We start from the raw sequence: 55,224 nt of genomic DNA on the forward strand, positions 1-55,224 counted from the left end.
GATCAAGCGGGCGGCGGTGTTAGTTGACACATGATGCTGGAGTCGGCGGGATTTCCTTACACAGCCGGGAATTAACTGGGATAAGCGCCGAAAACGGAGCCGTTGGGGGCTCATGCTGCCAGCGGGCCGGCGGCGGGGCTGTGTCAAGAGTCGGGTGCCCTTTAGACATCGTGTGACAAGATACGCGGGAGTCGCCGCCTTCAACCTCGTCGGCTTCTGAAAAGGCTCTTAGGCCCGCTTAATCGGCAATTTTGTGGGCACAGCCGATGGTTGGCGAGGGCGAGGCGCGGTCAATCGAGCTGCGGAAAGTGGGACCTTAGCGGAAAAGCGCCGCTCGAAAGGTCCCACTTAGCGGAAACCCCCGATTTATGGGCGTTTATCGGCCTGATCTGCGGCCAAAGGACGATTGCGACCAGTCCTAAGTGGGACCCAAGTCACGGAGTGGCTGGGCCAGCTTGGCTGCCCAGAAGCTCGGCGAATTCATCCATCGTCGTGATGATTGTCGCGCTACAGTCTGTCGGATCGACCGCACCGACAACCTCCTCGACGTTCATGCCTCCAAAACCGTTTCGCGCACGATACTTCATGGCGATCGGGTGATTTCCGGTTGCGGTGACCGGGGCGATCCTGGTCTCATCATGCTCAAAGCTGTTCGGGTCGCGAAGCCCCTCTTTAACCTGGTCGACTAGACTACGATTGCTGCCATCCCAACTGCTTAGGCAGTGGAACCCCTGCCGTCGTTTTTCGGCTTCGCGACGTTCGAATTCAAGCTTTGCCGCGTCGGCCTGCTGACGTTCCGCTTTCTGCTTTGCCGCAGCTTCAGCACGGGCAGCGTCCTGCTCAGCCTTATCCTCACATCCCGAGATGACCAACCCGATCAGGCCGACTAGGATAGTTCGGCTCATTCATGTTCTCCCCGATACGACGCGACCTTAGAATGCACCACCGGCCTCACAAGCTGGCCTCTTGCCATGTCCTCGACGGGCGCCACCTGCCCCGCCAGGATAGTTGTGGCTGATACAATCGCCTCGCGCTCGCGCTGGCTTAGCTTGTTGAACGCGGTCAGAAGGACGGCATCAGCGGCGCCACCACCGCCGTCAATCCTCTGGCCGGTGACCAGATAGCAGATATCGATATCATGGTCTGCAAGCCGATACAGATACTCCACCGTCGGGGCTAATTTTCCGCCCTCGTACGACACCTGGCTATTCTTCTTTACACCGCCAAGCTCCGCGAAATCAGCCTGATTCAAGGCTTTTTGCACCCGGACCTCACGGAGGCGTTCGCCAAACCGGCGCAGTTGAGCGTCCACGCCGATCACGGCTTGTTATGACCTAAATCTTGGTATATGCCCGTAATATCGGTCCATATGTATCGGGATATTGGGATGCTCCTGCAGCGATTGCATAAAGAGGACGTGAAGGCGGTCCTGCGAAAGCGATACCGTTCCGTCGCTGCCTTTGAGCGCGCGGAAAACCTTTCAAAACTGTCGGTTTCCGAGGTGCTGCGCGGACGCCCGAGCAAGCGGACGCAGGTCGCAATCGAGCGGGTGCTCCAAGAGGAGTTGGGCAACGTCGAATCCATAACGCCGGTTGATAGCGCCGTAGATGCCGCTGCGCACCGTCTAAACGCGGAGGTCAAATAGACATGCGTGACGACCGCGAATTGACCCGGTGGGCCGACTTGGAACGCCGCATCGGTCAAATTGAAAAGTTGATTAATTTGCAGGCGCAGGTGGATCAGGGCGAGCCCTTCGCCCGCGCTGTCGCTTACATGCCAGGCATCCTCGCACTTGAGCACTTAGATGGGCGCCGCCGTCGGCAGTCGAGACCTTCTTGGTGGCATGATTTGCCCGTTAGACAGGCGGTCATCGCGCACCATCGTCAGATGACGATCACGCGGGCCGTAGCGCTGTTAAAAGAAGAGTTTGGGGAAAGGCGGGCGCCGAGCAAGTCCAGTTTAGGGCGCTTCTGGAAGGCGCTTGATGAAGTGCGGGCCGCGCAATGACAGCTGAGCCCGAGATGAATGAGATCGACGCGCTAGTGTCGGTCCGGGTCGATCAGATCGAGCTCGGCGAGCGGCTGCGGCCGGTCGATGCGGACTGGGCGCGCGCGCTGGGCCAGATCATGGCGCGTCAGGGCCAGCAAACGCCGGTCGAAATCTGCCGGCTGCCGGGTCAGTCCAACTGGACGATCGTGACCGGCGCGCACCGCCTGGTCGGCGCGCGGTCGGCGGGCATCGCGTATCTGAAGGCGATCGTGGTCGGCGCCGATCGCGCCGAGCGCCGGATGCGCGAGGTCAGCGAGAATTTGTGGCGGCGCGACCTGGAGCCGATCGACCGCGCCGCATTCATCGCGGAGCTTGCGCTGCTGTACCGCCAGCGGGCCGGGATCGCAAAGGCCGATCATCGTTCGAAGTCGGTCCCGTCGAAATGGAAACAGGCACTGCAGGCCGAGGCAGTGGAGACGTTGGAAACGATTTCCAACGTCTATGGATGGTCGGAAGAAATCGGCGCGCAGCTGGGGCTGACAAGCCGCACGGTTCGCAACGACCTGCTGATCTATCGCCGGATCGCACCGTCACTGATCGACCAGCTGCGACGCGAGCGGCACCCGGTCGCCACCAATGCGACCCAGCTGCGCGCGCTCGCCAAGCTGGAGCCGGAGCAACAGCGCGAAGTCGTCGAATATCTCGTTTGGCGGACGCACCCGTCGGGCGTCGGCCCGGTCAAGTCGGTGGCCGCAGCGATCGCGCTGACGCGGGACAATTTGAGCGCCGCCGATCCAGAAACCAAGCGCCTCACCACCTTCCTCGGGACCTTCGGGCGCATGTCGCTCGCCGAGAAAAAGGGCGCGCTGGCTCAACTTGCCGGGATGCTGCCGGCTGGCTTCTCCATCGAGGGAGTGACCGAATGATGTCTGGACACAATCCGATCCCGCCGGTCCGCGATAAGCTCGACTTTGCTGCCGGATGCATGATCGGTCTCGGCTTCGCCACAGTGCTCTGGCTGGTGATCGCCATCGCAATTGTGTGGTGCATCGCATGAGCCCGCGCCAGGCCGCTGTGCTGACGTTCGTGCGCGACCATATCGGGCGGTTCGGCGAAGCGCCGACGTTGCGCGAGATCGGCGAGGCGATCGGCGTGTCCACGCCCGGAGCGAAGGGGCTTGTCGACGCGCTGGTGGCCGACGGGCGACTGTTGAAGACGCGCGCGCGGCATCGAGCAATCGAGCTGCCTGACACCATCGACCTGCGCGGCGTAACGAGCGAGGCGATGGAGGCCGAGCTGGCGCGGCGGGGCTTTACGCTGGCGGCGCTGGACGATGGTCGCGGCGTCGGGCTGGGGCCGCGCACGCGCACCTGCGCGGCCAGTAGCTGCCATCGCGAGGTTTCGCGGGGCCAGTTGTTCTGCCGCGCGCATTGGTTCGACCTGCCCGCGCATCTGCGCGAGGGCATCCACCGGGCGCACAGCCGGCGCGATCGCGCGGCCTATCAGCAGCTTGTCGGCGAGGCGCGCGACCTGGTCGATGCGTCCAAATATTCCCACCCGTTCGACGAGCGAGGCCGGTGATGGCGCGCCAGACCGAAGCCGAGCGGCTGCGCGAGCGTCGCCTGACCTTTGAGCGGGCGATGGCCGACGGCGTCAGCATGGAGGAAGCGCGCGACCGCATGGCGAAGGATCGCTGGGCGGCGATCGAGGCGCGGCTCGCGTCCAAGCGCAAGGCGACCGGGCTTTGCGGGACTTCGCCCGATCAAGTGGCCATCGGCACCGGCGGCGGCTTTCAATTCCATCGTTATCAGCAAGTGATCGTCGACGCGGTGCGCGCGTCCGCGCTCACCGGCGACAGCCGCCACGCCGCACCCCGGTTCGTGCCGGTCGACGATAGCGACGACGGCCTGAAGTGGTTCCAGCGATGATCCGGTTGACCGTCACGTATGGCCCGCCGCGCAAGGCACCGCCGAGCCTGCGCCGCCCGCGCAACCTCGACCCGCTGCAGGTCGATGTCCTCGCCGCGCTGATCGCCACGATTCCGCCGAAGGAGCCACGACCGTGAGCAGTTCTAAGCCCTGTCTGGGCTATCCCAGTCGCACCGATGCAGTGCTGGCGTTGCGCGATCTCGGTCAGTCCGATCGCGAGATCGCCCGCCGCATTGGCATTGAGCCAAAGACGGTGAGCGCGCTCGCGATCAGCGCCGGTCGCAAGCGGCGTGACCTCGCGCGCGGTCGCTCGGAACGGTTTGCCGGCACTGGCAACGGCATCGTTCTGCCACTCGACGTCCAGCAGCGGCTCCGCAGCGCGGCTTCTCGCCGCCGGGTGAGCGTCCACCGCCTCGCCATCATGATCGTCGAAACCGTCGCCGACAGCGACCTGGTTGACGCCGTGTTGGACGATGGCTGGGCCGACGAGCTGAACGCATGACAGACCGCCCGATCATCTTCTCCGCGCCGATGGTCCTTGCGCTGCTCGCCGGCCGCAAGACGCAGACGCGCCGAATCATTCGGCCAGATATGGTCAATGGCACCCGCCTTTCCGGCGTGGACAAGGACGGCAGTTGGCTTTTCACCAAAGGCTGCACCTACGGCAAGATCAAGCCGCCCTATCGCGCTGGCGACCGGCCACGCCCATCGACTGGGCGACCTCGCACGCGCGCCGGTAGCACGCGGTCAGCGCCGGCTTTTCCGGGCGCAGATAGTCGGACAGGAACACCTGCCACACCTGCGGATGGACTTCGGCCTCGGCACCGCCGCCGGCGCGCTTGGGGGCCAGGAACGGCAGCCGGTCGGCGGGCGCGACGCCCTCGATCATCTGCAGCCAGTTCCAGATCGTCGACTGCCCGACCTGCCAGCGCGCCGCGACCAGCGCGATTGCCGACGACCGGGTATGTTCGCCCCGACGCCGCTGCCGGTAACGCTGTTGATCGGTCTGACCCCGGACGAGCCGGAGGTGCGCGCCGCGATCGTCGCCGAGCTGGCCGACCTGTTCTTCCGCGAGGCCCAGCCGGGCGGCACGCTTTACCTGTCGCGGATCCGCGAGGCGATCAGCCAGGCAGCGGGCGAGTTCGACCATGTCCTCTATTCGCCGGCCGCCAATATCGTCGCCGATCCCGGCTTCTTTCCGATGCTGGACGAGGTGCTGTGGCAATGATGGACGCCGCCGCCTATCGCGACCAGCTCGCCCAGCTGCTGCCGCTCGGCCGCGCCTGGCCGCGCGAGCCCGACACGACGCTGGGCGGGTTGCTCCTCGGCGTGGCCGAAGAGTTCGCGCGGATCGACGGTCGTGCCGCCGCGCTGGTCGAGGAAGCGGACCCGCGCACCACCGTCGAGCTGCTGACCGATTGGGAGCGTGTCGCCGGGCTGCCGGACACTTGCAGCGGCGTGCCCGACACGATCCGCGAGCGCCAGGTCGCGATTGCCAATAAGATCGCCGAGCTGGGCGGCCAGAGCATCCCCTATTTCACCGCGATCGCCGAGCGCCTGGGCTATGACGCCGAGATCGAGGAGCTGTCATCGTTCGACGTCGACGATCGCGTCGACCAGGACGTGAACGGCGACGACTGGCGCCACGTCTGGCGGGTCAACATCTATCTCGACAGCGAGCAGTTCCGCAGCGTCTTCTCGGAGCTCACTACTGAATCGACGGTCGAGGAGCGCCTGGTCGGCTTTGGTGCGCTCAACCTCGAATGTCTGATCGAGCGCGCGAAGCCCGCCCATACCATCGTGCTGTTCGCCTATATCGTCGAGCCTGCCCCGCTGTGGTGGTTCGACTTCCTCACCGAAACCCTGATCACCAGCGGAGAAGACTAGTGCACGCGATCGACACGCCCGGCAGCATCGAGGGCCGGTTCACCGAAGGCAACCCGGCGATCGGCCAGCGCGCCACGAAGCTGGGCGCGGCCTGGCCCAACGACGTCCAGGACAACCTGCTTTTCCTGCTCGAGGAAGCCGAGATCGCGCCAACCAAGGGTCGCAAGGAGGACGTCGCCGACGCGGTCAAGGCGATCGTCGCGGGCATGGTCGGCACCGGCGGCGGATCGGTCCCGACCGCGCGCCAGGTGGTGGGAGGTGGGCTCGTGACCGGCGGCGGCGACTTGAGCGCCAACCGCACCTTGACCGTCACGGCCGCGACTGCGGCGCAAGTCGCCGAAGGTGAGGCCGACAATGTCGCCATCACCCCGGCCGCGCTGCGCGCCGCCGCCGACGCGGGCCTGGTAGCCAACGGCTATTACCGCGTGCCCGGCGGTCCGATCTTCCAATGGCGAAGCCTTGTCGGCAGCTACAATGAGGGGCCGGTCTTTATCGCCTTTCCGATCGAGTTCCCCGCCGCGTGCTTCATGGCGGTCCCGTTCATCCTCAACGCATCGGCCAATGTGCAGGTCGACATCTTTGCCCAGATCGTCAGCTGGGCACCGAACGGGGCGACGGTGCTCGTCAATCGCGACGACAGCGGCGTCCCGAGCGCCAGCGGCGTCGGCATCTTCGCGGTGGGCTTCTGATGGCGGCGCGGCGGAAAGCGCCCGCGCGCCAGGCACCGGCGACGCTAGCCGAGGCGACCGAGCTGGCGGCGCGTTATGTCGCGGTCAATCACGAGATTGAGCACCTGGACGCGATCGGCGAGGCGATGATCGCCGGGATCAAAGAGGAGCTCGATCTGAAGCTCGCGCCGCTCCAGGAGGAGGCCCGCGCCATCTTCGACCAGCTCCGCAGCTGGTGGCCAACCGCGAGGGCGGACGTCGCCGGCGATCGCCGATCGATCGAGCTTGCCGGCGCCCAGATCGGCGAGCGCCTGTCGCCGCCGGCGGTCGTGCTGCGCAAGGGGCTGACCGTGAAGGCGGCGATCGACGCGGTCGCCGAGCAGTTCGGCCGCGCCTCGGCCTATCTGCGCACCAAGCTCGAACTCGACCGTGCGGAGATCCTGAAGGGCATCCAGGCCGAGCCCGAGGGCGAGCTGGCGCGCCTCGGCTTTGCGGTCGGCCAGGCCGACGAATTCTTCATCGCGGTGCGGCCGATCGCCGGCACCGAAAGCATCGGAGAACCCGAATGATCAACTACACGATCCACGCGCACGCACTCGCGCGGGCCGGTATCGCCAAGGCGGCGGTGCCGGTGATGGCGGTGCCGCCCGCCGGCCAGCGCCTCGCCCTGGGCGTCGCCAGCGCGGTGATCGTCGGCCCGTGCGAGATCCGCGTGCTGACCGATGAGGACGTCTGGTTCGACGTGCGGCCCTCGGCCGTCGCGCTCGATCCGGCGACGTCGCCGATGAAGTTGCTGGCGGGGACCGAGAATTGGTACGAGCTGCCCGCGGGCGCGAACTACATCATGGGGAGCGCGGCATAATGGCCTACCCGAACAGTGGCGCCGACACGCTGGCCCGTCGCCGTGCAGCTGGGGCGCCGTCGCTCTCGGCCAAGCCCTTCGGCGCAGTGTCGGGCTCGGACGTTAGCAATGCACAGCGCACCAAAAATCGCGAGAAGATCATGGAGGCGCACGTCGAGGCGCGCGGCCTGGGCCTCGGGCTGCTGCTCGACGGGCAATACGAGATCGGCGGCGGGCCGCTCGACCTGCGCGGCGCTGGCACGATGATCTACTGTGGCAGCAACGCCCGCATCCGCCAGTTCTCCAACGACGTCCAGATCGTACAGTTCGGCGGCGACCTGTCGTCGATTACGGGCACGCTGAACCTATGGCACGACCAGGTCCAGGGCAACACAGGCGCGTCGATCGTGCGCGACGGCACCGGCGGCGCTATTGCGTTTGAGCTTTGGGACGCGGTTCGCTGCACGATCGACCAGATCCGCACGTTCCGGTCGGCTTACGGCGTCTGCATTGCCGACGCCAATGCGGACGGCACAGCCAACCAGATGTTCGACACGACGTTCGGCTCGATCGACGTCAACTATGCGACCTATCGCGGCGTCGATCTTCGGTCGCGCGGCGGGGGCTCGACGGCCAGCTTCATCGGCGCGCTGAAGGTGCGTGGGCAGGGCCTGGGGCAGCGGACCGACATGAACGTGCCGATCGTCCTTGGCCAGATGCGGCTGTCGGTCGGCTGCCTCAACGTCGAGCACATGCGCTATGGCGCGGTGGTGAGCGCGGACGGCCTGTCTCGCGACGGCGCGATCTACCTGTCGGACGGCCAATTGACTGTGGACCAGCTCCACTTCGAGGGCATCGAGTTCGTCGGCAACAACCGCTCGCTTATGCTGGCCAACACCCGGTCGGTGATCAAGGCGCGCACGACCGATGTCCACGACATCTTCCTGACCACGGCCAACGGCGTGACGAACGCCTATCTGGCATCGCTGTTCGGAACAGGCGCCAGTGTCGATTTGGGGATGCTGGAGCTTCGCACCGCGTCCGGCGCGCCAAATACCGGGGTCATTGATGCCGGCGTGACGCTGGGGCTTGCCCGGTCCAGCGCGGCCGTGACGCGCGGCGAGTTCCGGCTCGGCCGCGTCATCTCCAGCACGGGGCTCTCCTATATCAGCGCGGTCACGACGAACGACCAGCGGGTGACCAAGGAAATCGACGGTGTCGAGCGGCGCAAGGCATTCCGCGTCGGTCAGATGATCACTGGCGACAACGAGGCGAACGGCACGCTGCTTATGCTGGCGAACACGATGTATGCGCATCGGGTCGAAATCCATGAGCCGGTCACGTTCGACCAGTTCGTCATGCGCGTGACGGGCGCGGGCGGCACCGGGGCGGAAATCACGGCGGCGCTGTATCACCACACCGGCAACCCGATCCAGCCCGGGGCGCTGGTGGCGGCGGCGACCGGGACGAAGATGGCCGCGGCGGCGACCGGCGAGCGGACGATGACCGGGGCAGGCGTGATCATGCCGGGCGTCTATTGGTTCGCCAGCCAGGCCTTCAGCCCCGGCGTCTATCCGACTGTCACCGCGATCGCCGGCAGCGCCGCCAACACCAGCAACACGTTCGTGGGCACCACGACGACCGATGCGCTCAATGCATCCGGCAGCGCTGTTACTGGTGTGACCGTTGCCAACAACGTGGCCGATCAGGCGGCCTGGAATGCCTTCGCGTTTCCGGCGACGTTCCCGGCAGGGGCGGCTCCGCAGGTGGGTGCCACCCCGCGCGTCGCGCTGCGGGCGTCGGTTGTGGTGGGTGTCTGATGGCGCTCTTTTGGCTGATCCCGCCGATTCTCGTCTTCGACCGGCCGAACTCGAGCAATGGCCAGTCGCGCGCGCCAATCATCATCATGTATGGCAACCCGACATCCAACGCCGCCGTGCTCGCCCAGGAGCTGGCCGAGTTCACCGCGAAATGGCTGCTGCTCTATCTGCCGGCGATCGCGGTCGCCTGGCTCGCCTGGCGTCACGTTCACTTCATCGCGCCTGCGCTGATCCTGCCGCCGGCATTCGTGATACAGCGCCTGCCGCCCCTGCGTCGCCAGCTCGAGCTGCTCGGCCACGAGGTCGAGGCCCAGGCGGCCGAGCTGCTCTACGGCACGCCGGCCGCCGAGGTGCGAAAGTGGGAGGTCGTCGCGCTGGCCCGGCCGACCAATTATGGCGGGGTGTTCAAGGACTGGTCGGACGAGCGGATCGGCGCCAGCCTTAGCGCCCGCGCCGGCATCGCGCGCCGGGCTGCGCGCCTGTTCATGCCGATCCTGACCAGGTTCAAGCGGCGCTACCGCTGATATTGCAATGCACGCGTTTTTCGAGCATAAGTCTTGCAGGGCTAGAAACCCTAAACAGCGGATGGTGTGCCGACATACATGATCCATGCAGCAACCCGTCGACCGACCCTGTGTCGGGAGTGCGTGAATAAAAGACCCGGTTCGCCGGGGAATAAGCGCGCGTGTCTGTTTCACGTTTCTAGCTCCCGGCTCCAGGCGGCCTGCGCCTGGTGATGCCTCTAGAAAGGGTGAACAGCATGGAAGACACATCATGGCCACCGCACGATCAGAACCCGCTGATCGCGCTGTTCCTGAACGGAGCCGAATGGCTCAACAATCGCGAAATCGTCGAGGCCCTCGGGCAGGTGAACTCTGCGCGGCGCAACAAATCGGTCGTCGCCCATTGGGGCGATATCGATGCCGTCTTGGGCGCAGAAACTAAGCTGCTTAGGGTGGTGCATAATGGGGTCGAGACGGGTCGGCCGTTGCGCGTGTTCTCGAAAACAGCGCTGCTTCTCATCGGCATGTCGGCGCGGGTGCCCAACGCGGATGGCTTTCGGCGCTGGGTCGCTGAACGGATGATGGAGATTCACCATGCCCAAGCATGACATTCCGCTGACGGTCGCCGCGACCGACGAGCTTGGGAAGAAGGTGCTCCGCGTCGCACAGTCGCTCAACTTCCTCACCGATCTGGCCGCAAAGGCGCATGACGGTACGCTCCAGCTCGACGGGATCGGTCTATCCGCCGTCCTCGGCCTCATCGCTGATCAGGCGTCGGACGTCGCCGAGCACTACCCAGCTTCCTGAACCCCCTCTAAGAGCCCCCTTACGACCGCGTGAGGGGGTTCTTTTTTGCCCGATGATCAAAAACAAAGTGCTCTAACTGGTCTGTCAAAATTCTCTCGAAACTCTTGTCACGCTACAGGCGGGGTGAGGTGGCGAGGCCCCACCCCAACCCCTCCCCTGAAGGGGAGGGGCTTTCGTGTACGATCCCCGCCTAGCGTCTCGTCACCCCGGGCTTGACCCGGGGTCCCGCTGCCTCTTAGGCCGCGCGACATAGCGGGGCCCCGGGTCAAGCCCGGGGCGACGGATTCAGGGGTAAGTGCGCGCAATGGCGTTCGAAGTGCTTGCCTTCCTCTTGGGCATGCGCGCGGGGAGTGGGGAAAGCAGGCATGGCATTGATCGCGGTACTCGCAGGGGACGGCATCGGGCCGGAAGTGACGGCGGCCGCCGTGCGGGTGCTCGACGCGCTGGGGCTTGGCCTGGCGTTCGAGGAAGCGCCGGTTGGCGGGGCGGCCTATGCGGCGAACGGGCATCCGCTGCCGCCGGCGACGCTCGACCTGGCCCGGCGGGCCGACGCGATCCTGTTCGGTGCGGTCGGCGATCCGCGTTTCGACACGGTCGAGCGGCGGTTGCGCCCCGAACAGGCGATATTGGGCCTGCGCGCCGAATTGGGGCTGTTCGCCAATCTGCGCCCCGCGCGGTTGATGCCGGGGCTGGAGGAGGCCTCCGCGCTGCGCCCCGAAGTCGCGCGTGCCATCGACCTGCTGATCGTGCGCGAGCTGAACGGCGACGTCTATTTCGGCGAGAAGGGGATGCGCACCACGCCCGATGGCCGCCGCGAGGGTTATGACGTGATGCGCTATGCCGAGGACGAGGTGCGGCGCATCGCGCATGTCGGGTTTCGGGCCGCGATGGGGCGTCAGCGGCGGTTGTGCTCGGTCGACAAGGCCAATGTGCTGGAAACCAGCCAATTGTGGCGCGACGTCGTGATCGAGGTCGCGGCCGAATACCGTCAAGTCGAGCTGACCCACATGTATGTCGACAATGCCGCGATGCAGCTGGTGCGCAATCCCGGCCAGTTCGACGTCATTCTGACCGGCAATCTGTTCGGCGACATCCTGTCGGATCAGGCGAGCATGTGCGTGGGCTCGATCGGGATGCTGCCATCGGCCTCGCTCGATGCGGCGGGCAAGGGGCTGTACGAGCCGATCCACGGCTCCGCCCCCGACATTGCGGGCCAGGGCAAGGCCAACCCGTGCGCGGCGATCCTGTCGGCGGCGATGCTGCTGCGCCATTCGCTGGGCGAGGCCGCGGCGGCGGACCGGATCGAGGCGGCGGTGGCGGCGGCGGTGGCCGGCGGTGCGCGGACCGGCGACCTGGGCGGCACGCTGTCGACCGGGGCGATGGCCGACCGGATCATCGCGGCATTGTGACGACGGGGGTGGGCGCGCCCCTGACCCTGGCCGTCGTCGTGCCCGTGTTCAACGAACGCGGCAATGTCGCGCGGATGGTCGACCGGTTGGCCGCCGTGCTGGGGCCGGACGGGTGGGAAGCGATCTTCGTCGATGACGACAGCCCCGACGGCACGGCGGGCGCGGCGCGCGAGCTGGCGCGGGTCGATCCGCGCGTGCGGGTGATCCAGCGGATCGGTCGGCGCGGGCTGGCGACCGCGTGCATCGAGGGGATGTGCGCGACGGCCGCGCCGCTGGTGGCGGTGATCGACGGCGACCTTCAGCATGACGAGGCGTTGCTGCCCCGGATGCGCGACCTGCTGAACGCCGATCCGGCGCTAGATCTGGTGATCGGATCGCGCTTCATGCCCGGTGGGGGCACCGGCGACTGGGATCGCGACCGCATCGCCAAGTCGCGGCTGGCGACGCGGCTGGCGCGCGCGGTGCTGAAGGCCGAGCTGACCGATCCGATGAGCGGGTTCTTCATGATCCGCAGCGCCGTTGTGCGCGCGCTGGTGCCGCGCCTGTCGGGCATCGGCTTCAAGATCCTGCTCGACATCCTGACCTCGGCAGCGCGGCCGCTGAGATTTGTCGAGCTGCCCTATGTCTTTCGCGCGCGCGTCGAGGGCGAGAGCAAGCTCGACCATGTCGTCGCGCTCGAATATCTGATCGCGCTCTATGACCGGTTGCTCGGCTGGCTGGTGCCGGTGCGCTTTGCGATGTTCGCCAGCGTCGGCGCGATGGGCGCGGCGGTGCATCTGGGCGTCCTGTCGCTGCTGCTGGCGGTGAGCGACGCGCGCTTTCTGACCGCGCAGATTGCCGCGACGCTGACCGCGATGACGTTCAATTTCCTGCTCAACAACGCGCTGACCTATCGCGACAAAAGGCTGCGCGGGGCGCGGGCGCTGATCGGCGGCTGGCTGTCCTTCTGCACGGTGTGCGCGGTGGGGGCGGTGGCCAATGTCGGCGTGGCGGAGTTTCTCTATACCGCGCGGCAGGGCAATTGGGCGCTGTCGGCGCTGGCGGGGATCGCGGTGGCGGCGGTGTGGAATTTCGCGGTGTCGTCGCGCTTCACCTGGGGCCGCTATGGCCGGCGGCGGAGTGTGTGAGGGGGAAGCGGGACCCCGGTTCAAGCCCGGGGTGACGAAGCGTAACGAGCCCGGTTTTGCAAGGATGTCTCTGTTCGCGCGCCAGCTCACCGCCAGCTGTCGAACCACATCCACTTCTCGAACCCGCGCGCGTCGGGCAGCGCGGCCCCCGACAGGATCGGGTAGAACCACGCGAACAGCACCGCGCTCAACGCGACGAACAGGAAATCGATCTCGCGCCGCCGCCCCCGTGCGAAGCGGTGGAACACGCCCGCCAGCACCGCGCACAGGATCAGCGCGGACAGGTGGTAGTAATAATAAAATCCCAGCGACTTGGGGATGACGATCCATATCGCGAGCGATGCGATCCAAGCCAATGACAGCCAGCGTTCGCGCGCGCCCGCCCACAGCCCCGCCGCGACCGCGATCAGCCCGCCCCACATGATCGCGGGATTGCCGACCAGCAGCACGCCGCGCTGCACGCCGTCGATATCGGGTTCGTAGAAATACCAGATCGGGCGCAGCATGAGCGGCCATTGCCACCAGCGCGACTGATAGGTGTGCGGGGCGAGGATTTGCGTCTGCTGGCGGTACATGTCGAGCTGGAACGGGATCAGCCGGGCAAGCGTCAGCGGATCGCGCGCATAGAAGAACGCCGGCGCGAAGGTCAGGAGATAGGTGGCGATGCTGACCCCGCCGAGCAGCGCGAGCGACGCGGTCAGCGGCATGCCCCCGAAACGCGCGCCCGGCCGGCGCGTGCGCAGGGTGCGGTCCTGCACCGCGCATGCGACCAGCACGGCGCAGGCCATCGCCACATAGGGGATCGCCGCCCATTTGACCGCGACCGCGAGGCCACAGAGGATCGCCGCAACGCCGAGGCGGATGGCAGCCACCCGGGGCCGGCGCGCCTGCAACGCCCACAGCAGCGCCGCGGCGGCGAGCATGACGAACGCGCCGAGAAACGCCTCGAGCATGCCGGTGCGCGCATGCACGAACAGCAGCTGGTTGAGCATCGCCAGCAAGGCGCCGAGCGCGGCGGTGCGCACCCGGCGGTAGGTCAGCCAGAGCAGCGCGTAGATCGCCAGCACGCTGAGCGTCCCCGCCAGCGTCGATGCCGCGCGCCAGCCCACCGGATTGTCGCCGAACCCGGCGATGCCGAGCGCGATCAGCGCCTTGCCGAGCAAGGGGTGTTCGGTGTTCCACGGCTGTTCGAGCGCGAGCAGCACGCGGGCGGCGGCGACATAATGGCTTTCGTCGAAGACCAGGCGCGCCGGCTGGCCGAGATGGATGGTGAACAGCAGTTGCGCCGCAAGTGCGAGCAACAGCGCGGTCAGCATCGGATGGTCACGCAGGCGGGCGATCATGGCGGCGGGCTCTAGCGCCCCGACGCGCCGGGAGCCAGCGCGCTTGTCCCGAATTGCGTCGGCGGCCGCAGCGATGCTTGCGTCCGCCGCTTTGCCCCGGCAAAGCAGGGCGCATGAAGCGCAACACCGGCCAAGATCGCGCGATCACGCGCCACTGGCGTCCCGCGACCCGGGCGGTGCGCGGTGGTACCGCGCGCAGCGAATATGGGGAGACGTCGGAGGCGCTGTTCCTGACCTCCGGCTATGCCTATGACTGCGCGGGCGACGCGGCGGCGCGCTTTGCCGGCGACCAGGCGGGCATGACCTATTCGCGGCTGCAGAATCCGACGGTCGAAATGCTCGAACAGCGCATCGCGCTGATCGAGGGAGCGGAGGCGTGCCGCGCGACGGCGAGCGGCATGGCGGCGATGACCGCGGCGCTGCTGTGCCAGCTTCAGCAGGGCGACCATGTCGTCGCGGGCCGCGCGCTGTTCGGGTCCTGCCGCTGGCTGACCGATACGCTGCTGCCCAAATTCGGCATCGCGACCACGATCGTCGATGCGCGCGATCCCCAGCAGTTCGCCGACGCCGTCCGGCCGGAAACCAGGGTTTTCTTCTTCGAAACCCCCGCCAATCCGACGATGGACATCGTCGACCTGGCGGCGGTGTGCGGCATCGCGCGCGAGCGCGGCATCGTGAGCGTCGTCGACAATGCCTTTGCCACGCCGGCATTGCAGCGGCCGATGGAATTCGGCGCGGATGTCGTCGCCTATTCGGCGACCAAGATGATGGACGGGCAGGGCCGCGTGCTCGCGGGCGCGGTGTGCGGCAGCGAAGATTTCATCACCGACACGCTGCTGCCCTTTACCCGCAACACCGGGCCGACGCTCAGCGCGTTCAATGCCTGGGTGGTCCTGAAGGGGCTGGAAACGCTGGACCTGCGCATCCGCCGCCAGTCGGAAAATGCGCTCGCCGTGGGGCGTTTCCTGGAAGGCCGCGTGCCGCGCATCCTGCATCCCGGCCTGTCCAGCCACCCGCAGCACAATCTGGCGATGCGCCAGATGGATATGGCGGGGTGCATCTTTGCCTTCGAGGTCGAGGGACGCGCGCAGGCGCACGGCCTGCTCGACGCGCTCGAGCTGATCGATATTTCCAACAATATCGGCGATTCGCGCTCGCTGATGACGCATCCCGCGTCGACCACGCATTCGAGCGTGGCGGAGGAGAAGCGGCTGGAGATGGGCATCGGCGAGGGGCTGCTGCGCCTGAATGTCGGGCTGGAGGACCCCGCCGACCTGATCGACGACCTCGACCGCGCGCTGAAGGCGGTGGGGCTGTGAATTCGCTAACTTGTCTCTTTGATCCGTTCGCTTCGAGCCCTTCGACTGCCCGAAGGGCGGGCGCTCAGGATAAACTTCCGCCAGTGGCGGAAGTCGAGAAGCGTATCTCGACTTCGCTCGATACGAACGGTGCCGTTTTACCCCGCAGGGCGCCACAATGAAGGCGCTGTTCGGCGACGTCGCGGAAACACGCGGGATCATCGTTCGCGTCGCGGTCAGTTTCCTGCCCGAACAGTCGGAGCCCGATCGCGGCCGCTGGTTCTGGGCCTATCATATCCGCATCGAGAATGACGGCGCGCTCGCCGTTCAGCTGCTCACCCGCCATTGGACGATCACCGACGGACGCGGTGCGCGCCACACGGTCGAGGGTGAGGGCGTCGTCGGCGAGCAGCCGCTGATCGCGCCGGGCGGCAGCTTCGACTATGTCTCGGGATGCCCGCTGTCGACGCCTTCGGGGTCGATGCAGGGCAGCTATCACATGCTCGCCGAGGACGGGTCGACCTTTGACGTCGCCATCCCCAAATTCGCGCTGATCGCGCCGACGGTGGCGGGATGAGGGGCGAGGTGGGCGTCGTTCCTGTTCAAAGCCGGCCAAACCACACGTCGTCCCGGCGGAGGCCGGGACCTCTGGCAAATGGAGCGCCCAGGTTTGCCCAAAGTCCCGGCCTCCGCCGGGACGACGCTGTTCCCATGTGCAATCGGGGGGCGAACCCATGAAGCGCACGCACTTGCCCCTGAACGGCCTGCGCGTGCTCGATGCGGCCGCCCGGCATCTGTCGTTCACCCGCGCCGCCGATGAGCTGGCGGTGACGCCGGCCGCGGTCGGCCAGCAGGTGCGCGCGCTGGAGGACACGCTGGGCGTCGTGCTGTTCCGCCGCACCGCCAAGGGGCTGGAACTGACGCCGGAGGGCGAGGCGGGCCTGAATGCGCTGCGTTCGGGCTTCATCCAGTTCGAGGAAGCGGTGCGGGCGATGCAGGCGGGGCAATCGTCCAAATCGCTGACCATCGCCGCCCCGCGCGACCTGACCCAGAAATGGCTGATGCCACGCCTGGCCGAGATCGCCGCGAGCGACGGCGACATCCGCTTTCAGCTGATCGCCGCCGACGAACCCGTCGAATTCACCGAAGCCAATATCGACCTGGCGATCCGCTGGGGCGAGGGACCGGGCGAGCATGAGGGCGAGGCGCTCGAGTCCGACGGGATGGTAACCGTCGAACGGCCGGGCGGCGGGGCCGATACCCGGATTTCGTGGCCGGGATGCCTGTCGGAAGACGCGGTGTCGCTGGTGCGGGTCGGCGATGCGGGGCTGGCGATCGAGGCGGCAGCGGCCGGGCTGGGCCGCGCGACCGTGCCCGAGTTGCTCGCACGGGCGGATCTCGCCGCTGGGCGCGTGGCGATGATCGGCACCCCCAAGCCGTTCGCGCGCGGCTACTGGCTGGTCGCGCCCCTGCCGCAATGGCGCCAGGCCAAGGTCAAGGCGCTGGTCGATCGGCTGGCGCAGTGACCGATACGCCGGTGTTCGAGACCAAGCGCCTGCGCCTGCGCCCGATCACCGCGGACGACGCGACCGCGCTGCACCCCGTGCTCAGCGATGCGCAGGCGATGCGCTATTGGTCGCGCGCACCCACCACTTCGGTCGCCGAGACGCGCGCCTATATCGATCCGGCGCGGCCCGCGCATGGCTGGCGGTGGTGGGCGATCACGCTCAAGCCGTTCGACTTCGCCATCGGCTGGGTATCGGTGGGCGAGCGCCGGCAGGGCGGGGTTGCCGAGATCGGCTATATCCTGGCGCGTGAGCATTGGGGACGCGGCATCGCGCGCGAGGCCGTGCGCGTGGTCATCGACCATTTGTTCGACGTGGAGGAACATCGCCGCGTCTTTGCCGACACCGATCCCGAGAACGCCGGATCCTGCCGGCTGCTCGAGCAACTGGGCTTCACGCTCGAGGGGCGGCTGCGCGGCGAATGGGAAACGCATATCGGAGTGCGCGACAGCCTGATCTGGGGCCTGTTGCGCGAGGAGTGGCAGCCGGGCCGGTCGATGTCACTGGGGTAGGTGGCGTCAGGGCGGAGTCAGGTCGAGGCGCTCCAGAACCGGATAGCCGCGGCGTTGCTGGATCGGCACTCCCCGGTCTTTATGATAAGGCGATGTCAGCGTATAGCGTTCGATCCGATAGGATTTGACGTCGTCAGCAAGCGGCGCGTAGCGACGCTCTCGGATCGAGGCGATGAGCGACAGCGCCCAGTCGCCGGCCAGCTTTTCGCTGGCGCGCAATTGCTCGACCTCGCCGACGCTGCCGTCGCGGGCGATGCGAAAGCCGATATCGACCCACTGGTCCTCCCAATAGCGCCGTGCGGCGGCCGAATAGGACCCCTTGCCGCGTTCGGGGAAGTCGACCGGGGGCGCTGTGATCAATACCGGCTGCGCGCTGCGCGACGCATCGACGCCGCCGGCAGCGATCGCCTGCTCGACCGCATCGCCGTCGCCGCGCGCGACGGCGGCACGCGCGAGCAGGCCACGCGCGGCAAGGCGGACGTCGGCGTGTCCGGGCGCGGCATTGGCCAGGATCGGCGCTAGCAGTGCTTCGGCGCGACGGACCTGCGCGGGTTCCGGTGCGGCTCCGGCGCCGAGCTCGATGCGTGCCAGGCGAAGCCGGGCCAGCGCGTACCGGTCGAACAGGGCGGGGGTGTCGCTGCGCCTCGCGGCCTCGCGGTAAAGATCGCGGGCATAGTCGAATTCGCGTTCGCGCAGCAGCACGTCGGCGCGTTCGATCAGCGCGTCGATGACGCGCGGATCGTTCGCGCCGAACGCCGATTCCAGCACCGCCTGACGCTCGCGCGAATTGAAGATGCCCTGGCGCGGCGCACCCAGATGCGAATGGATTCGCGAGAGCACGAGATACAGGTCGGCGACCGGTTCGGGATATGCGCCGCGATGCTGGCGGTTGCGTTTCAGGCTGTCGTCGATGCCGTCGCGCGCATCGCGATAGGCCCCCGCCAGAAACCGCGCCTCCGCCAATGCGATCGCCGCGTCGATTTCCGCGTTCGGCGGGCAGTTGCGCGCGATGCATTCGGCGAGTGCGCGTTCAAGGTCGGTGACCTTCGTGCCGACGACGACGATGTCGCGGCCGTCGGTCGCAGGTGCCGGGGCCGCATCCTGCGGCGTCAGCGTCAGCAGCAGCATCGGCCAGACCGGCATTCTTCCCTCCTGCGCGCGGGATCGTCGCGAACGACACGCTCAATGACCGGAAGATGATGCCGCGAAGCTGAACCCCAGCCGAACGGCGCGCGCCGCGATGACGGCGCAACGCACTGAACTTATCGTGTTCTTGCCGTGACCTGCGGCGCTGGATCGACCGTCAGCCTCTGCACTTCGGTGCCGATCGCGAAGACGTGCGCACGCTTGCCATCCTGCACCACGCGGAACTTGTTGGCGGCGCGCGCGACCGGGGCGGGGGCGAAGGTCCTGCCGCCATCGCGGGTTTCGAAGCCGCCCGCCATGGTGCCGACGAAGCCGTGGTCGGCGTCGACGAAACCGATGCCGAACTGGCGCGCGGCGGCATTTTCGACCATCGGCAGCTCGGTCCAGCTCTTGCCGCCGTCGCTGGTCTTGACGATCAGCTGCTGCGCGCGTGCGGGGTCATAGGATTGGACCGTCGCATAGCCGGTGGTCGCGGTCGGGAAGCTCGCCTTCCAGATCAGCTCCGCGCCGCGGCCGGAGGTGTACACGCGCGTCCAGCTCTTGCCGCCGTCCGTCGTGCGCAGGATCAGACCCTCGGTCGTTTTCGGATCGGTGCCGGTCGAGGCAAAGACCAGCCCGGTGCGCTCGTCGAAGAATTTGATGTCGAGGATCATGCCGGCATGTTCGGCCATGTCGATGACCGACCAGCTCTTGCCGCCATCGGTCGAGCGCAGGATGCCGGTCGGCCCGCCGACCCGGCCGGCGGCATGGATGACGACGCGCGGCTCCAGCTTGCCCTGATAGATGCGCTGGGTCTTGAGCACGTCGATCGCGCAGACCCCGGCGATCGTGCGGCCGCCCAGATCGACCGGCGTCCAGGTTGCGCCGCCGTCATCGGTGCGATAGAGCGGCGTCGTGTCGGTGACGCCGGGATAATAGTCGGTGCCGATATTGCCGATGAAGCCGGTGGTGCGATCGACAAAGCCGAGCGCGCGGATGAAGGTGCCGGGCTTGCTCGCCACCTTGGTCCAGCTTTTGCCGCCATCGGTGGTACGATACAGGTCGCCCTTGCCGGTGCCGTACCAGCCATGCGTCGCATCGACGAAGCTGATGTCGTCGCGCTTGCCCGGAAAGGACTCGGTCGGCAGCGTTTCCCAGGCGGATAGCGGGGCGGCAGGCATGGGGTCCGGCGCGGCCGACAGGGCCAGGGGCGTGGCCAGACACAACAACCCGATCGACACCAGACGCATGGACATCCCCCTGTTTGTAGCGACTACGGAACGATCGCGCCGGCCGCACGGATCGTCAAGAACCCCCGTCATCAGGCGTCGATCTCTTCCTCGTCGATGCGCGCGGCGTTTTCCTGGATGAAGGCGAAGCGGTGGGCGGGGTTGGTGCCCATCAGCCGGTCGACCAGGTCCTTGACGCCCGCGCGCGCCTCATATTCCTGGGGCAGCGTGATGCGGATCAGGCCGCGGGTCTTCGGGTCCATCGTGGTTTCGCGCAACTGGATCGGGTTCATCTCGCCGAGCCCCTTGAAGCGGGCGACTTCGACCTTCTTGCCCTTGAACTCGGTCGCTTCCAGCTCGGCGCGGTGCGCGTCGTCGCGGGCGTAGAGCGAGCGGGTGCCGGCGGTCAGGCGATAGAGCGGCGGCTGGGCGAGATAGAGGTGCCCCTGGCGGACGATCTCCGGCATTTCCTGGAAGAAGAAGGTCATGAGCAGCGTCGCGATATGCGCGCCGTCGACATCGGCGTCGGTCATGATGATGACGCGGTCATAACGCAGATTGGCGGGATCGCAGTCCTTGCGCGTGCCGCAGCCCAGCGCCTGGACCAGATCGGCAATCTCCTGGTTCGCCAGGATCTTGGCGGAGGTGGCGGACGCGACGTTGAGGATCTTGCCGCGGATCGGCAGGATGGCCTGGGTCTTGCGGTCGCGCGCCTGCTTGGCGGAGCCGCCGGCGCTGTCGCCCTCGACGATGAACAGCTCGGTACCCTCGGGACTGTCGGCGGAACAGTCGGTCAGCTTGCCGGGCAGGCGCAGCTTGCGCGCGCTGGTCGCGGTCTTGCGCTTGACCTCGCGCTCCGCCTTGCGCGCCAGGCGTTCGTCCATGCGGTCGATGACATAGGCGAGCAGCGCCTTGCCCCGATCCATGCGGTCGGCGAGGAAATGGTCGAAATGGTCGCGCACCGCGCGCTCGACCAATGCGGCGGCCTCCGGACTCGTCAGGCGATCCTTGGTCTGGCTCTGGAACTGGGGATCGCGGATGAAGACGCTCAGCATCAGTTCGGAGCCCGTCATCACGTCGTCGGCGGTGATGTCCTTCGCCTTTTTCTGGCCGACCAGCTCGCCGAACGCGCGGATGCCCTTGACCAGGGCGGCGCGCAGCCCGGCCTCGTGCGTGCCGCCGTCGGGGGTGGGGATGGTGTTGCAATACCAGCTGTACGATCCGTCGCTCCACAGCGGCCAGGCGACCGCCCATTCGACGCGGCCCTGGCTGTCGGGAAAATCCTGTGACCCGGTGAAGAAATCGGCGGTGGCGCATTCGCGTGGTCCCACCTGTTCCCTCAGATGATCGGCCAGCCCGCCGGGGAACTGGAACACCGCCTCCGCAGGCGTGTCGTCGCCGACCAGCGACGGGTGGCAGCGCCAGCGGATTTCGACGCCGGCGAACAGATAGGCCTTCGATCGTGCGAGCCGGTAGAGCCGCTGCGGCTTGAACTGCATCTCGCCGAAAATCTCGGGGTCGGGGGTGAAGGCGACCGAGGTGCCGCGCCGGTTGGGGGTGCCGCCCAGATGCTCGATCGGCCCCAGCGTGACGCCGCGCGCGAACCGCTGGCGATAGAGCTGGCGGTCGCGCGCGACCTCGACCACCGTATCCATCGACAGCGCGTTGACCACGCTGATGCCGACGCCGTGCAGGCCGCCGGAAGTCGCATAGGCCTTGCCCGAGAACTTGCCGCCCGAATGGAGCGTCGACAGGATCACCTCCAGCGCCGATTTGTCGGGAAAGCGCGGATGCGGATCAATTGGGATGCCGCGGCCATTGTCGACGATGGTCAGGCGGTTGCCGGCGTCGAGCGCGACTTCGATCCGTGTCGCATGGCCGGCGACGGCCTCGTCCATCGCATTGTCGAGCACTTCGGCGGCGAGGTGGTGGAGCGCGCGTTCGTCGGTGCCGCCGATATACATGCCCGGTCGCCGCCGAACGGGCTCCAGCCCCTCGAGAACCTCGATCGAGCTGGCGTCATAGCTGGTGCCGGCGGGGGTGGAGGTTGCGAACAGATCATCGGCCATATGCCGGCTATATCGACTGCGCGTGCGCCCGCAATGGCCTGGCGCGGCTGACAACCCCTGTTGCTGCATTGCAACAGATGCTGGCGCAAATCGGACGAGCCGTGCAGCCGAACCCCGGCCCCGTTCGTATCTGCTGCCTGAGTTCAACCTCTGGAGTACCCAAATGCGTAATTTGCTTCTCGCGACTGCCGCGCTGTTCGCGCTCACGGCCCCGGCCTATGCCCAGGATACCAGCGGCGGCGAGGAAGAGCCCTATGAGGGCGTGTATGTCGGCGGATCGTTCGGTTATTCGATCCAGGGCAACGATGTCGGCGAAAGCGTGGTGTTCGACCGCAATCGCGACGGCAATTTCAACGACACGATCACGACCGTCGCGGGCGCCAACGCCTTCTCGCCCGGCTTCTGCAACGGCCGCGCGACCTCCGCGCTGCCCGGCAATTGCACCAACGACGATGACGGCATCGAATATTATGTCCGCGCCGGTGCCGACACCCAGTTCGGCAACATCGTGCTCGGTTTCGTCGGTGAGTTCGGCAAGTCGGAAGTGCGCGACAGCGTGTCGGCATTCAGCACCACGCCCGCCAATTACGTGTTCACGCGCGAACTCGACTGGAATGCCAGCATTCGTGCGCGCGCGGGCTATGCGGCCAACACCACGCTGTTCTACGGCACGTTCGGCCCGACCTATGGCCGCATCGACAACAGCTTTACCAGCACCAACACCGCCAATGCCTTTTCGGACAATGGCAAGTCGAACAGCTGGGGCTACACCGCCGGCGGCGGCATCGAGCAGAAGCTGGGCCGCAACTTCTCGGTGGGCCTCGAATATCTCTACACCGACCTGAACGAGGACGACTATGTCGTGAACGTCAATCCGGGCACGGCACCCGCGACCAACCCGTTCCTGCTCGGCAATGCCGGCGGGTCGGACATGCGGCGCAGCAGCGACAATTTCCGCTGGCACAGCATCCGCGCGACCGCGGCGTTCCGCTTCTGATCGTGCGGCCGGGGCGGGGGGCGCAGGCGCTTTCCCCGCCCCGGCAGATCAGGCGACCAGAAAGGGCTGGCCGCACCGCACGCCGGTGGCCTGCAGGTCGGCCTGGCCGTAGCGCACGCCGATCAGCCCGGTGAGCGTGTCGACGAGCCCGTCCAATGCCGGCGCCACCGTCGCCAGCACGCCCCCCAGCGCCTGAACGATCGGTGTCGCCGGCACCGGCAGCAGCCCGAGCAGCTCGACGTCGATCTTGACCGTCCCGATCAGGCTGGACGCCACGCCCTCGACCGCATGGCCGCTCGACACGCGCTTGATCGTGCCATCGCCGATTTCGTCGCCCGCGAAGATCGCCGCCTGCCACGGTTCCGCGGCGCCCAGGTCGACCAGCGCGGCGCCGTTGACGCGCACCAGTCCGGCGACGTTGACCAGGCGCGCGGATGCGAGCGGCAGCGGCTGGGTAAAGTCGGCAAAGCGCGTCATGTCCGGCTGGGCAATCGCGACGCGGCCCAGCCCCGGGCGTGCGTCCAGCGTGACGCGGGGGCCAGCCGACGCATCGCAGTCGATCGCCGCCAGCCGCGCCTCCCCGGCTGCCAGCTCGACGAAGATCGGCACGTTGACGGTCAGGTTGCCGCCCAGTCCCGGCAGTGCCGCGCCGGTCAACCGCGATGCGATCAGCATGCGGACCTGCGCGGTGCGCAGGATGGGCGTGCCGTCGGCGCTGACCGCGACAAAGGGCGATTGCGCGGGGCGTTCGCCGATCGCGAGCGTGACCCGCGTGCTCGCGACCCCGGGCACCGTGGCGGGCAGGTCGGCCTCGACCTGCCGCCGGCCATTGCTCATTTCCGCGATCGCGCGCAGCATCGACAGCGCGTCGACGCGTGCCATCCCCGCCGGGCCGGTATCGCGTGCGCCGGCCGGGCCAAGGTCGATCAGCGCGTCCAGGGCGATGGCATCGCCACGCGCACCCGCCGCCATCGCCCGCAGCGCCGCCTTGGCCGTGGCGTCGTCGACGGTGTCGGCCAGCGCCTCGATCGCGGTGGGGCCGCTGACGTCGCGCGCCAGAATCTCGTCATAGCTGGCTGCGTCGATGCGGGCGCGCGTCGCCACCGCGTCGAGATAGGTGAGCAGGTCGACATCGGCGGCGACCAGCGCCTGATAGTCGGCGACCGACAGCCCGACACTGGTCCCGAGCAGCCCCGACAGCAGCGCATTGACGATCCCGCCCTCTAGCGCGGCGAGGCGCGTCCCGATCGAGAAGGCTGCGCTGTCCTGACGCGCCGCGGTCGCACGCCGCGCGATCGCGACCTGGTCCTGGCCGAAGACGCGGGCGAAATAAGTGGGTGAGGTGGCGGCCAGCGTCACGGCAAAGGCGTTGCCCCCGCCCGTGGCAGCGGCGCTGAAACGCAGGTCGGGCGGCACGGCGGGGTCGGCGCGATAATCGCCCCGTACGATGCGCGGCGTGATCTGTCCGCGCCAGCCGGCTTGTGCAATCACCGCCGCGACCGCCGCTTCGGCGCGTTCGGGGTGCCGGGCGGCAGCGAGCGCGGCGCTATCGGCAATCCCCTGGAGCCTGCGGGTGTCGAGCTGCACCGCGCCGATATCGACCGCCAGCGCCGCGCCCGCAATCAGCATCGGCATCGCGCCGGCGACCAGCACGGCGGCACCGCCGCGCCGATCGCGCGCCAGGTCGCGCAGGACCGGCACGCGCATCACAGCACCCCGCCGGGATGCGCGATGCCGCGCTTGCGGATCACCGGGCTGGGCATGGGCACCAGCGGAATGTTCATCAGCGGCGCGGTGCGCGCGTCCACTGAAACCTCGACCGTGATCGCGCCGCCATCCTCCTCCACGCTGGCGAGGATGTGGGCGGGATCGATCCCGGCGACGGTCCCCGCGCCGCGCTGGACGCTCAGCCGCGCGATGTCCTCGCGTTCCTCGGCGGACAGGCCGGCGATGCTGGCGCGCGCGGCGTCGTTGGCAAGTTGCTGGGCGCTGTGCGCGATCAGGAAATAATGGCCATAGGCGGCCATGCCGATCAGCAGCGCGATCAGGATGGGCGCGAGCAGCGCAAATTCGATCAGCGCGGTGCCGCGGCGGTCGATCAGGAGCCTGGGGGTGAGCTGAACCATGCCCCGGGGTCTAGCCGCAATGGCCTTAGCGCCCGATCGCGACGCGCGGTCGGCGCATCCGCGCAGTTTACGCGATGCCGGGGACGCGAATTCGCCGCCGGCGTCCGGCCGTCAAGCGCGATTGCGCACGGCCGGACGTTTCATTCACGCAATTCGCGTGATCCGATCAGCGGACGCGCGGCCCGCCATAGGGCAGCGGCGGCGGCGGGCGGCGATCGCGGCGCGGCAGTTGCGCCTGATAGGCATGCCCGCAATGGTCCACGCAATAGGGGAAGCCGGGGTTCACCTTTTCCCCACAGAAGTGGAAATCGGGCTCGCCGGGGTGGCCCAGCGGCCATTTGCAGATGCGGTCGTTGAGATCGAGCAGCGTCGTCTTGCCCGCGATCGCCTCGCTGGGCTTGGCGGGCACCAGCCGGCGGGGCGGCGCGGGCTGGATCGGTGCGCTCTGCTCGCCCGGGTTCTGGCGCAGGAAGCCGCCAGGGCCGACCGAGCGCAGCGTCGGCGTATCAGCGCGCGCGACCGGCTCGGGGGCGGCCGCTGCATCCTCGCGCGCCGGCGGTTCGGCGGCGACGGCGGCGGGGGGCGCAGGCGGCGTCGGCTCGGGCTTCGGCGCTGCAGGGGGCGGCGATGCCACGGGCGCGGCAACCTTGGCCTCGACCGGTGCTTCGGCGACCGGGGCGGCGGGAGCGGCCGTCGCCTTCGCGGCATCGGTGTCGTTCGACTTCACCGGCGAGGGGCGCGGTTTCAGGCCCAGGCGGTGCGCCTTGCCGATCACGGCGTTGCGGCTGATGCCGCCCAGTTCCTCGGCGATCTGGCTGGCGGTCATGCCCGACGCCCACATCTTCGCCAGCATTTCGATGCGTTCTTCGGTCCAGCTCATGCGTCGTCCTGTTTCATGGTCCCGGCGCGTCGGAACGGTTGCGGGGCGAAGGCGGAGCGACTACGCGAGAAGCGCATGACGGACCAGCCCCAAACCGACTCCCGAACCGCAGCGCCGCTAACCGATTCGATCCTTGCCGCCCCCGGTGTCCCGACGATCCGGAACGTCAACTGGGGCGGGCTCAAGGCGCTCTATATCAAGGAGGTGCGCCGGTTCTTCAAGGTGCAGCTGCAAACCATCTGGGCGCCGGCGGTCACGACGCTGCTTTACCTGGCGATCTTTACCGTCGCGCTGGGCGGCAGCGGGCGGACCGTGCTGGGCGTGCCCTTTGCCGAATTCATCGCGCCCGGGCTGATCGTCATGGCGATGCTGCAGAACGCGTTCGCCAATTCCAGCTTCTCGCTGCTGGTCGGCAAGATCCAGGGCACGATCGTCGACTATCTGATGCCGCCCCTGTCGACCGGGGAGCTGCTTGCCGGACTGGTCGGCGGTGCGGTGACGCGCGCGATCTGCGTCGGTGGCACGGTATGGCTGGCGATGGCGCTGTGGGGGGTCGACGTGACGCCGCGCCACCCGCTGGCGATCCTCTATTTCGGGCTGATGGGATCCGGCTTTCTCGCTTGTCTGGGCGTGATGACGTCGATCTGGGCGGAGAAGTTCGATCATGCCGCCGCGATCACCAATTTCGTCGTCGCGCCGCTGTCGCTGCTGTCGGGCACCTTCTACTCGGTTGACGCGCTCAGCCCGACCTTCCGGGCGATCAGCCACCTCAACCCGTTCTTCTATGTCATTTCGGGCTTCCGCTACGGCTTTCTGCAGACCGCGGATACCGACGTCGTCACCGGTGCGGTGATCCTGCTGGTGCTCAACATCGTGCTGGTCGGCCTATGCTATGCGCTGCTGCGGCGCGGCTGGAAGCTCAAGAGCTGACCCTGGCGCGCGCGGGCGCGGTGTTGACGCGCCCCGGCCGGTCCCGGTAAATGATGGCGACGGGCGGCCACCGGGCCGCCCGTTTGTATTTGACCCGGAGCCCGATCCGGCCGTTTCGTCCCGCCATTACAGGAGCTTTGCCATGTCGATCCCCGCGCTCATGCCCGTTTACCCGCGGTGCGATGTGCGTCCGGTGCGCGGCGAGGGGGTGTATCTCTATGGCGAGCGCGGCGAGAAATATCTCGATTTTGCCAGCGGTATTGCGGTCAACTGCCTGGGTCACGGCCACCCGCATCTGACCAAGGCAATCCAGGATCAGGCCGCGACGCTGATGCACGTCAGCAACCTCTATGGCAGCCCGCAGGGCGAGGCGCTGGCCGCGCGGATCGTCGCCAACAGCTTTGCCGACACCGTGTTCTTCACCAATTCGGGCGCCGAGGCGATCGAGTGCGCGATCAAGACCGCGCGCCGCTATCATTATGCCGAGGGCAATCCCCAGCGGCACAAGCTCATCACCTTCCACAACGCCTTTCACGGCCGCACGATGGGCGCAATCTCGGCGACCAACCAGGCCAAGATGCGCGACGGGTTCGAGCCGCTGCTGCCCGGTTTCGACTATGTCCGCTTCAACGATCTCGACGGCGCGCTGGCGGCGATCGATGACGAGACCGCAGGCTTCCTGGTCGAAACCGTGCAGGGCGAGGGCGGGGTGAGCGCGGGCACGCCCGAGTTCATCCAGGGGCTGCGCAAGGCGGCGGACGAACACGGCCTGTTGCTGGTGCTCGACGAGGTCCAGTGCGGCTACGGGCGCACCGGCAGGATGTGGGCGTACGAGCATTATGGCATCGAGCCCGACATCCTGGCGTCGGCCAAGGGGATTGCCGGCGGCTTCCCGCTCGGCGCGTGCCTCGCCACCGAAAAGGCCGCGAAGGGGATGGTGTTCGGCACCCACGGCTCGACCTATGGCGGCAATCCGCTGGCGATGGCGGCGGGCAACGCCATCCTCGACGTGATGCTGGAGCCGGGGTTCCTCGACCATGTCACCGCGATGAGCGACCGGCTGCGCGCGGCGCTGGCGCAGATGATTCCCAATCATGACGACTTGTTCGACGAAATCCGCGGCATCGGCCTGATGTGCGGGCTGCGCATGAAAGAGCCGGCGGTCAGCCGCGACTTCGTCGCGCACCTGCGCGATCACCACGGGCTGCTGACGGTCGCGGCGGGCGAGAATGTCGTACGCATCCTGCCGCCGCTGATCATCGACGAAAGCCATATTGCTGAGGCGGTCGAAAAGCTGAGCGCGGGTGCGCGCAGCTACGCGATGCAGAAGGCGGCTTGAAACGGATCCTCCCCGAGCTTGCTCGGGGAGGGGGACCAGCGCAGCTGGTGGAGGGGAGTTGGCGGCGCGTCGCGGGTAGAGGGGCCCCCTCCACCGCGCTGGGCGCGGTCCCCCTCCTCCAGCGAGCTGGGAGAGGATTTTTAATGCGCCATTTTCTCGACCTGAGTTCAGCCGGCGGCGACGCGATCGCCGCGATGCTCAACGACGCGATCGACCGCAAGGCGGCGCGGCGCGGCTGGCCGAAGGGCAGGCCGGATGCCGACGCGCCGCTCGCCGGCCACACGCTGGCGATGGTATTCGAGAAGAGCTCGACGCGCACGCGCGTGTCGTTCGACCTGGCGATCCGCCAGCTGGGTGGTAGCGCGGTGATCCTGGAGGCCGGGACGACACAACTCGGGCGCGGCGAGACGGTGGCGGACACCGCGCGCGTGCTGTCGGGCTATTGCGACGCGATCATGGCGCGCACCGACGATCCCGCCAAGCTGGCCGAAATGGCGCATCATGCCAGCGTCCCGGTCATCAACGGCCTGACCGACCTGAGCCATCCGTGCCAGATCGTCGCCGACCTGCTGACCGTCATCGAAAGCGGCAAGGCGCTGCCCGGCCTGAAATGGGCGTGGCTGGGCGACGGCAACAACGTGCTGCATTCGATCGTCGAGGCGGGTGGGCTGATGCATTTCGACGTCGTGGCGGCGTGTCCGGAGGGCTATGATCCGGATCCCGCAGTGCTGGCGGCGGCGGGCGGGCGGGCCCGGCTGTGCCGCGACGCCGCCGATGCGGTACGCGACGCCGACGTGATCGTCACCGACACCTGGATCTCGATGGGCCAGGATCATGCCGAAGAAAAGCTGGCGGCGATGATGCCCTATCAGGTCACAACGGAGCTGATGGCGCTGGCGAAACCCGACGCGATCTTTCTCCACTGCCTGCCCGCGCATCGCGGCGAGGAGGTGGTGGCGGAGGTGATCGACGGACCGCAATCGCGCATCTGGGCGGAGGCCGAAAACCGGCTGCACGCGCAGAAGTCGATCCTGCGCTGGTGCTTCGGCCAGATCGGGTGAGTTGCGGCACGCCGATTTCTTCCTATCTGTAAGTCCAATGCAGCGAATGCCGCTTGCCCTGCGCGTATCCGGGGGCTGATCTTCCTCTTCGGAACGGGCGAGAGGGGACGGGGACTTCGCCAGACTGCGCCCGAACGGATTCCACGATGACTGACGCTGTTGCCGAACTCGATCGCGCCATCGGGTTCATGATTCCCGACCGGAATGCGCGCGGGCGTATCGCCCGGCTCGGCCCGACGCTCGACACGATCCTGAATGCGCATGCCTATCCGCCCGCGATCGAAACGCTGCTGGCGGAGGCGCTGACGCTGGCCGCACTGCTGGGATCGACGCTGAAGGACGGCGAGGGGCAGCTGACGCTCCAGGCGCAGACCCAGGGCGGCATCATCAGCCTGCTGGTCTGCGACTATCTGAACGGCGCGGTGCGCGGCTATATCCAGTATGACGCCGACCGGCTGAGCGAGGGGCCCGACGAGCCGTCGTTGTTCGCGCTGTTCGGCAACGGCTATCTGGCGGTGACCTTCGACCAGTCGGTGACGCGCGAACGCTATCAGGGCATCGTGCCGCTCGACGGTGCGTCGCTGGCGGAGGCCGCGCAGAGCTATTTCCTCCAGTCGGAACAGATCCCCAGCCTGGTGCGGCTGGGCACGCGGCGCGACGCCGGTGGCCGGATGGTCGCCGGGGGTCTGCTGCTCCAGCATCTGCCCGATGGCGAGGAGGGGCGCGAGCGGCTGCACACGCGGCTCGACCACCCCGAATGGCAGCATGTCGAAACGCTGGGCGCGACGATGTCGGGCGAGGAACTGACCGATGCGACGGTCCCGCTGGAGTCGCTGATCTGGCGGCTGTTCAACGAGGAGCGCGAGGTACGCGTCTTTCCGGCGACCGCGCTGTCGCGCGGCTGCCGCTGCGATGCGACCTATATCAGCCAGGTGCTGGCGAAGTTTTCGGAAATCGACCGCGCGGAAATGGCGGACGAAAACGGCGTCATCAACGTCGATTGCGCCTTTTGCGCGCGCAGCTTTCCGGTGTCGCTTGCCGATGTCGCCTGAATATTTACCTCTGGCGATGTAAGGGTCGCGTTGCCGGCGAACGGAAATGGCCCCGTTTCGCGATAGACGCGGCCGGCGGGTGCCGCGAGGATCGCGAGGCTGCGGGATAGAGCGGTGGAGGAGTTGCGGACGTGCGGATGCGGCGCTTGACGGCGATGATGGCGGGGGCGGTGGCGGCGACGCTGGCGCTGCCGCTGGCTGCCGCGGATGCGCCGACGCTCGCCGTGCTGCGCGGGCTGGAACTCGGTCAGTGGCAATTGCGCGAGATCGGGCCGCGCGGTGGCGAGCGCAGCATCTGCCTGGGCGACATGGAAACGCTGATCCAGCTCCAGCATCCGCGCGGCGGCTGTTCGCGCTACGTGATCGACGATCGCACCGCGCACGGGACCATTCACTATACCTGCCCCGGCAGCGGCTATGGCCGGACCACGATCGACCTGGTGACGCCGCGATCGGTGCGGATCGAGACCCAGGGCGTCGCGTCCGGCGCACCTTTTCACCTCGAGCTCAACGCGCGACGCATGGGCGCCTGCACGGGCAATTGAGGCCGGAATTTCGCGTCGTTAACGCGACGTTTAGGTCTGTCGTGGCATAGCTCGACCCGCCTGATTGGACGCAGGCATGAAGTTCTCCCTTTTGGTTTCCCAAGACAGCTGGGGCCGCCGTTGGTGGCCCCTTTTTTTGTTCAGCCGCCCGGGCGATCGGCCGTCCGTCGGGCATAGGCGGCGGTCAGCTCGCGCGCGAAGGTTTCGATGAAGCCGTCGTCGGCGGCGAAGGCTTCGGCGTAGAGCCGCCACGCGGCATCGGGCTTGCCCCCGGCGCGGCGCAGGATGGGCTCCGGCGCGAAATGATCCAGCGTCGCCCGCAGCGCCTGTTGCATCGCGGTCAGGGTCGCGCGCTGATGCGCGTCGAGATCGGCAAGCGCGCCGGTCATCGCCTCCGCCCCCGGGCCGGGCGCGGTCAGCAGCCGCGCGAGGAGCATCTCCGCCGGCTGGCCCGATTGCAGGGGGTTGCCCGCAACCGGGTCGGCGCTCAGCCCGATTTCGGCGCGCGCACGGCCGCGCGCTGCGGTCATCGCCGCCACGCCGGTCACTGCCGCGCGCAGCATCGCGCCCGCCGCCTGCAGCACCACGCCATCGGTGGCCGCGACCTGATCGCGGCGGACGCCTGCGGCCGTGCAGAGCAGGGCGGCGGCATTGCCGGCCTCTGCCGCGGTGCGCGGGGGCGCAGCTGCAGCGACGGGCGACGCCGTCGCGCCACGGCGCCAGGGATCGGCCTCGGGCGCGGCTGCACCCGCCGCCACGTTCACGCCGATGTCGTATCCGCCGATGCGCAGGACATCGCCGTCGCGCAGATGTTGTGGCGCCGCCAGCCGCTGGCCGTTGAGCCACGTGCCGTTGGTGCTGGTGTCGTGCACTGCCCAGCCCGACGCAGTCCGATCGATCCGGCAGTGGCGCGACGAGATCACGCTGGTCGCATCAGGCAGGACGAGCTGGCAATCGCCCGCCCGGCCGATCGTCACGGGTCCCTGCGCGAAGCGTGTCGCCGCCACCGCCGCAGCCTGGCTGCCGGGCGCGGGGCGGGGGGTGAGGATCAGGGTCATGCGCTTCCTTGCCGCGGCGATGCCGTCCGGACCGCCGGACGATGCGGCATCCTAGCCCGCCCGCCGCCGTCCGCAACCGGGGCAGCGCGGGCGGCATCGCCACCGATCGACATTTGTCATTCGGGCCCGCCCCACCTATCCTGCCGACAGGATGGTTAGCGAGTCGCTAGCAAGGGGACACGGCATGGCAAGGCTCTCGCGCAACATGGCGCTTTATGCGGTTCTGGGCGTCGGAATGGGGATGGGAGCGCCGTCGGCGCATGCCCAGACATCGGTCAACACGCCCGACCAGATCGTGTGTCAGCTGAGCGGCGTGTGCGGCGACGCGCCCGCCGACCCGGGCGCGCAGATCGAGATCGGCGACGAAAAGGCGTTCAGCCTGGCCAAGCCCAACGCCGCCAAGCCGGCGAGCAGCGCCACATCGACCAGCGCGCCCTCGCGCCCGCCCGCGGCGTCGGCTGCGGCACCGTCGCGTCGCCCGGTGGCGACCGCGGGCGCGCGCACCCCGACGCGGCGTCCCGCACCGCCGACGACCAGCGGCGGCATCGACATGATGGTCACCTTTGCGCTGGGTTCGGCCGACCTGACCGACCAGGCGCGTGCCGAGGTGCGCGCCTTTGCCAAGGCGCTCGAGTCGCCGGTGCTGGCCGGGCAGAAGTTCCGGATCGAGGGGCATACCGACGCGATCGGCGCGGCGGACTATAATCTCGACCTGTCGCGCCGCCGTGCCGAGGCGGTGGCGGCCTATCTGACCTCGCTCGGTGTCGATCCGGGCCGGATCGAGACGCGCGGTTTCGGCTATCAACGCCCGCGTCCGGGCACGACACCGCGCGCAGCCGTCAACCGCCGGGTCGAGTTCGCCAAGGCCAGCTGATCGGCTCGGCAATCGCGCGCAGGGGGCGGCGGGAAATGAGCGGCACGACCGCCTATGACGATGTCGCCTATCCCGCGACCCTGTTTCCGGCGACGCACCCCGACCATCTCGCGGCGATCGCCATCCTTCACGGGCTCGACCCGCCCGACATAGCGCGCGCGCGCGTGCTGGAAATCGCCGGCGGCGACGGGGTCGGCCAGATCGCGCTCGCGGCTGCCTATCCCGAGGCACAGTTCGACAGCTTCGACCTGTCGCGCGAGGCGGTGGCGCGCGGCGTGCGGCTGGCCGACGCGGCCGGGCTGACCAATGTCCGCATCGAGCATGGCGACCTGCTCGACCGCGCCGAGACGATGGCGGGCCCCTATGATTATGTGATCGCCCACGGCCTTTATGCCTGGGTGCCCGATGCGGTGCGCGCGGCGACGATGCGGCTGATCGGGCGGGTGCTGTCGGACCAGGGCGTCGCCTTCATCAGCTACAACGCGCTGCCCGGCGGGCATCTGCGCCGGGCGGTTCGCGACATGCTGCTGCATCATGTCGAAGGCATCACCGACCCGGTCACGCGGGTGCGCGCGGCGCACGACTGCCTGCTCGCCTTTTCGCGCCCGCACGACGGCGATCGCCCGGTGCTGCAGGCGATGCGCGATGTCGCCCGCCCGATGCTGAGCAAGAATCTCGGCACCCTGTTCCACGACGAGCTGGGCGAGAGCTATGCGCCGCAGTCGCTGAGCGACGTCGTCGCCGCGGCCGCCGGCCACGGCCTGCGCTTCCTGAACGACGCAGGATCGACGATGGTCCGCGACGGCCTGCCCGGGGTCCTGCCCGGCGGGGCGACCGACGATGCCGCGGTCGTCCGCGCCGCGCAGGTCAGCGATTACGAGAGCGTCGCCTTCTTCCACCAGAGCCTGTTCGTGCGCGCCGGCTCTGCGCCCGCGCGGCAGCTGGATCCGTCGGTGTTTGCCCGGCTGTACGGCGCATCGCGCGTGCAGCGCACCGGCTCGACCCATTTCCGGCTGGGCGAAGATCCGTTCGAGGTGGCGGACGCGCAATTGTGCGACCTGCTCGAGGCGATGGCGACGGCGTGGCCGGCGCGCGTGCCGCTGGCGCGCATTGCGGACTCCCCCGATCGTGCCGAAGCGCTGGTCACGCTTTATCGCAGCGAGGTGTTGACGCTGCACAGCACGCCCGTGCCCGCGCGGATGATTCCGGGCGCGCGGCCCTGCGCCAGCCCGGTCGCGCGCGCCCAGATCGCGCTGGGCGGCACCACGCTGTTCACCCTCGACCATCGCGTCGTCGCGTTCGAGGCGCCGGGACCGCGTGCATTCGTGGCGCTGCTCGACGGCAGCCGCGACCGGGCGGAGCTTGCCGCGGCCTGGGCCGGGACGCCTTATGGCAGTGAGGTCGACGTCGACACCGCGCTCGCCCAGATCGCGCGGGTGCCGCTGCTCGTCGCCTGATCGGGTTCAGCCGAGCGCGGCGGTCGCGCCCATTGCGGGGCTGGGGCACGCGATCTTGACGAAGGGGTCGACGACGAACGGGTTGGTGCCGCCAAAGGTGCGCACGCGGAAGTTGAAGCGTGCGCCAGCCTGGGTCAGGCTGCCTTCGCCGATGACGGGCGAGGCGCCGGGCTTGATCGCTGCGGCCTTCATCATGCGGAACACCGCCCATTGGCCGGGCCAGGAGCGGACCTGGGGCGCGCCGCTGTCGGCGACGGTGAACTCGACCGCCGCATCGCCGGTCCCCGGCCAGTCGAAGGTGACGGGCACCGGCACCTTGCCGTCGAAGTTGAGCGTCTGGCCGTCGATGGTCAGCTTGACCGCGCTCGCCCCGGCCAGCGCCACCGGCTCGATCTGATAGGCGAGGCGCGCGGCATTGGGATCGCTGGCGAAGAAGGTGCGCGTCACGCTGTTCGCGGCCTGGAGCGCGCGGACATTGGCTTCGGTCAGTCCGACTTCGCCGGCATTGTCGAGCGCGCGCCATTCGGGCGCAGTCGTGTCGATATAGCCGGCGAGCTGTTCGCCGACGAACTTCGCGAACTGGCCCTGGGGCGCGAAGAAGCGCTGAAAATCGGGGATGGAGAGCTCGGCGGTCGCTGCCGGCTGCACCGGAAAGGCGCGGGTCAGCGTGCCGGTGCACTGGTCGCCGAAACTGGCGTTGAGCGCCGCGCCCATCTGGGCCAGTCGCGCGCCGCCCAGCGCGACATTGGCGTCGCTCGCCACCGCCTTGATCCAGATCGCGGCCGGTGCGGGCATCGAATTGGCCGACTGGTCGAGCTGGGCGACCAGCGCGCGCACCTCGAGGCTCTGTTCCGATCCGCTGCCGCCGCCGCCGCCCGGCAGGACGGAGACGATGTTGAGCTTGTCGGCGAGCTGACCCATCGTCGCCAGCGCCGCATCGATCGGCGCGTTGGGCGCAGGCGCGCCGCCGCCGGCCGGAATGCCGACGAACAGGCGCAGCGGCAGGAACGCGTTGACCACGCTGGTGCGCGGATCGTCCGCCGACGGGCCGATGCCGGCCGCGTTCATCGCCTGGCCGATCAGCCCGCCCGGCGCCTTGGGCGTCGCCTTGGGCGGGGTCATGTCGGTCGCCTTGGCGATCGCGGTCATCAGCGGCTTGATCGGCGACAAGGGCCCGCTGCCGTCGCGCAGCCGCTGGATATTGTCGCCGAGCGCGGTGACCGGGCGCGGCTGCATCGCCGCCAGATAGGCCTGCCAGCGGCTGAGGAACTCGGCGAAATAGAGGCGCTCGAGATCGCGCTTGAGCGCGCCCAGCTCGGCGGGCGACATGTTCGTCGCGACGCCGGCGTCCCCGACGACCCAGCGTTCCTCCTCCAGCAACTGCGCGCCGCTGGCGACGATCGGCAGGAAGGTCTTGTCATAGCCGGTGCGGGTGAACAGCGCCGGTACGCCCGCGCCGGGGGCGAACGCGCCGCCGGGGGCAAAGAAGATTTCGGGGCTGGGGCCGGCATTGTCGCGCGCGCTCCACATCGTGTCGCCCTGCTCGATCGCCTTGCTCTTCAACCGGCCATAGACGCGCACCGCTGCCGGTTGCGCACGCAGCACCGCGCGCGCGGCTTCAATCCGGCTGTCGTCGACCGCGACCGGGCGGAAGGCGCCGCCCTCGAACAGGGCGCTGGTGTGGCGCGCAAGCTCGCCCGCCTCGCTTTGCGGATCGCCGCCGCCGCCGCGCGCCAGCCATGCCGGCTGGACCCAGGACAGGATCTGTTCGGCCTGCATCGGCCCGCGCCCGCCCAGGATCAGATAGGATTTGAGGTCGTCATAAAGCGCGGATGGCTGCGCGACATCGGCGCTCAACCGCTCTTCGGCCAGGCCGGCAAGGATCGGCGTCAGCCGCCGTTGCAGATCGCGGCCATAGATGCCGCTCAACTCGCCCGACAGCCGCCCGGCCTGGCCCAGCCCGAGCGCGAAGTCGCTGGCGTCGCGCATCTCCGCGGTCGCCCTGCCCAGAACGCCCAGCGCGGCCAGGTCCTGCTCGACGGTCGCGCTGCCGCCGCGCGAGGTGCCGGCGGCTTCGGCATAGCTGGCCGAGGTCGTGTAGATGCCGTCGATCAGCTCGACATTGCGGAAATAGCCCCAGGTCCACAGTCCGACCGCGACGGCGAGTGCCACCGCGCCCCCCGCGATGCCGAACACATAACGCTGGCGTGCGCGCCGCTCGGCCGCCTCGTTGCGACCGGCCAGCCCCTGTTCGGGGATGATCAGGTCGGAGAAGAACCGCTTGAGGAAATAGCTGCGTCCCTGGCCGACCGCGTTGGCCGACGCGATCGGGGGCACGCCCTGCGTCAGCAGGATGCGGTCGACCGGGTTGCCGGTCTGGGTGCCCGACGCGAGATAGATGCCGCGCACCCGCGCCGGCGCGTCGAAGCGCGACTTCTGGCCGAGTGCGGCGAGCAGCGTGGCAATTGGCGTGCGCAGCGAGGCGAGCTGGGCGGGGAACATCGCGATCTGGCCGCGGAGCGGCAGCTGCGCCTCGTTCTGCATCCGATCGACGACGCGCCCGGCGATGCTGCTGACCAGATCGTCGAAGCCCCTGAGCACCGCGTCATTGTCCGCGCCGTCGCCCGGTGCGGTCGTGCCGAACACCTGATCGCTTTCCGCGTCGGTGCTGCGCGCGAAATATTCGCGGAAACCGGCGAGCAGGTCGGCCTTGGTGATCATCACATAGACCGGCAAATCCTGGCCCAGCGTCCCGCCAAGCTCGTTCAGGCGCGCGCGAATGTTCTGGGCATGCGACGCCATTTTCGCCGCATCGGCGAAATCGGGGGCGGGGATGGCGACGATCACGCCGTTCAAGGGCTGGAGCGGGCGGTGCTGCTTCAGGAGGTTGAGAAAGCTCTGCCACCCCTCCGCATCCGCCTTGGCATCCAGATCCTGGGTGACATAGCGTCCGGCCGTGTCGATCAGTACTGCTTCGTCGGTGAACCACCAGTCGCAATTGGGCGTGTTGGGCTGGCCGCGCAGCGCGCGATATTCACCCGCGACCGCGGTCGGAAAGCCCAGCCCCGAATTGAGCAGCGCAGTCGTCTTGCCCGCGCCCGATGGGCCGATGATCGCATACCAGGGCAGCTGATAGGCATAGGCCTGGCGCTGGCCGAGCTTGGCGGATTTGAGCATCGCCAGCGCTTCGCCCAGCTTGGCCGAAATCTCGTCATGGTCGGCCGGGTTTTTGGGCGCCAGCGCCTCCATCAGCGCCGCGTTCTTCTTCTTCTCGCGGCGCCGCGCCAGCCACCCGTAGATGCCGACGCCGATCAGCGGCAGCAGCGCGACGACCAGCGTCACCGGCCACCAGCCGAGCGGGCGGAAATCGGCGATCGCGATCAGCGGACCGATGAACCACAGGATCAGCCCGAGCAGGATCGCGCCGAGCACGCGCCAGAACCAGGGATTGCGGAACAGGGATTTGAGCGCAGTCATGGCCTTGCCCTCCCTCAGCGCCACGCGACGTCGTTGGCGACGCGGATTTCGACGCGCCGGTTCTGTCGCCGCCCGTCATCGGTCGTGTTGTCGCCGATCGGGCGGGTGTCGCCCAGCCCGGTGGCGGTGACGCGCGATCCATCAGCCAGCCCCGCCGCCTTGATCGCATCGCCGACCGCACGCGCGCGGGCAACCGACAATTCCTGATTGGAGGGGAAGGCGAGGCTGCGGATTGCCTGATCGTCGGTATGCCCCTCGATCCGGATCGGCCCTTTGGACAGGTTGGCCGCTTCGGCGAGCCGCCCGAACGTGTCCTGCCAAGCGCCCGACGGTTCCGCCTGTGCGGACGCGAACAGGCCCTGATTGTTGAGGCGCATCACGATCTCGTTGCCCTCGCGCAGCACGTCGAGCCGTTCGGCCTGGATGTCGGGGGCCAGAATCTCGCGCATCCGGTCATAGGTCGGAGTCGCGGTCTCGGGCGCGGGCGGGGGCGGGGGCACGACCTGTGCGGTGCCGACCGCCTGGTTGAGGCTGGCGATCGCGGCATCGGCCTGGGTGCTGAGGCGATAGAGCAGCGCGGCGAAGAGCAGCGCGCCGACCGCCGCCAGCCCGGCCAGGATCGCCCAGAGCGGGATGCGCGGCGCATAGCTACCCGCCGCCACCGTCTGGCCGCGCCATTGCGGCGACAATTCGCCGGTCGCCGCCTGTCCGCGCCGGGCGATGGCGGTGGCCAGGCCCGAACGGCGTTGATGCAGCAGCGACTGGCCGCGCGGATCGAGCGCGGCGCGCCCTTCGAACCCGAGCGAGAGGCATTGATAGAGTAGCTCCATCAGCCGGGGTTCGCGATTGGGGTCCTGTTCCATCCGCTCGGCGAACTGGAACAGGCGGTCGCCGCCCTGCGTGTCGTTGTGATAGGCGGCGAGCAGGCTATGCTGCGACCACGGGCTGTTCGCGCCCCAGGGCGTGGACATGACGGCATCGTCGACGAACGCCGACAGGATGTAATGCGCGAGCTGCACCGTCTTTGGGTCGAGCCCCAGATTGCGCGCGCGCGGGCTGAAGGCGTCGAGCTCGCGAATGGCGAGTTGGCGCAGCGATCCGAGATCGGGGCCGACCGGCATCGACCGCACCCGGCTGGCGAGGTGGATCAGGCGACCGGCGGCGGCGACCAGCGGTTCGGGGCCGTACAGGTCGGGCTCGGCCGCCGCGAAATCGAGCCGCCCGGCGGTCGCACCGCCGGGGGGCGATCCGGCCGGGGCGGGCGCGGCGCGCGGCGGTCCGCCGGGACCGATCTGCTGCGGCTGGGGCGGCACATAGCCGCCGGGCGCGGGCGCAGTGCCGGGGATCATCGTGCGCTCGCCGGCCGCGCCAGCGGGCGGAGCAGCGGGCGGCGGCACGGGCGCAGTCGGCGGCGGAAAGCCCGGCGCGCCGGCCGGGCGGCCGGGCTGGAAAACGGTGCGTTCGCCGTCGGCGGGACCGTCGGGATCGCCGGGCTTGCCGCTCATTGCTGTGCCCCCCTGATCGCCCACATCTCGAGTTCAAGCCCCGGTATCTCGCCGGCGACGTGCAGCGCCACCGCGCCCGATGTGCGCACCGTCTGCCATTGGTCGTGGCGGGTGTTGATCGTGAAATAGACGGTGTTGGCGCGGAACGGAATCTGGCGCGGCTCGGATGGCATCGGATAGATGTCCGCGCCCGGCAGCTGGCGCATCACCAGGTCGCGGATATGTTCGACCGAGCCGATCTTGGCGCGGCGGGGCAGGTTGACGCGCAGCTGCTCGGTATCGACCGCCGCGCGTGCCGCCAGCACGAAGGACGCGCTGGTGAACAGCGACCGGTCGCTGATCTGGCCGACCGAAATGCCATAGGCGCGCGGCTCGAGCGGGATGGCGACGGCGCTCTGCTCGAACACCGCGCTCAGCGAGCGGCGAAGGTCGTTCATCACCGCGTCGAAGCACGCCCGCTGGTCGCGATGCGCATAGAGCGGCATGAAGGTCGGGCGGTTGCCCGCGGTCGTGAAGGTGGCAAGTTCGGCCGCGAGCACGCACAAATGGCCGTAAAGATCGGCCGGATGCAGCACCGGCAGCGCGGCGAGATGCTTGATCGCGGCTTCCGCGCGGTTGACCGCCATCAGCATCAGGAAATCGCTGATGTCCGCGACGCCCTTCGCCCCCGGGGTGCCGAGGCGTCCGGCGATCGCCTCGGCGCGCTGGTGCAGCATCCCTTCCAGTTCCGACATGAAGCCGGTCAGCGTCGCACTCGCCATCGCGTTGACGCCGCAGGGGATGAAGCCCGGGTCGAGCGAGACGCTGTCGTCGGCGCGGCGTTCGATGACGCGCGCGATCGGCAGGGTGGTATAGCCGTCCAGCCCCTCTGCCTCGCTGCGCAGCGAAAGCTGCAGCCGACCGACATTCATCGGCACCCGCGATGCCGCACCATAGACCGAATCGGCCGCCTCGAACTCGACCGCGGCGAAGCGGGTCTCCGCCTGTGCCGATGGATCGAGCGCGACATCGGCGGTGCCCGCGCGCGATTGCGGCACGCACAGATGGATCGTCGCGTCGCGCAGATCGCGCATCACTTCGAGCGGCAGCGGGGCGGCGGCTTCCTCGGGCACGCGAAAGGGGGTGCCGTCGTCGAACACGCCGGCGCAACGGTTGAGCACCAGCTTGCCGGTCTTGAGCTGTCCCGCGTCGATCTGAAGCGCCGATACGCCATAGCCGTGCGCGACCAGCGGCGACACGCGCGCTTCCAGCTGCGCGCCGGTAAAGCGCTCGAACTGCTGGAAATGCTGCGGCCGCAGGAACATGCCCTCCGACCAGATCGGCTTGTTCTCCCAGGTCACTCGGCCATCACTCCCCCCGGTGGCGTCATTGTCCCGACTTCAGGAACTTTTCATAGCCCTCGCGAAAGGCGACGCTCATCACCCCGTTCGCGTTCGATACCGCATCGCGCCGCAACGCCTCGAAGATCGTTTGATACACCGTCCACGGATCGATGCCACGCCGGAACGGCAGTCCTTTTTTCTGGCCCGCAGCCTGGGCGATCAGCTTCTCGATCTCGGGCGGCGACAGCCGGTCGAACACCGCGCTCAACGCGTGCTGGACGCCCGCCAGCATGGCAAGCTGGTGCTTTTTGATATCCTCGAACGCGGTGCGCACGGCTTCGTCGGCGGGCATGAAGCCGGGCAGCGGATCGCCGAGCAGGATGCGCGCGGCGTCGAGCGGGGCAAGGTGCTTGAGCGGATTGTTGCGCCCGATGCTCAGCTGAGTGCGCTCGACGCGGAACTCGTCCTTGAACGCGGCGCGGTCCTGGATGATGTCGGAGAGGCCGAGCACCACCTGGCGGTACATCACCCCCAGCCGCCGCATTGCGTCCGGCGACAATTGCAGCTCGTCGGGGCCGATCCCGGCGCCTTCGTAAAATGCGGCCCAGTCGGGACCGGACGTGGACGCCGGCGCAGTTGGGGCGGCCGGGGCGGCGGGCGCTGCCGACGCGGCCGGGGGTGGCAGTTCGGCTGGGCTTGCCCGTCCCGGATCGGGCGCGGGCAGCGCAAAGGGGTCGTCGGTTTCTCCGTGCAGCGGCGCGGGGGTGAACGGCTCGGCCGGGAAAGGCACCTCGGCGAAGACATCGCTCTCGGGCGGCGGCAGCGGGGCGGGCGCGAACGGGTCGCCCGCGGGCAGCGGCATCGGCGCGAACGGGTCCGCGCCGCTTGCAGCAGCTCCGCCGGGCGGCGCGATCGCCCAGTCCTCCGGAATGCCGAAATCGGTCGGCGGCGGCAGCGGATCGGCCATGATCGGCCGGGCGAAGGCGTTGCCGAGCGGACCGGCAAAGCCGAAATCCTCGGGCGGCGGCGCGGACTGCGCCGGGCCGGCCAGCGGCGTGGGCGAAAAGCCCAGGAAATCGTCCATCGCGTTGCCGAGGAACTCGTGCACCTCTGCCTGGCGCTGCGCATTGCCCCACACCGGATCGACCGGGGTGTCGAACCACGCGTCGGGCTGGCCCAGACCCGACGGGCTGGCGGGCAGCGGCGGGGGTGGGGCGGGCAGTGATGACGAAATCGCCGATCAGCAGCCGGTCGTTGGCGCGGATCGCCACGGGCAGTTGCGGCGCGATCCGTCCGTCGGGGCGGTTGAGCGCGACGCCATTGGTGCTGGTGTCGATGACGAACAGGTCGAGGCCGAGCGCCGAGATCGTGCAATGTTCGCGCGAGATATGACCGTGTTCGTCGGGCAGCACCCAGTCGCACGTCTTCGCGCTGCGCCCGACCTTGATCTGGCCGGCGTCGAGCTGGCGCCGGTCGATAAAGGTTCCGGGCGGGTCGGTCGCCCTGGCAAGCAACAACGTCCACATGATGACGGATCAGCCCCCCGCCAGCCGCGCGCGGACCGACGCCTGGGCGGTTCGACCAACGTCCCCCTTCATCAACGCCAGCCCGATTTCGAGGAAATCGCCCAGCGACACGCGGCCGTTGAGCGCCGGCTCGAGCGTCAGCAGCAGCAGCGCGGTCCGCGTCGCGACTCCGGGCAGATGCGGTGCAGGCGGTACCGGTTGCTGCCCGCGCGGCGCGATCGATGCGCCGCTCCAATAGGCCGCCATCGCGGCCCAGCCGGGCGCGAGGTCGAGGTTGCAGCGATCGGCCGCCTCGCCCGCGCGCTCGGCATCGACCGGCGCGGTGCTCTGGACCCAGTGTTCGGCGACCTCCACCGCGGCGAGATCCTCCGCACGCGCCGCCAGATCGGGCAGCAGCCGGACCGCGAGGCATGCCCACCACGCCGCCTGGCGATGCGGCAGGATCATGGTGAGCGCATAGACCGCGTCGCGGTAATTGCCCGTGGCGGCGAGCGCGGCGATCAGCCGTTCGGGCCCCGTCGCCCCGGCCAGCACCGCACGGCCCGCGGGGGACAGATTGGCCTTCTGCTCCAGCTCCGCACGCTGATAGCGCAACGCGATGACGGGCGTGCTCGCCATGTCAGTTGATCATCACGATGCCGCCCTTGAGCGTCAGCATCGCATCGGCAGTGACGTCGGTCTTGGGCGCTTTCAGGGCGGCGGTCGCGCCCCCGGACATATCGAGCTGGGCCTCGGCCTTGATCGTGATCTTCACCGCCTTGATCTCGATTCCCGTGGGCGTCATCGTGATCGTCGAGCTGCCGACCTTGAGCTCGATTTCCTGCTTCGATTCCAGCAGGCTCTTCTGCTGCACGGTGACGGTGCGGGTCTTGGCGATGTCGGTCGTCTGCTTGCCGTCGATCTTGACCGTGCGATCGCGCGTCACGGTGAGCGACTGGTCGCGCTCCACCGCCAGCGTCTGGTCGCGCTTGACCGTGCCCCAGTCGTCATTGTCGATCAGCCGGCGATAGTCGCGGCCGGTGTAGAGATAGATCTCCTCGGCACCGTCCTTGTCCTCGAACCGGAATTCCTGGGTGATCCCGCCGTTTTTCTCCGTGACCGAGCGCCAGCCGCTCTGTGTCTTGGCCGACGCGGGATCGAACGGATAGGGCTGGGACGGCGTGTAGACCGTGCCCGAGATGAACGGCAGATCGGGATTGCCGTAGAGAAAGTCGATGATCACCCGCGTGCCGATGCGCGGAAAGAATTGCGCGCCGTGCGTCGAATGGGCCCATTGCTGCTGGACGGGCAACCAGACGAATTTGGGGAGCGCACCGCCATAATCCCTCGCGGTCGCGATTTCGACGGGAACGCGGCTCTGGTCGTCGATGACGATCTCGCCCTTGGCCGAGCTTTCGTCCGCGACCGTGCCGAGCAGGGGGCCGGGCGCGGTGCGCTGGGGCGCGCCGACCGGCGGGCGGAACACCCGCGTCGCGTCGATCGCGGTAAACTGGTTCGAATAGCTGCCCTTGCCGCCATCCTGCAGCATCCACGGATCGCGCGCGGAATGGGTGACCGAGGTGAATGCCAGCCGGTCTGGCAGCGCACCGTCGCTTTGCGTGACCTTCACGCGTCCCCCGGCCATGAAGTCGCAGCGCGACGACATGCCGGTCACCTGGTCCGCGCTCTGCCCGACGCCATCGATGTGATAGGCGGAGCGGGCGTTCACGCCGGCCTGCGCCACCGATTCGAACCCGATCGAATGCAGCCCGTGCGGATAGACCGCGCCCCATGACGGGGCGGCGCTGCCCGCCTTGGTAAAGGGCTCGTCGAGCTTGTTGACGTTGACGCCGTGATGCTTGTGCTTGCGCGGCCCCGCGCGATATTCGCGCGCGACGGCGGGCATCGCCTTTAGCGATTGTTCGTGATCCATCGACACGTCGCCGCCCGCCACGTCGACATAGTCGGCGGACTTGTTGGCCAGCACCATCTTGTGCCGGAAGGTGCCCGCGCCGCTGTCGTGCACGAAGAAATACATGATGCCGTCCTGCGCCAGCAGGCGGTCGAGGAAATCGAGCTCGCTCTCGTCATAGCGTACCGCATAGCCGCGCGCCGGCGGGTCCGGGCTGACGCCCACCGACTTGGTCAGCCCGACGACATCGGCGGTCATCGCGGTGAAGATGTCGAGGCTGGTCTTGTCCTGGATGAAATGCGTTGCGCGCGCATAGCTGAGCGCGAAATAGGCCGGGCGCGCGGTCAGCAGGACCCGCATCCCCTCGGCACCCAGCGCCAGCCGCGCGGCATAGATGCGCCCGGCAAAGACGCGCGGCGGAAAGTCGCCGATCGAGATGTCGAACTCGACCAGCTTGCCGATCCACTGGGTCAGGTCGGGCCGCACTCCGGCGACCAGCTCCAGGCGATACTCGAACGGCTCGCTGATCGCCTCGCGTCCTTCAAAACCCAGCAGCTCGTAATTGGCCAGGTCGTCGGGAAGCGCGCGCAGATTGAGAAGATGGTCACCCATGCTAGGAGCCTTGCCCGCCCGTCAGACGCGGAAGCCGGCGGCCCCGGTGCGGGGCCGCCGATCTTCCGCGCAAGACAGGGCGATCAGCCGACCTTGTTCTCGGCCAGCGAGTAGATCAGGTGGGTCGGGCTGCCGGTGTTGGTCGCATCGCGGCCGGTGAAGCACCAGTCGAACTTGGTGAAGTTCAGCGACAGCGACTCGCTCGGAAAATCGCCGCCCGACGACATGCTGAAGCCCGAGATGATGACTTCCTCCAGGCTGAGCGTCGCATATGCGACCGATTCGCCCTTCGACGCGGCGGTGAACGAGATCTTGCCCTTCTTGATCACCTCACCCATCAGCAGCTGCTTGAACAGCAGCTCGGACGACTTGTCGGTGACCTTGGTCGTCGTGATTTCGGACACGCTCGGCTCCGACGCGGTGCGGTCGCCGCCGCGCGGCGAGCTGACGCCGATGCCGGCACCCCATTGAAAGCTGTTCAGCTCGATCATTTCCTTGAACTTGTCGTCGGTCGAGCTGCCCTTGATGCCATCGAGTTCGAGATAGATTGCCACGTGCTGTTCCCTTCTTCATCCTCGGCGACACCGTGTCGCCTTGCCCTAAATTGCGGATCGGCGGCATGAATCATGGCGCGGCCCCGCGGTGATTGCGTTCACACCAGCGTGATCGAATAATCCTGCGTCTCGCCCGCGCTGACCCGGACCTCGGTCACTTCCTTGCCATCGGCGCGCAGCTCCAGCAGCTGCCCGGCCAGATCGGCGAGCAGCCCGCGCTTCAGGATATTCTCGATATTGCGGGCACCGCTTTCGGTTTCGGTGCAGCGCTCGACCAGCTTGTCGAGCAGCGCGTCGTCCCAGCTGAAGCTGGCCCCGTAGCTGCCGATCACGCGCTTTTCGATCCGCTTCAGGCTGATCACCACGATCTCGCGCAGGATTTCGGGCCGCAGCGGGAAGAAGGGGACGGTGACGACACGGCCCAGAAACGCGGGCTTGAAATAATCGAGCAGGTCGGGGCGCAGCTGGGTCGCCAGCGCCTCGGGCTCGGGCAGCACCTCGACGTTGCGGCACAGTTCCTCGATCGTATCGGTGCCGGCGTTGGACGTCATGATGATCAGCGTGTTCTTGAAATCGATGTCACGGCCCTGGCCGTCCTTCAGCATCCCCTTGTCGAACACCTGATAGAACACGTCCTGAACGCCGGGATGCGCCTTTTCCATCTCGTCGAGCAGGATGACCGAATAGGGCTTGCGCCGGACGGCTTCGGTCAGCACGCCGCCTTCGCCATAGCCGACATAGCCGGGCGCGGCGCCGACGAGCGTGGAGACCTTATGCTCCTCCTTGAACTCGCTCATGTTGATCGTCGTGACGTTCTGCTCGCCACCATAAAGCAGCTCGGCGAGCGCCAGCGCGGTTTCGGTCTTGCCGACGCCTGACGTGCCGCAGAACAGGAAGACGCCGATCGGCTTGCGCGGATCGGCCAGGCCCGCGCGCGCGGTGCGCACGGTCTGCGCGATCATGTCGAGCGCATAGTCCTGGCCCTTGATCCGGTTGGCGAGCTGGTCCTTGACGGTCAGCACCGAACGGATTTCATCGCCGCCCATCCGGCCGACCGGAATGCCGGTCCACCCGGCCAGCACTTCGGCGACGACCTGGCGATCGACGACGTCATAGACCACCGGATGCTCGCCCTGCAGCGCGCGCAGCTTCGCCTGCGCCTCGCGCAGCTCGCCGACCTTTGCGTCATAATCGGCTGCGTCGGCCGCCATGCCGTCCAGCGCGACGCGCAGGTCGCCGACCGCCTTCACCGCCGCCAGTTCTTCCTGCCAGCGCGCCGATGCGGTCTCCTTCGCCGCCTCCAGCTCGCCCTTGCGCGCGGCGGCCGCCTCCAGCTTCTTGGCGACATCCACGCCCGAACGGCCCTCGCGCTCGAGCATCCGCACTTCGGACGCGAGCAGGCCAAGCTGGCGTTCCAGATCCTCGACCGACGGCGGCGTCGCCGCCTGGCTGATGCCGACCCGCGCGCACGCCGTGTCGAGCAGCGAGATCGCCTTGTCGGGCAATTGCCGCCCGGCGATGTAGCGGTGCGACAGGCCCGAAGCCGCCTCCAGCGCTTCGCCGAGAATGCGGACATTGTGGTGTTTTTCGAGCACCGGCACGAGCCCGCGCAGCATGGCGACGGCCAGGTCCTCCGACGGCTCCTCGACCTTCACCACCTGGAAACGGCGGGTGAGCGCGGGGTCCTTCTCGAAATATTTCTTGTATTCGGCCCAGGTCGTCGCCGCGATGGTGCGCATCTCGCCGCGGGCGAGCGCGGGCTTGAGCAGGTTGGCGGCGTCGTTCTGGCCCTCCGCGCCGCCCGCACCGATCAGCGTGTGCGCCTCGTCGATGAACATGATGATCGGGGTGGGGGAGCCCTTCACCTCGTCGATCACCGATTTCAGCCGGTTCTCGAACTCGCCCTTGATCCCCGCGCCGGCCTGGAGCAGGCCAAGATCGAGCGACAGCAGGCGCACATTCTTGAGCGCGTCGGGAACGTCGCCCTGCGCGATGCGCAGCGCGAAACCCTCGACCACCGCGGTCTTGCCCACGCCCGCCTCGCCGGTCAGGATCGGGTTGTTCTGACGCCGCCGGGTCAGGATGTCGACGATCTGGCGGATTTCGGGGTCGCGGCCAAAGATCGGGTCGATCTTGCCCGCCTTCGCCTGCGCGGTCAGGTCGATACAGAACTTGTCGAGCGACGCGGTGCCGCGCGATGCCGGGGCACCGCCCGCACCCGTCGCCGCCCCGCCGTCGCCCGCAGGGGCGGAGGACAGGTCCGCCGCCATCTTCGCTTCTTCGGACGCCGACGCGATCTGCGTCATCGTCGTGCGCAGCGTTTCCGAGGGCAGCTTGGCGAAATGCGTGCTCATCTGGCGCGCGATCACCGCCAGGTCGTCCGCATCCAGCAGCGCCATCAGCAGATGGCCCGAGCGAATCACCCCCGAGCCATGATCGAGCGACGCGAGCAGCCATGCCTCTCGGATCAGCTTGATGATGTTGGGGGCAAGGCCGGGCGCGCGGCCATTGCCGGTCTTAAACCCGTCGATCGCGCGGTTGATGTCCTGGGTCAGCCGGCCGGCATCGACCTGGAAATGATTGAGAATGACGGCGACGTCGGAGGTTTGCCGGTCGATCAGGCGCAGCAGCCAATGCTCGATCTCGACATCGTAATTGGTGCGAGACAGCGCAAGTCCGGCGGCGCCCTCCAATGTGGAGCGACAGGTGTCGTCCAGCTTGCCGACCAGGCTCTTCAGATTGACCTGCGCCACATGCCCCCCTCTGCAACATGCCGAAATCAATGTATTTTCGCGCGGGCTGCGGCGATGCCGCCCGACCGGATCCCGGGGATGGAAGCGATGCGACTCGAGCCCGCATTTTTCGATGCCGCCCCGCCCGCGCCACCGTCCCCTCGGCGCGCCGTCGGTCTAGCCCAGCGCGCCGGGCCCCACAACGTTAATTTAGCGCAACCATGCGTTCGCCTGTCTCGCCGACGACGGTTGCCGGCGGCGTGCGGCCCGGACCGTCGCGGCCAATCGCGGTGCGGTCGACCGGAATGACGCAATCGGCCAGAATGCCGGCGTCCGGACCCGGCGAGCCGAGCCAGCCGGTCCAGCCGAGCAGCGCGGGCGTCGCCGCGTCGCCCAGCCGCAGGGGCGGGATGTCGGCGGCATCGATCAGCATGCGGATCACCGGCTGGTGTTCCATGCCGGCGGCGAGCATGCAGGCTTCCCCGACGATCGCGCGCTGGCCCGACTCCGCGCAGAAGCGGATCAACGTCGCGTGATCGACCGGGCCGATCTCGACCGCATAATGATGCTGGACGTCGAGCACTGCCGCACCGATGATCGCGGCATCGTCGCTGCCCATCCCGGTTTGCGGGTCGATGCCGCCCAGCCGCGCGAACTGGCCGCCGCCGCCGGCACGGGTGCCGCCCAGCCGGCTTTGCTCCGTGGGCGGCAGCGCCAGCCAGGCCGGTTCCGCCTCGGCAATCCGCAGCGGCAGTCCGGTCAGCTGGCGCAGCACCGTCTCGACGCTAGCCGCGCTGCGCCGCGCATCGCCCAGATGCCCGGCCAGCGGCACCAGCGCCGCGTCCTCGACCACCAGCCGGGTCATGCTGCCGGGCGTCGCGAGGCCCGCCAGCGCGAGCACCGCGCGCGACGCGGGATCGTCGCCGGGCCGAGCCTCGCGCTCGAAGCTCACCAGCCAGTGATGCTTGCGGAAGACCCGATAGAAGAAGGACAGTGCGCGGTGATCGAACAGGTTCAGGAAGGCGGCGAACGCGACGTCGCGCATCCGCCGGCGTTGAAGCTGCAGCTCGCTATAGACCGGGGGCAGGGCGGGGGCCGCGCCCGCCAGGCCCAGGACGTTGGCGGTGACGTGCGGCTGGCCGTCGACCTCGCCGATCGCGGCGATGTCGCTGGCGGTCAGCGCCATCCGGTCGGACGCAACGAAACGCAGCGGTTCCTCGCCCGGGGGCGTGTCGCTGCCGATTTCGACCGTGCGTCCGCCGCGCCGTGCCGCCAGTTCGATGACACGCGCGGCCTGGGCAAGCACAAGCGCCGCGGTCCGGCGCGACAATAGCTCGACGACGGTCATATCAGCGGACGGTCGCCGACCCGCGTCGGCCAGGTCTTCCACAACGCCGCCTCGCGCCGCAGCTTGGCGGAGACGCGCACGAAGCTGTTGAGCGCACATGCGCTCGCCAGGAAGCGTTCGATGATGCTGCACAGCAAAAAGCTGCCCGATCCCGACAGCCGGTCGTCCTCGACCTCGATCGTGACGTCGACCCCCGCGCACATGGCGGTGTGCCCCTTCAGCCGCATGCGTGCGACGCCGGGCGCGGCCGTCACCCCGACCAGCCGTTCGCGCAGGTGCACCGTTTCGGGCGTGTCGCCGATGTCGTAGAGCGCCAGCACCTCGCGCAGCGCCAGCGCGCCCGCGCTGCCGCCGACCAGGCTCAGATGATTGAGCGAAAGCTGGCCGACCAGTTTCCAGATCGCGGCGCGCCGCCGGGCCGGTCGTCGTGTCGGCGTCGGCTTGGTCAGCGCCTCGACCCCCGCCAGCCCCGCGATCGTTCCGTCGATCTCCAGCTCCGGTCGCCCGCCGCCGAAGGGCAGCCGCGCCGGCAGGTCGCGGTTGGTGGCCAGGATGCGCGGGTGCAGCACGGTCGCATCATCGCGCAGCAAGCGCCCCTCCAGATCGGCGACCGCGACGAACACATCGTCGCCGCCACCCGGCCCGAAGCTCGACCGGCGCGCCAGCGCGTGGAACATCCGGCCCAGCCGCGGCGATCCACGATCGACCGAATGGAGCGGCGGTGCCGAGAACCGCTCGCCGCTCTGGTCCTGCAGAACCATGTCGACGACCGAATGCACCTCGATCGCGTCCTCGCGCCGGGCGTCGGGCACGATGCGATATTCGATGCTGCTATGGTCGAGCTGGATGGGCTCGGCATCCATCTCGAACAAATTGATCGCGGGGCAGGCGAACAGATCGAAATCGTCGGCGCGCACCACGCGCTCAAGCTCGGACGACAGCTTGTCGAAGTAGAAGAACAGCTCGAGCCGGTCGCCTGCGATGTCGAGCGTGCGCGCGGCCAGCCCGCTCACCTCGACGAACAGATGCTTTTGCGGATAGGCGAAGAATTCCTGCAGCACCGCATAGGCACCCCGCGCAACCTGGGTCTGGGGCAGCAGCAGCTCGTCGTCGCCAAAGCCGCGCAGCCTGAGCGCGTCCGGCGGGAGCAGCACCGCGCGCGGATCCTGTGGACTGGTGCCCACCCCGATGCCCACCAGGTTCGATCCGAACTGTTCGATCAGGATCTGCGCGCGCCGCGCATCGCTCTTGATGAACAGGCGCAGCGTGTCGATGCCCAGCCCGGCCAGATCAACCTCGGGCTTGGTCGTCGCCAGCGTCAGGCGCAGCACGCCCTTGGCGGCATGGAGTCCCAGCGCGGGCGCGTCGAGCGGCGGACCGCCCATCGCGGCGGCATGGACGCGGATGGGCAGCAGCTGGGTGTCGTGGCACAGGCGATAGCGGCACCGCTGGCCGTCGACCGGTTCGGCCGACACCATCGTGCCCGCCGGGACCGTCACCGGCTTGTCCAGCCCATCCTCAGCGATCAGCCGCGCCACCATGAACGACGGCACCGGCTGGATCAGATGCGGATAGAGCGTCATCAGCATCGCGTCGGACAGCTCGGGAAACTCGTCGTCGATCTTGTGGCGCAGCCGTGCGTTCATGAACGCGACCGCCTCGATCAGCCGGCCGATATGCGGGTCCTCGATCGCGTCGCGGGTCAGGCGCAGCCGCGATGCGATCTTCGGATGCGCCTCGGCGAACGCACCGGCATTGCTGCGCAGGAAGGTCAGCTCGCGCTGATAATATTCGATCAGGTCGTCGATCATCTGGGTCAGTCCGGCATTTCGACCGCGATCGAGCGGTCGCTCGGCCGCACGCTGGCGTCATAGACCACCGCCTCGCGTGCGCGGGCGAGGTTGAGGATCGCGGTGATGCGAAAGCGGATGCCGCGCGAGGTCGGCGCGCCGTCGACCTCGACCTCGACCTCGCTCAGCCGCGGTTCGTGGGTGCGGATGGTCTGCGCGATCATGCGCCGCACGCGCTCGCGCACCCCGGCGGCGGCGAAATCCTCGGTGCTGATGTCGGGCAGGCCGAAGCCGATGATCGTCGCGAGCAGCGTCTCGTCGCCGTTCACCGCGGCGATATGCGGACGGCGGCTGTTGAGCAGCCCTTCCAAGTCGCGACGCAGCCCCAGCCGATAGCGTTCGAGCAGCTGGTCGTCGCCCAGCATCGGTTCCTGGCGCAGTTCGGGCTCGTCGTCGATCAGGCGGTCGATCAGCGACAGGGGAATTTCGCCCGCCATCACGCGGCCGCCTCGCGCCCGATGATCGTGGTCAGGCGAAACTCCGATGCAATCTGGTCCAGCTGGTAATGCGGCCGGATCGCGATCTCGCAGCCATAGCTTCCCGGCTTCTCGGGCATCTCGCTGACGATCACGCGCGCCTCGCGCAGCGGGTAGCGCACGCGCATCTCCGGGCTCGCATCGTCGTTGCCGGTGACATAGGTGTTGAGCCAGGTCTGCAGCAGGCGCTGGCATTCCTGGGCATCGGTATATTTGCCGACCCAGTCGCGCGCCATCACCTTCACATAATGGGCGAAACGGCACACGCACAGGATGTAGTTGAGCATCGCGCTCATCTTCGCGTTCATCCGCGCGGCTTCGCTGTCATAGTCGGTCGGGCGGTGCAGGCTCGGCAGGTTGAGGAAAGCGGTCAGGCCGGTCAGGTGGATCTGGCGCAGCGCGATGACGCCCAGTTCGTTGAGCGCGACCTCCTGGTCCTCCGACACCGCATTCTCGACCGCGAAGCGCGCCACCACGCCGGTACGGTCGCTGGGCAGCAGCTGGCGGATCGGGCCGTCGACCGTGCCGCCTTCGCCGACCGGCACGGTGCCCCGGATCGCGGCGGGCCAGCGGTGTTGCGCCATCGCGCGGCACGCGACATGCGCGAGCGCGAACGCCCCGTTCATCCACAACAGGTCGCGTGGCCCGTCGGCGCGCTCGTCATAGACGAAGCCCAGCCGGGGAAAGTCGCGGCCGCGATAGAGCCGCCGGGCGAGCAGGCGCGGCGCGACCGCCGCCAGGAAGCGGCTGTCGGAACGCGCGCGCAGCCGCTCCCAGCGCGCATATTCGGGGTTGGCGAAGGTCGCGGACAATTCCTGACGCAGGTCGAGATCGGCAAACGCGTCGATGCCCATCATGCGCGGATCGACCCCGACGACCGTGGGGCAGAAGGCGGCGGCCGCCACCTCCGCCAGGCCCGACAGCGTCGCGACATCATCGGTGCGGTCGCGCTGGCCCAGCCGGTGCGACACCTGATGATCGACGATCATCATGCCATAGGGTTCGCCGCCCGGCGTGCCGAATTCGTTGCTGTAGATGCGGTCGAACAGCACGCTCTGGTCGAACGACATGGCGCGTTCCAGGTCGCGGGCCACCTCGCCCCAGCGGACGTCGAGGATGCGGACCTTGACCTGCGCGTCCGCGATGCCGTGGACCAGCCAGTGCGTCCCGCGCCATAGCGCCTCGATCCGCTGCAGCTCGGGGTGGTGCAGGATCGCGTCGAGCTGGCGCGACAGCAGTGCGTCGATGCCGGCCAGGACGCGTGCCCCGCGTGCGCGCAGCCCCGGCGCGGTTCGCGGCGCGCCGTCGGCCCGCCATGCCGCGCCGGTCGTGGCTGCGGCGGGCAGGCCGAACAGCCCGGGCGCGGCGGACGACGCGACGGCATCGCCATCCGCCGTCCGCGCGCGCGCATCGGTTGCCGCGTCCATCGCCGATTGGCCCTCCGGTTCCAGCGGGATCGGCACGCGCGCGGCGTCCGAAGCGCCGATCAGCTCGCCTTCGGAATCCGCGCGACCAGCCGCATCGAGGTGGTGAGTTCCTCAAACTGCAGCCAGGGGCGCAGATGCGCGACGGCGGTGTAGGAACCCGGCGCGCCCTCGACTTCGCGCACCTCGACCCGGGCTTCGCGCAGCGGGTATTTCGCGCGCGATTCCTGGCCGGCACCCTCGGTCGCGTTGACATAGTTCGAGATCCAGCGGTTGAGCCAGGTCTCGGTGTCCTTCGCTTCCATGAACGACCCGATCTTGTCGCGCGCCATCACCTTCAGATAATGGGCGAAGCGGCTCGTCGCCATGATGTAGGGCAGGCGGGCGGAGATCGCCGCGTTGGCAGTCGCCTCCGGCCGGTCGTACTTCTTGGGCCGCTGCGTCGTCTGCGCGCCGAAGAAGACCGAATAGTCGGTGTTCTTGTAGTGGCAGAGCGGCAGGAAGCCGAGGTCGGAAAGTTCCTTTTCGCGGCGGTCCGTGATGCCGATTTCGGTCGGGCACTTGGCGTCCAGGTCACCGTCGTCCGACTGGAAGACATGGGTCGGCAGGTTGGTGACCTTGCCGCCGCCCTCCGCGCCGCGGATCGCCGTCGTCCAGCCATATTCGGCATGCGCCGCGGTCATGCGCGCGGCCAGCGCATAGGCCGCGTTCATCCAGCAATAATCGTCGTGATCCATCGCCTTGGGATTGCCCGCATCGTCCTTGGGCGCTTCCTCGTACGCGAACGCCTCGACCGGCTTGGTGTCCTTGCCATAGGGCAGGCGGGCCAGCACCTTGGGCATGGTCAGCGTGACGAAGCGCGAATCCTCGGTGTTCCGGAAGCTGTTCCACTTCATGTAATCGGCGGTTTCGAACAGCTGCTTCATGTCCATCGGGTTCGACAGCTCGGTAAAGCTGTCCATGCCGAACAGGTTGGCGTTCGCCGCCGACACGAACGGACAGAAGCCCGCCGCCGCCACGCTGGAGATATTGGTCAGCAGCTCGATGTCGTCGGGATGCTTGCCGAAATAATAATCGCCGATCAGCGTGCTGAACGGCGTGCCGCCCGCGGTGCCGAACTGCTCCTCATAGACCTTCTTGTAGAACTGGCTCTGGTCGAAATCGGTCGCCTTGGCGAGGTCGGCGGCCAGCTCCTTCTTGGTCACGTTCAGCATCTGGACCTTCAGGCCCTCGCCGATCTCGCTGTTCTTGACCAGATAGTTGAGCCCGCGCCAGCTGCCTTCCAGCGACTTGAACTTCTCGGCATGCATGATCGCGGCGAGCTGTTCGGAAATCTGCGCGTCGATCTTGGCGATCGCGTCGCGCAGCGTCACGGTCATGTTCTTCTGGAACTGGACGGTGCCGCTCATCGCCTCCGATGCCAGCGTGCGCATCAGTTGTTCGACGCGCTCGGGCTCGGTCTGCTTGGTGACGCTGATCGCCTGGTCGAGCAGGCTGGCGGGCGCGTCGGTCGTGGTGGTCGCGGCGGCGCCTGCGGCCTGGGTTTCGGTCTCGGCCATGTTACCCTTACTCCTTGGTGCTGCTGTCGTCGCCGAGCTGGTCGCGCAGGCTGCTCAGCTGCGATTCGTCGCGCAGGATCTGCTCGAGCAGGCTTTCGAGCTGCTCCGAACCGTCCGCCTTGGCCATCAGGTCGCGCAGCTGGTTGCGCGTCTCCATCAGCTTGCGGAGCGGTTCGACCTGCTCGACGATCTTGTCGGGCTCGAAATCGTCCATCGACCGGAACTTCAGGTTGACCTCGAATTCCTTGCCGTTCTTCTCGAGCGTGTTCTCGACCTTCAGCTTCACGGCGGGCTCGATGCGCGCCATGACCTGGTCGAACTTGTCCTTCTTCAGATCGACGAACTTGCGTTCCTTCAGGCTCTTCTTCGGCACCGCCGAGTCGCCCGAAAAGTCGCCCATGACGCCGACGACGAAGGGCAGTTCCTTGACTTCCTGCGCGCCCTCCGTCTCGACATCGTAGGTGATGTGGACGCGCGGCTTGCGCACGCGCTTCAGCTTGTCATGCACC

The 55,224-nt window shown here is 68.1% G+C and carries 56 protein-coding genes and 1 pseudogene (1 of these 57 only partly in view); 31 read left to right on the forward strand and 26 right to left on the reverse strand.

Features of this window, described 5'->3' with window-relative positions; all coding sequences use genetic code 11:
• Positions 1 to 434 precede the first annotated feature (434 nt).
• Together AX676_RS17795 and AX676_RS10080 are read right to left on the reverse strand one after the other, a co-directional pair.
• A complete protein-coding gene (locus AX676_RS17795) occupies positions 435 to 905 on the reverse strand; it encodes a hypothetical protein (RefSeq protein WP_156437645.1) in 471 nt (156 codons plus the stop codon).
• A complete protein-coding gene (locus tag AX676_RS10080; RefSeq protein ID WP_066477412.1) occupies positions 902 to 1,321 on the reverse strand; it encodes a helix-turn-helix domain-containing protein in 420 nt (139 codons plus the stop codon). Before AX676_RS10080 ends, AX676_RS17795 begins: the two co-directional genes overlap by 4 nt.
• 66 nt (positions 1,322 to 1,387) lie before the next feature.
• Between AX676_RS10080 and AX676_RS10085 the strand changes: the two genes are divergently transcribed.
• Genes AX676_RS10085 through AX676_RS10110 form a run of 8 tightly spaced genes read left to right on the forward strand, consistent with a single transcriptional unit; the run spans position 1,388 to position 4,419 of the window.
• A complete protein-coding gene (locus AX676_RS10085) occupies positions 1,388 to 1,645 on the forward strand; it encodes a helix-turn-helix domain-containing protein (RefSeq protein ID WP_156437646.1) in 258 nt (85 codons plus the stop codon).
• 2 nt (positions 1,646 to 1,647) lie between these two features.
• Positions 1,648 to 2,007, forward strand: a complete 360-nt coding sequence (locus AX676_RS10090; RefSeq protein ID WP_066477418.1) for a hypothetical protein — start codon at positions 1,648 to 1,650, stop codon at positions 2,005 to 2,007.
• A gap of 14 nt (positions 2,008 to 2,021) precedes the next feature.
• A complete protein-coding gene (locus AX676_RS10095) occupies positions 2,022 to 2,915 on the forward strand; it encodes a ParB/RepB/Spo0J family partition protein (RefSeq protein ID WP_066477421.1) in 894 nt (297 codons plus the stop codon).
• The gene (locus AX676_RS18460) at positions 2,912 to 3,046 is read left to right on the forward strand and encodes a hypothetical protein (protein WP_269450164.1); all 135 of its coding nucleotides are present in this window, start codon (positions 2,912 to 2,914) and stop codon (positions 3,044 to 3,046) included. The genes AX676_RS10095 and AX676_RS18460 overlap by 4 nt, the downstream gene beginning before the upstream one ends.
• A complete protein-coding gene (locus tag AX676_RS10100; protein ID WP_066477423.1) occupies positions 3,043 to 3,570 on the forward strand; it encodes a LexA family protein in 528 nt (175 codons plus the stop codon). Before AX676_RS18460 ends, AX676_RS10100 begins: the two co-directional genes overlap by 4 nt.
• Positions 3,570 to 3,917 (forward strand): hypothetical protein, encoded by a 348-nt coding sequence (locus AX676_RS10105; protein WP_066477425.1) that lies wholly within the window; start codon positions 3,570 to 3,572, stop codon positions 3,915 to 3,917. The genes AX676_RS10100 and AX676_RS10105 overlap by 1 nt, the downstream gene beginning before the upstream one ends.
• Complete coding sequence (locus AX676_RS17800) at positions 3,914 to 4,054, forward strand: hypothetical protein (protein WP_156437647.1); 141 nt, start codon at positions 3,914 to 3,916, stop codon at positions 4,052 to 4,054. The genes AX676_RS10105 and AX676_RS17800 overlap by 4 nt, the downstream gene beginning before the upstream one ends.
• A gap of 53 nt (positions 4,055 to 4,107) precedes the next feature.
• The gene (locus tag AX676_RS10110) at positions 4,108 to 4,419 is read left to right on the forward strand and encodes a hypothetical protein (protein ID WP_156437648.1); all 312 of its coding nucleotides are present in this window, start codon (positions 4,108 to 4,110) and stop codon (positions 4,417 to 4,419) included.
• A gap of 168 nt (positions 4,420 to 4,587) precedes the next feature.
• On the opposite strand, the gene AX676_RS10115 is transcribed toward AX676_RS10110, so the two are convergent.
• A complete protein-coding gene (locus AX676_RS10115) occupies positions 4,588 to 4,806 on the reverse strand; it encodes a DNA-binding domain-containing protein (RefSeq protein WP_066544252.1) in 219 nt (72 codons plus the stop codon).
• A gap of 75 nt (positions 4,807 to 4,881) precedes the next feature.
• On the opposite strand from AX676_RS10115, the gene AX676_RS18080 reads away from it, so the two are divergent.
• The 11 genes from AX676_RS18080 (at position 4,882) to AX676_RS10170 (ending at position 12,979) form a co-directional block, all read left to right on the forward strand.
• Positions 4,882 to 5,145, forward strand: coding sequence for a baseplate J/gp47 family protein (locus AX676_RS18080; RefSeq protein WP_066544255.1), 264 nt, complete (start codon positions 4,882 to 4,884; stop codon positions 5,143 to 5,145).
• Positions 5,142 to 5,804 (forward strand): YmfQ family protein, encoded by a 663-nt coding sequence (locus AX676_RS10125; RefSeq protein WP_082731397.1) that lies wholly within the window; start codon positions 5,142 to 5,144, stop codon positions 5,802 to 5,804. Before AX676_RS18080 ends, AX676_RS10125 begins: the two co-directional genes overlap by 4 nt.
• A complete protein-coding gene (locus AX676_RS10130) occupies positions 5,804 to 6,493 on the forward strand; it encodes a gp53-like domain-containing protein (protein ID WP_066477436.1) in 690 nt (229 codons plus the stop codon). Before AX676_RS10125 ends, AX676_RS10130 begins: the two co-directional genes overlap by 1 nt.
• Positions 6,493 to 7,041: a host-nuclease inhibitor Gam family protein gene (locus tag AX676_RS10135; protein ID WP_066477438.1), complete on the forward strand. Its 549-nt coding sequence runs from the start codon at positions 6,493 to 6,495 to the stop codon at positions 7,039 to 7,041. The genes AX676_RS10130 and AX676_RS10135 overlap by 1 nt, the downstream gene beginning before the upstream one ends.
• Positions 7,038 to 7,334, forward strand: coding sequence for a hypothetical protein (locus tag AX676_RS10140; protein WP_066477440.1), 297 nt, complete (start codon positions 7,038 to 7,040; stop codon positions 7,332 to 7,334). Before AX676_RS10135 ends, AX676_RS10140 begins: the two co-directional genes overlap by 4 nt.
• Positions 7,334 to 9,133, forward strand: a complete 1,800-nt coding sequence (locus tag AX676_RS10145) for a hypothetical protein (protein ID WP_066477441.1) — start codon at positions 7,334 to 7,336, stop codon at positions 9,131 to 9,133. The genes AX676_RS10140 and AX676_RS10145 overlap by 1 nt, the downstream gene beginning before the upstream one ends.
• Positions 9,133 to 9,657: a hypothetical protein gene (locus AX676_RS10150; RefSeq protein WP_066477444.1), complete on the forward strand. Its 525-nt coding sequence runs from the start codon at positions 9,133 to 9,135 to the stop codon at positions 9,655 to 9,657. The genes AX676_RS10145 and AX676_RS10150 overlap by 1 nt, the downstream gene beginning before the upstream one ends.
• A gap of 236 nt (positions 9,658 to 9,893) precedes the next feature.
• On the forward strand, positions 9,894 to 10,244 hold the full coding sequence (locus AX676_RS10155; protein WP_066477446.1) for a hypothetical protein: 351 nt from the start codon (positions 9,894 to 9,896) through the stop codon (positions 10,242 to 10,244).
• Positions 10,231 to 10,443 (forward strand): hypothetical protein, encoded by a 213-nt coding sequence (locus AX676_RS10160; protein WP_066477447.1) that lies wholly within the window; start codon positions 10,231 to 10,233, stop codon positions 10,441 to 10,443. Before AX676_RS10155 ends, AX676_RS10160 begins: the two co-directional genes overlap by 14 nt.
• Before the next feature lie 365 nt (positions 10,444 to 10,808).
• On the forward strand, positions 10,809 to 11,852 hold the full coding sequence (gene leuB / locus AX676_RS10165) for a 3-isopropylmalate dehydrogenase (RefSeq protein ID WP_066544258.1): 1,044 nt from the start codon (positions 10,809 to 10,811) through the stop codon (positions 11,850 to 11,852).
• 8 nt (positions 11,853 to 11,860) lie between these two features.
• Positions 11,861 to 12,979, forward strand: a complete 1,119-nt coding sequence (locus AX676_RS10170) for a glycosyltransferase family 2 protein (RefSeq protein ID WP_066477460.1) — start codon at positions 11,861 to 11,863, stop codon at positions 12,977 to 12,979.
• 86 nt (positions 12,980 to 13,065) lie between these two features.
• Here the strand turns inward: AX676_RS10170 and AX676_RS10175 are convergent, their stop codons facing one another.
• A complete protein-coding gene (locus AX676_RS10175; protein ID WP_066477461.1) occupies positions 13,066 to 14,322 on the reverse strand; it encodes a phospholipid carrier-dependent glycosyltransferase in 1,257 nt (418 codons plus the stop codon).
• A gap of 113 nt (positions 14,323 to 14,435) precedes the next feature.
• On the opposite strand from AX676_RS10175, the gene AX676_RS10180 reads away from it, so the two are divergent.
• The 4 genes from AX676_RS10180 to AX676_RS10195 all read left to right on the forward strand — a co-directional run bounded on the left by AX676_RS10180 (position 14,436) and on the right by AX676_RS10195 (position 17,697).
• Positions 14,436 to 15,641 (forward strand): trans-sulfuration enzyme family protein, encoded by a 1,206-nt coding sequence (locus AX676_RS10180; RefSeq protein WP_066477462.1) that lies wholly within the window; start codon positions 14,436 to 14,438, stop codon positions 15,639 to 15,641.
• 157 nt (positions 15,642 to 15,798) lie between these two features.
• Positions 15,799 to 16,197, forward strand: a complete 399-nt coding sequence (gene apaG / locus AX676_RS10185) for a Co2+/Mg2+ efflux protein ApaG (protein WP_066477469.1) — start codon at positions 15,799 to 15,801, stop codon at positions 16,195 to 16,197.
• Between the two features lie 157 nt (positions 16,198 to 16,354).
• Complete coding sequence (locus AX676_RS10190) at positions 16,355 to 17,146, forward strand: LysR family transcriptional regulator (protein ID WP_066477471.1); 792 nt, start codon at positions 16,355 to 16,357, stop codon at positions 17,144 to 17,146.
• Positions 17,143 to 17,697 carry a GNAT family N-acetyltransferase gene (locus AX676_RS10195; protein ID WP_066477474.1) on the forward strand — a complete coding sequence of 185 codons (555 nt, stop codon included), beginning with the start codon at positions 17,143 to 17,145 and terminating at the stop codon, positions 17,695 to 17,697. Before AX676_RS10190 ends, AX676_RS10195 begins: the two co-directional genes overlap by 4 nt.
• 6 nt (positions 17,698 to 17,703) lie before the next feature.
• Here the strand turns inward: AX676_RS10195 and AX676_RS10200 are convergent, their stop codons facing one another.
• The 3 genes from AX676_RS10200 to parE form a co-directional block, all read right to left on the reverse strand.
• Entirely contained in the window at positions 17,704 to 18,840 is a 1,137-nt protein-coding gene (locus tag AX676_RS10200; protein WP_066477481.1) for a hypothetical protein, read from the reverse strand.
• Between the two features lie 119 nt (positions 18,841 to 18,959).
• On the reverse strand, positions 18,960 to 20,078 hold the full coding sequence (locus AX676_RS10205; RefSeq protein WP_156437651.1) for a WD40/YVTN/BNR-like repeat-containing protein: 1,119 nt from the start codon (positions 20,076 to 20,078) through the stop codon (positions 18,960 to 18,962).
• A 65-nt stretch (positions 20,079 to 20,143) separates the two neighbouring features.
• The gene (gene parE / locus AX676_RS10210; protein ID WP_066477485.1) at positions 20,144 to 22,120 is read right to left on the reverse strand and encodes a DNA topoisomerase IV subunit B; all 1,977 of its coding nucleotides are present in this window, start codon (positions 22,118 to 22,120) and stop codon (positions 20,144 to 20,146) included.
• 163 nt (positions 22,121 to 22,283) lie between these two features.
• Here parE and AX676_RS10215 point away from each other — a divergent pair, with 163 nt between their 5' ends.
• The gene (locus AX676_RS10215) at positions 22,284 to 23,117 is read left to right on the forward strand and encodes an outer membrane protein (RefSeq protein ID WP_066477487.1); all 834 of its coding nucleotides are present in this window, start codon (positions 22,284 to 22,286) and stop codon (positions 23,115 to 23,117) included.
• 48 nt (positions 23,118 to 23,165) lie between these two features.
• On the opposite strand, the gene AX676_RS10220 is transcribed toward AX676_RS10215, so the two are convergent.
• The 3 genes from AX676_RS10220 to AX676_RS10230 all read right to left on the reverse strand — a co-directional run bounded on the left by AX676_RS10220 (position 23,166) and on the right by AX676_RS10230 (position 26,123).
• A complete protein-coding gene (locus AX676_RS10220; protein ID WP_066477489.1) occupies positions 23,166 to 24,824 on the reverse strand; it encodes a pilus assembly protein TadG-related protein in 1,659 nt (552 codons plus the stop codon).
• Positions 24,824 to 25,243 carry a TadE/TadG family type IV pilus assembly protein gene (locus AX676_RS10225; RefSeq protein WP_066477490.1) on the reverse strand — a complete coding sequence of 140 codons (420 nt, stop codon included), beginning with the start codon at positions 25,241 to 25,243 and terminating at the stop codon, positions 24,824 to 24,826. The genes AX676_RS10220 and AX676_RS10225 overlap by 1 nt, the downstream gene beginning before the upstream one ends.
• Positions 25,244 to 25,409: 166 nt before the next feature.
• Entirely contained in the window at positions 25,410 to 26,123 is a 714-nt protein-coding gene (locus tag AX676_RS10230) for a GcrA family cell cycle regulator (protein ID WP_066477492.1), read from the reverse strand.
• A gap of 75 nt (positions 26,124 to 26,198) precedes the next feature.
• Between AX676_RS10230 and AX676_RS10235 the strand changes: the two genes are divergently transcribed.
• The 5 genes from AX676_RS10235 to AX676_RS10255 all read left to right on the forward strand — a co-directional run bounded on the left by AX676_RS10235 (position 26,199) and on the right by AX676_RS10255 (position 31,050).
• A complete protein-coding gene (locus tag AX676_RS10235) occupies positions 26,199 to 27,053 on the forward strand; it encodes an ABC transporter permease (protein ID WP_066477495.1) in 855 nt (284 codons plus the stop codon).
• Between the two features lie 142 nt (positions 27,054 to 27,195).
• Positions 27,196 to 28,392, forward strand: coding sequence for an aspartate aminotransferase family protein (locus tag AX676_RS10240; RefSeq protein ID WP_066477498.1), 1,197 nt, complete (start codon positions 27,196 to 27,198; stop codon positions 28,390 to 28,392).
• 143 nt (positions 28,393 to 28,535) lie between these two features.
• Positions 28,536 to 29,453: an ornithine carbamoyltransferase gene (argF, locus tag AX676_RS10245; protein WP_066477500.1), complete on the forward strand. Its 918-nt coding sequence runs from the start codon at positions 28,536 to 28,538 to the stop codon at positions 29,451 to 29,453.
• A 146-nt stretch (positions 29,454 to 29,599) separates the two neighbouring features.
• Positions 29,600 to 30,505 (forward strand): Hsp33 family molecular chaperone HslO, encoded by a 906-nt coding sequence (gene hslO / locus AX676_RS10250; RefSeq protein ID WP_066477501.1) that lies wholly within the window; start codon positions 29,600 to 29,602, stop codon positions 30,503 to 30,505.
• A 137-nt stretch (positions 30,506 to 30,642) separates the two neighbouring features.
• Positions 30,643 to 31,050, forward strand: coding sequence for a hypothetical protein (locus tag AX676_RS10255; protein ID WP_066477502.1), 408 nt, complete (start codon positions 30,643 to 30,645; stop codon positions 31,048 to 31,050).
• Between the two features lie 140 nt (positions 31,051 to 31,190).
• Here AX676_RS10255 and AX676_RS10260 read toward each other — a convergent pair whose 3' ends face one another.
• Entirely contained in the window at positions 31,191 to 32,108 is a 918-nt protein-coding gene (locus AX676_RS10260; RefSeq protein ID WP_066477503.1) for a type VI secretion system-associated FHA domain protein, read from the reverse strand.
• Positions 32,109 to 32,292: 184 nt separating this feature from the next.
• On the opposite strand from AX676_RS10260, the gene AX676_RS10265 reads away from it, so the two are divergent.
• Positions 32,293 to 32,982 (forward strand): OmpA family protein, encoded by a 690-nt coding sequence (locus tag AX676_RS10265; RefSeq protein ID WP_066477504.1) that lies wholly within the window; start codon positions 32,293 to 32,295, stop codon positions 32,980 to 32,982.
• 35 nt (positions 32,983 to 33,017) lie between these two features.
• Positions 33,018 to 34,439, forward strand: a complete 1,422-nt coding sequence (locus AX676_RS10270; protein ID WP_066477505.1) for a class I SAM-dependent methyltransferase — start codon at positions 33,018 to 33,020, stop codon at positions 34,437 to 34,439.
• Positions 34,440 to 34,445: 6 nt separating this feature from the next.
• On the opposite strand, the gene tssM is transcribed toward AX676_RS10270, so the two are convergent.
• The 15 genes and pseudogenes from tssM to tssB form a co-directional block, all read right to left on the reverse strand.
• Positions 34,446 to 37,916, reverse strand: coding sequence for a type VI secretion system membrane subunit TssM (gene tssM / locus AX676_RS10275; protein WP_156437652.1), 3,471 nt, complete (start codon positions 37,914 to 37,916; stop codon positions 34,446 to 34,448).
• Between the two features lie 14 nt (positions 37,917 to 37,930).
• Positions 37,931 to 39,421: a type IVB secretion system protein IcmH/DotU gene (gene icmH, locus AX676_RS10280; RefSeq protein ID WP_066477507.1), complete on the reverse strand. Its 1,491-nt coding sequence runs from the start codon at positions 39,419 to 39,421 to the stop codon at positions 37,931 to 37,933.
• Positions 39,418 to 40,761: a type VI secretion system baseplate subunit TssK gene (gene tssK / locus AX676_RS10285; protein ID WP_066477508.1), complete on the reverse strand. Its 1,344-nt coding sequence runs from the start codon at positions 40,759 to 40,761 to the stop codon at positions 39,418 to 39,420. The genes icmH and tssK overlap by 4 nt, the downstream gene beginning before the upstream one ends.
• Positions 40,762 to 40,786: 25 nt before the next feature.
• Positions 40,787 to 41,881 carry a type VI secretion system-associated FHA domain protein TagH gene (gene tagH, locus AX676_RS10290; RefSeq protein ID WP_066544267.1) on the reverse strand — a complete coding sequence of 365 codons (1,095 nt, stop codon included), beginning with the start codon at positions 41,879 to 41,881 and terminating at the stop codon, positions 40,787 to 40,789.
• Positions 41,882 to 41,990: 109 nt separating this feature from the next.
• Positions 41,991 to 42,269 (reverse strand): annotated as a pseudogene (locus AX676_RS18530) (FHA domain-containing protein); the annotation flags it as partial.
• 9 nt (positions 42,270 to 42,278) lie between these two features.
• Positions 42,279 to 42,887 (reverse strand): DUF6931 family protein, encoded by a 609-nt coding sequence (locus tag AX676_RS10295; protein ID WP_066477511.1) that lies wholly within the window; start codon positions 42,885 to 42,887, stop codon positions 42,279 to 42,281.
• Position 42,888: 1 nt separating this feature from the next.
• Positions 42,889 to 44,772 carry a type VI secretion system Vgr family protein gene (locus tag AX676_RS10300; protein ID WP_066477512.1) on the reverse strand — a complete coding sequence of 628 codons (1,884 nt, stop codon included), beginning with the start codon at positions 44,770 to 44,772 and terminating at the stop codon, positions 42,889 to 42,891.
• An 83-nt stretch (positions 44,773 to 44,855) separates the two neighbouring features.
• Complete coding sequence (locus AX676_RS10305) at positions 44,856 to 45,326, reverse strand: Hcp family type VI secretion system effector (protein WP_066477515.1); 471 nt, start codon at positions 45,324 to 45,326, stop codon at positions 44,856 to 44,858.
• 98 nt (positions 45,327 to 45,424) lie between these two features.
• Positions 45,425 to 48,079: a type VI secretion system ATPase TssH gene (tssH, locus tag AX676_RS10310; RefSeq protein WP_066477517.1), complete on the reverse strand. Its 2,655-nt coding sequence runs from the start codon at positions 48,077 to 48,079 to the stop codon at positions 45,425 to 45,427.
• A 184-nt stretch (positions 48,080 to 48,263) separates the two neighbouring features.
• On the reverse strand, positions 48,264 to 49,406 hold the full coding sequence (gene tssG / locus AX676_RS10315; RefSeq protein ID WP_066477519.1) for a type VI secretion system baseplate subunit TssG: 1,143 nt from the start codon (positions 49,404 to 49,406) through the stop codon (positions 48,264 to 48,266).
• A complete protein-coding gene (gene tssF / locus AX676_RS10320; protein ID WP_066477520.1) occupies positions 49,403 to 51,217 on the reverse strand; it encodes a type VI secretion system baseplate subunit TssF in 1,815 nt (604 codons plus the stop codon). The genes tssG and tssF overlap by 4 nt, the downstream gene beginning before the upstream one ends.
• A gap of 5 nt (positions 51,218 to 51,222) precedes the next feature.
• On the reverse strand, positions 51,223 to 51,693 hold the full coding sequence (gene tssE / locus AX676_RS10325) for a type VI secretion system baseplate subunit TssE (protein WP_066477522.1): 471 nt from the start codon (positions 51,691 to 51,693) through the stop codon (positions 51,223 to 51,225).
• Positions 51,693 to 53,195 carry a type VI secretion system contractile sheath large subunit gene (tssC, locus tag AX676_RS10330; protein ID WP_082730991.1) on the reverse strand — a complete coding sequence of 501 codons (1,503 nt, stop codon included), beginning with the start codon at positions 53,193 to 53,195 and terminating at the stop codon, positions 51,693 to 51,695. The genes tssE and tssC (AX676_RS10330) overlap by 1 nt, the downstream gene beginning before the upstream one ends.
• Before the next feature lie 23 nt (positions 53,196 to 53,218).
• Complete coding sequence (tssC, locus tag AX676_RS10335) at positions 53,219 to 54,715, reverse strand: type VI secretion system contractile sheath large subunit (RefSeq protein ID WP_066477524.1); 1,497 nt, start codon at positions 54,713 to 54,715, stop codon at positions 53,219 to 53,221.
• Positions 54,716 to 54,722: 7 nt separating this feature from the next.
• Positions 54,723 to 55,224: the 3' portion of a type VI secretion system contractile sheath small subunit gene (gene tssB / locus AX676_RS10340; RefSeq protein WP_066477528.1), read on the reverse strand. It continues 11 nt past the right edge of the window; only the last 502 of its 513 coding nucleotides appear in the window; its start codon lies beyond the right edge, outside the window — the gene reads right to left on this strand; its stop codon occupies positions 54,723 to 54,725.

The sequence above is a fragment of the Sphingomonas sp. CCH21-G11 genome, from assembly GCF_001555965.1.
GTDB lineage: Bacteria > Pseudomonadota > Alphaproteobacteria > Sphingomonadales > Sphingomonadaceae > Sphingomonas.

What these genes read in the sequence shown, in the direction of transcription:
- AX676_RS10125 (WP_082731397.1), top strand. Translation starts at nt 5,142, where the DNA reads ATGATGGACGCCGCCGCCTATCGCGACCAGCTCGCCCAGCTGCTGCCG.
- AX676_RS10265 (WP_066477504.1), top strand. Translation starts at nt 32,293, where the DNA reads ATGGCAAGGCTCTCGCGCAACATGGCGCTTTATGCGGTTCTGGGCGTC.
- AX676_RS10105 (WP_066477425.1), top strand. Translation starts at nt 3,570, where the DNA reads ATGGCGCGCCAGACCGAAGCCGAGCGGCTGCGCGAGCGTCGCCTGACC.
- AX676_RS10260 (WP_066477503.1), bottom strand. Translation starts at nt 32,108, where the DNA reads ATGACCCTGATCCTCACCCCCCGCCCCGCGCCCGGCAGCCAGGCTGCG.
- leuB (WP_066544258.1), top strand. Translation starts at nt 10,809, where the DNA reads ATGGCATTGATCGCGGTACTCGCAGGGGACGGCATCGGGCCGGAAGTG.
- AX676_RS10270 (WP_066477505.1), top strand. Translation starts at nt 33,018, where the DNA reads ATGAGCGGCACGACCGCCTATGACGATGTCGCCTATCCCGCGACCCTG.
- AX676_RS10200 (WP_066477481.1), bottom strand. Translation starts at nt 18,840, where the DNA reads ATGCCGGTCTGGCCGATGCTGCTGCTGACGCTGACGCCGCAGGATGCG.
- AX676_RS10155 (WP_066477446.1), top strand. Translation starts at nt 9,894, where the DNA reads ATGGAAGACACATCATGGCCACCGCACGATCAGAACCCGCTGATCGCG.
- AX676_RS18460 (WP_269450164.1), top strand. Translation starts at nt 2,912, where the DNA reads ATGATGTCTGGACACAATCCGATCCCGCCGGTCCGCGATAAGCTCGAC.
- AX676_RS17800 (WP_156437647.1), top strand. Translation starts at nt 3,914, where the DNA reads ATGATCCGGTTGACCGTCACGTATGGCCCGCCGCGCAAGGCACCGCCG.
- AX676_RS10180 (WP_066477462.1), top strand. Translation starts at nt 14,436, where the DNA reads ATGAAGCGCAACACCGGCCAAGATCGCGCGATCACGCGCCACTGGCGT.
- tssE (WP_066477522.1), bottom strand. Translation starts at nt 51,693, where the DNA reads ATGGCGGGCGAAATTCCCCTGTCGCTGATCGACCGCCTGATCGACGAC.
- tssF (WP_066477520.1), bottom strand. Translation starts at nt 51,217, where the DNA reads ATGATCGACGACCTGATCGAATATTATCAGCGCGAGCTGACCTTCCTG.
- AX676_RS10135 (WP_066477438.1), top strand. Translation starts at nt 6,493, where the DNA reads ATGGCGGCGCGGCGGAAAGCGCCCGCGCGCCAGGCACCGGCGACGCTA.
- AX676_RS10215 (WP_066477487.1), top strand. Translation starts at nt 22,284, where the DNA reads ATGCGTAATTTGCTTCTCGCGACTGCCGCGCTGTTCGCGCTCACGGCC.
- AX676_RS10115 (WP_066544252.1), bottom strand. Translation starts at nt 4,806, where the DNA reads ATGATCGAGGGCGTCGCGCCCGCCGACCGGCTGCCGTTCCTGGCCCCC.
- AX676_RS10190 (WP_066477471.1), top strand. Translation starts at nt 16,355, where the DNA reads ATGAAGCGCACGCACTTGCCCCTGAACGGCCTGCGCGTGCTCGATGCG.
- AX676_RS10175 (WP_066477461.1), bottom strand. Translation starts at nt 14,322, where the DNA reads ATGATCGCCCGCCTGCGTGACCATCCGATGCTGACCGCGCTGTTGCTC.
- AX676_RS10225 (WP_066477490.1), bottom strand. Translation starts at nt 25,243, where the DNA reads ATGGTTCAGCTCACCCCCAGGCTCCTGATCGACCGCCGCGGCACCGCG.
- AX676_RS10300 (WP_066477512.1), bottom strand. Translation starts at nt 44,772, where the DNA reads ATGGGTGACCATCTTCTCAATCTGCGCGCGCTTCCCGACGACCTGGCC.
- AX676_RS10220 (WP_066477489.1), bottom strand. Translation starts at nt 24,824, where the DNA reads ATGCGCGTGCCGGTCCTGCGCGACCTGGCGCGCGATCGGCGCGGCGGT.
- AX676_RS10295 (WP_066477511.1), bottom strand. Translation starts at nt 42,887, where the DNA reads ATGGCGAGCACGCCCGTCATCGCGTTGCGCTATCAGCGTGCGGAGCTG.
- AX676_RS10145 (WP_066477441.1), top strand. Translation starts at nt 7,334, where the DNA reads ATGGCCTACCCGAACAGTGGCGCCGACACGCTGGCCCGTCGCCGTGCA.
- AX676_RS10160 (WP_066477447.1), top strand. Translation starts at nt 10,231, where the DNA reads ATGCCCAAGCATGACATTCCGCTGACGGTCGCCGCGACCGACGAGCTT.
- parE (WP_066477485.1), bottom strand. Translation starts at nt 22,120, where the DNA reads ATGGCCGATGATCTGTTCGCAACCTCCACCCCCGCCGGCACCAGCTAT.
- AX676_RS10100 (WP_066477423.1), top strand. Translation starts at nt 3,043, where the DNA reads ATGAGCCCGCGCCAGGCCGCTGTGCTGACGTTCGTGCGCGACCATATC.
- AX676_RS10240 (WP_066477498.1), top strand. Translation starts at nt 27,196, where the DNA reads ATGTCGATCCCCGCGCTCATGCCCGTTTACCCGCGGTGCGATGTGCGT.
- tssM (WP_156437652.1), bottom strand. Translation starts at nt 37,916, where the DNA reads ATGACTGCGCTCAAATCCCTGTTCCGCAATCCCTGGTTCTGGCGCGTG.
- AX676_RS10230 (WP_066477492.1), bottom strand. Translation starts at nt 26,123, where the DNA reads ATGAGCTGGACCGAAGAACGCATCGAAATGCTGGCGAAGATGTGGGCG.
- AX676_RS18080 (WP_066544255.1), top strand. Translation starts at nt 4,882, where the DNA reads ATGTTCGCCCCGACGCCGCTGCCGGTAACGCTGTTGATCGGTCTGACC.
- AX676_RS10140 (WP_066477440.1), top strand. Translation starts at nt 7,038, where the DNA reads ATGATCAACTACACGATCCACGCGCACGCACTCGCGCGGGCCGGTATC.
- tssG (WP_066477519.1), bottom strand. Translation starts at nt 49,406, where the DNA reads ATGACCGTCGTCGAGCTATTGTCGCGCCGGACCGCGGCGCTTGTGCTT.
- AX676_RS10150 (WP_066477444.1), top strand. Translation starts at nt 9,133, where the DNA reads ATGGCGCTCTTTTGGCTGATCCCGCCGATTCTCGTCTTCGACCGGCCG.
- AX676_RS10090 (WP_066477418.1), top strand. Translation starts at nt 1,648, where the DNA reads ATGCGTGACGACCGCGAATTGACCCGGTGGGCCGACTTGGAACGCCGC.
- AX676_RS17795 (WP_156437645.1), bottom strand. Translation starts at nt 905, where the DNA reads ATGAGCCGAACTATCCTAGTCGGCCTGATCGGGTTGGTCATCTCGGGA.
- apaG (WP_066477469.1), top strand. Translation starts at nt 15,799, where the DNA reads ATGAAGGCGCTGTTCGGCGACGTCGCGGAAACACGCGGGATCATCGTT.
- tssC (WP_066477524.1), bottom strand. Translation starts at nt 54,715, where the DNA reads ATGGCCGAGACCGAAACCCAGGCCGCAGGCGCCGCCGCGACCACCACG.
- AX676_RS10095 (WP_066477421.1), top strand. Translation starts at nt 2,022, where the DNA reads ATGAATGAGATCGACGCGCTAGTGTCGGTCCGGGTCGATCAGATCGAG.
- argF (WP_066477500.1), top strand. Translation starts at nt 28,536, where the DNA reads ATGCGCCATTTTCTCGACCTGAGTTCAGCCGGCGGCGACGCGATCGCC.
- hslO (WP_066477501.1), top strand. Translation starts at nt 29,600, where the DNA reads ATGACTGACGCTGTTGCCGAACTCGATCGCGCCATCGGGTTCATGATT.
- AX676_RS10205 (WP_156437651.1), bottom strand. Translation starts at nt 20,078, where the DNA reads ATGTCCATGCGTCTGGTGTCGATCGGGTTGTTGTGTCTGGCCACGCCC.
- icmH (WP_066477507.1), bottom strand. Translation starts at nt 39,421, where the DNA reads ATGAGCGGCAAGCCCGGCGATCCCGACGGTCCCGCCGACGGCGAACGC.
- AX676_RS10085 (WP_156437646.1), top strand. Translation starts at nt 1,388, where the DNA reads ATGCTCCTGCAGCGATTGCATAAAGAGGACGTGAAGGCGGTCCTGCGA.
- AX676_RS10255 (WP_066477502.1), top strand. Translation starts at nt 30,643, where the DNA reads ATGCGGCGCTTGACGGCGATGATGGCGGGGGCGGTGGCGGCGACGCTG.
- AX676_RS10235 (WP_066477495.1), top strand. Translation starts at nt 26,199, where the DNA reads ATGACGGACCAGCCCCAAACCGACTCCCGAACCGCAGCGCCGCTAACC.